A 56,412-nucleotide genomic window follows, 5' to 3' on the forward strand; every position below is an offset into this window, starting at 1 on the left:
CTGCCATGGCCGATGACGCGCTTGACGTCGGCTTCGTCCATCGAAAAGTAAATGGCGCCGCCTGGCGACAGTTCTTCGGCCAGGCGGGTGGGATCCTTGCCTTCGCGTTCGGCCAGTTCGCGCAGGTCCACGCCCTGGATCTCGGGCCGGGTCTGCGACCACGTGACGATGATTTTCTCGCCGGCCGCCACGCGGCGCGGTTCCAGGATGGTGGACGACGCCGCGTAGGGATACACGTCCATGCCCAGCGGCTGGTCGGCGCGCACGCGGTCGAACAGCGCGAGCGTCTGCGCGGTGCGGCCGTGGTTGTGCTTGCCCGTGACCTTGTGGTGCGACAGGATGGCCGGCACGTCGGCCGCGCGCCCAATCAGGAAGGCTTCTTCCATGGCGTCGCAGACGTGATCGGCCTCGTCGCGCAGGTGCGTGGTGTACAGGCCGCGCCAGGCCGACAGCGGCTCGGCCACGCCGATCACTTCTTCCGTGCTGGCGTGCATGGCCGTCGGATAGTAAAGCCCCGTGGACAGGCCCGCCGCGCCCGCCGCCATGGCCTCGTCCAGCGCGCGCCGCATGACGGCGATTTCGGCTTTGTCGGCGGGGCGGTCCAACCTGTCCATGGCCGAGACGCGCAGGCTTGAATGGCCCACCAGCGCCAGGCTGTTGACGGCGGCGGGCGCGGCGTCCAGCGCGTCGGCATAGTCCTGCATGCGCGCGAAGAGTTCGCCCGTGTGCTTGGCCAGCAGGTTCAGCGGCGGCGGCACCACGTCGCCGGGCGTGCGTACCGGCGCCAGGCTGATGCCGCAATTGCCGGTGACGACGGTGGTGATGCCCTGGCTGACTTTCGGCCGCATCAGCGGCGTGCCCAGCAGGGCGCGGTCATCGTGGGTGTGGCAATCGATGAAGCCGGGCGACACCACCTTGCCGGTGGCGTCCACGCGGCGTCGCGCGCGCCAGTGCGTGCCATCGCCGATGGCGGCGATGCGTTCGCCCTGAATGGCGAGGTCCGCGCGCTGGGCCGGGCCGCCCAGGCCGTCGGCGATCTGGCCGCCGGTGATGATGATGTCGTATTCGTGCTGGTCGTTGTGCGCGGGCATGAAGGGCTCAGGTGTCCGGAGTGACGGCCGGCGACTTGGCCCGGCGCGCCTCGAGGTTGGCAAGGGATTCGGTATTCAAGGCCTCTGGAAAGCCATGGGCCACCAGGTGTTCCAGCGCGTTGCCGATCCGGTCCCAGCCTTCCTGCGTGCGCAGCGGCACGCCCAGGAAATGGGATTCGGTCTTGCCGCGCAGCATCAGGTACAACACGCCCGCCAGCATGACGCTGACCATCGCGGGCATGTCCACGTCGGGCGCCAGGCCGTCGACGCGGTCGATGAAGCCCCGCGCCGCGCGTTCGCGCCGTTCGGCCAGCGGGGCCGACACTTCGTTGCGTTCGATGAGTTCCCAGCGGCGCACTTCGCGCAGGGTTTCGTTGCCCGCCAGTGCGTCGATCTGCGCGCGCAGCATCGACAGCACCAGTTCGCCGGGCGTGCGCTGGCTGGACTCGTCGGCCGCCAGCAGATCGGGATTGCGCGTCCAGAAGTCCTGCTCCTGCATCCAGGCCAGCATCAGGCCGGGCATGCCGTCGAAGTAGCGGTAGATCAGCTCTTTGCTGACCCCCGCGCGTTTGGCGATGGCGTTGATGCCCACGCCGCCCATGCCAGTTGCAAGGATCTGGTCTTGCAGCGCTTGAAGGATCTGTCTCTCGGTGTTCTCGCGGCGGGACATGGCCTACTCCTTCATGAGGATAAGGGAGCGGGCGGGGTCCGGCGTACCGGTCACCCGCCCGTCGGCCAGGTCGGCGATGAGTTCGCTGACGGTGTGGCCGATACGCCCGCCATCTTGCCAGACTTCGCTGCCCAGGTAGACGGCGTTGGCGCGTCGCGGGCTGCGCGGCAGCGTGGGGTCGGCCTGTTCAATTGCAAGAATGCGCCTTTGCGCGTCGATATGCACGCGATCATGAGCCGTGTAGGTGATGGGTGTGTTCGGGGACAGCGTCAGCGCGCGAGTGGACGCAGTTTCACCAGTCAAGGCGTACCAGGCCAAGTCCACCATGGCTTGCGCCAGCGGCGCACAGGGGTGGATGGAGTTATGCAGCACCGCCACGCGGCATTGGCCGTTGTCGCGGTGCGCGCAGCCGTGATCGGGGCGGCGCGCGACCCGCGCCGTATTGCCCCAACCCAGCTCGCCGTTGGCCGATAACGCGATCAGGCCCGCATCCACTTCGGGATGCGCGGCGAGCATCTGCGAGACCGCGTCGGCGGGAGGCACGCCGCTGCCCATCAGATGCAGCGCGGCCTGGTTCAGCGCCACGCCGTCGACCCCTGGCCGGTTGGGCAGGCGATGGCCGGTGACCAGGCCCACTCCATCCGCGCCGGGCAGGAATTGCACCAGCGGTTCGGGCCGGTCGGGTCCGCTTTCGATCAAGGCCGCGCGCCGCGCCTGCAACCAGTCATCGGGCAGGTCCAGCGCGGTCACGCCGCCGCGTTGGCATGAGGCGTGGTGCACGCGGCCTGCATCGTTCATGATGGCGAACACCGCGAAGCCGCCGATGGCGCCATGGCCCATCAGCTCGGCCGCCAGCGCTGCCGCGCGCACCGCCGCGCCCGCGTTTTCCCCCGCCGCTGCTACGCCGATCGTCATCGCTAGTCCGTATTGCTCGTCACGGGATCGACGATGTTCAGGTTGGTGATGAAGCGCTGGAACAGCATGGCCAGCGCCAGCGGGGGCAGCGCGGCCAGCATGCTTGCGGCGGCGAACAGCCCGAGGTCGGCGCGAAAACCCGGCATCAGCGGCGATAGCCCCAGCAAGGAGGCCGACAACGTCTGCGCCGACGTGCCGCCCGTCAGCACGATGGCGAACAGCAGGTCGTTCCAGCCCACCAGGAACGCGATGATGAAGGCCGCCGCGATGCCGGGCAAGGCCATTGGCAGCGTGACGTGGCGCAGCATCTGCCAGCGCGTGCAGCCGTCCATGCGCGCGGCGCGCTCGATCTCGACGGGCAGCGAGGCGAAGTAACCCATCAGCACCCACGACAGCAAAGGGATCACTGCGGTCAGGTACACGATCCAAAGCCCGAACAGGCTGCCCGCCAGGCCGATGGCGGCGAAGAACACGTAGTACGGAATCAGCAGCGCAATGGGCGGCAACGTGCGTGATGCCAGCAGCACGTAAAGCAGCGGGCCCTTGAAGGGAAATTCGAATCGACCCAGCACGTAGCCCGCCAGCGTGGCGATGGCGGTGCCCACGGCGGCAGCCGGCAGCGCCACCAGCGCGCTGTTCACAAAGCCGGTCATGATGGCCTTGGTCTGCCCGCCGAAGATCGAATCCGAGGTCGACAGGCCCAGCACGCGCAGGTAGTTGTCGAAGGTGAATCCGCCCGCGTTGTGCGCCACGCCCATGATGATGGCCGACTCATCCATGAACGAGGCTTTCAGCGTCCAGTACAGCGGGAACAGGCACCAGAAGGCGACCAGCGCGACGCCCGCGGCGACCAGCCAGGGGCGCCAGCCTTCACCGGTGACTTTGGCGGCGTCATTGCGCATGGGCGGCTCCTTGGGGGCGCTTCTTGCGGATCAACATGAAGTAGGCCGTGGCCAGCAGCAGCGACATCACGGTCAGCAGGAACGCGGCGGCCGATGCCAGCCCGTACTTCGAGAATTCGAAGTTGTAGCGGAAGATCAGCAGCGGCAGGATCTGCGTGGACGTGCCGGGCCCGCCGCGCGTCAGCGAGAACAGCAGGTCGAACTGGCGCACTGCTTCGACCGTCATCACCACCAGCACGATGAGCGTCGTGTGCTTCAGATGCGGCAAGGTGATGTGCCGAAAGCGCGACAGCGGACCCGCGCCATCGACGCGCGCCGCGCGGTAAAGATCGCGGGGGATGGTCTGCAATGCGGCCAGGTAGAAGAAGCTGCCCAGCGGCGCGATGTGCCACACGAACGCAAGCGCCACCCAGAACAGCGCCCAATCGCTCGACAACCAGACCGTAGACGCGTTGGCCAGGCCCAGCGGCGCGAGCAGCCCGGTCAGCGCGCCGAAACTGGGATTGAGCAAAAACGAAAATACCGTGGCCGTCACGACCTGCGACATCGCCCACGGCAACAGCGCCAGTCCGCGCACGAGGCCGCGCAGCGGCATCTCTTCGTTCAACACCAGCGCGATGCCCAGCGCGGCGACGAACGAGCCCACGACGCACATCGCCACGAAACCCAGGCTGCGCCAGATGGAGTCGATCACGGCGGGGTCGGACAGCACTTCGCCGTAGAGATCCACGCCCACGAATTCCTCGGTGCGCAAAATGGCGTTGGTGTCGTGCAGGCTCAACCAGAAGGAATAGCCTAGCGGCACGCCGATGATCAGCGTGTTCAGCGCATACACCGCGATGATCACGGTCAGCGCGAATCTCAGGTCCGACATCTCGCGCCCGCCCTGGCGCACGGTGGCCGGACGAGCCGACGACAGGCTGGCGGCGCTCATGTGCGAGGCTCCTCGCCGCCGTGCACGCGCAAGCCCTCGGCATCGAACAGGTACAGGCGGGCGGCGGGCAGCGCCAGCGCGATGGGCGCGCCCACTTCGTAGCGGCGCTCGGGCGGCAGCCGCGCGCGCAGGCGCGGAACGTCTTCGCCGCCCACGCTCACGTCGACGAACTGATCCGAGCCCACCGGTTCGACGGCCCACACGCTGCCTTGCAGCAGCAGGCCCTCGCCCGCGAGCGGCGCGGGCGCCATGGCTTCGGGCCGGATGCCGAGCGTGGCGGCGCTGCCTTCGGGCAAGGCGCGCGCGGCCTCGCGCAGCGCGGGCGGCAGCACGTATACGTTGCCAGCCGCGTGCAGGGCGGGCTGGCCGTCCTGCGCGTGCAGCGTGCCGGACAGGAAGTTCATGCCGGGGTTGCCGATGAAGTCGGCCACTTCCCGATTGGCGGGACGGCGGTAGATGGTGTCGGGGTCGGCGAACTGCAACAGATTGCCGCCCGACATGACGGCGATGCGGTCGGCCAGCGTCATGGCTTCGACCTGATCGTGCGTGACGTAGATGAACGTGGCGTTGAGCGTGCGATGCAGGCGCTTGAGCTCCACCCGCATGTCGGTGCGCAGCTTGGCGTCCAGGCTGGAGAGCGGCTCGTCGAACAGGAACAGATCGGGGTTGCGCACCACCGCGCGGCCGATGGCCACGCGCTGGCGCTGTCCGCCCGACAACTGATAGGGCTTGCGGTCCAGCATGGATTGCACGCGCAGCAGGTCGGCCGCCTGGTCCACGCGCGCGCGCACCTGCGCTGCCGGCATCTTCTGCATGCGCAGCGGAAAGCCGATGTTCTCGCGCACGGTCATGTGCGGATACAGCGCGATGCTCTGGAACACCATGGCCACGTTGCGCCGATGCGGCGGCACTTGATCCACGCGCCGGTCGTCGATGCGGATCTCGCCGCCGGTGGGCGTGTCCAGGCCGGCGATCATGTTCAGCGTGGTGGTCTTGCCGCAGCCGGACGGGCCCAGCAGCACGACGAATTCGCCGTCGCGGATGTCCAGGTCCAGCGAGCGGACCGCCTGGAAATGGGTATAGGCTTTCTGGATGCCTTGCAGGGTTACGCTGGCCATGTCAGCTCCGCTTGAGGATCTTGGCGTACTTCTTGTAGAGCGCGTCCCAGCGGGCGCGCAGTTCGGTCGCCACCTGCGCGGGCGTCTTGGAGCCTTTGATCAGCAGGTCCTGAGCGATCATCTCGTGCATGCCGGTGTCCCATTCCTGATACCAGGGCGCTTTGAGGATGTGCGCGGCAACCGCCTTTTCACGGCCCTGGAAGAGCCATTGGTAAACCTGCTCGGCTTGCGGCGGGTACATCCATTTCATGATGGCCGCGCGGCTGTCGGGATCGCGGTACAGCTCGGGGAAGGGCACTTCCAGGTTGGCCTTGGCGATCCAGTTCTTGTGCGTGGTCAGTTGGCCCGCCTTGTCGCGATAGCCGAAGTATTTCACCAGCTCCCATAGCGCGGCCTGCTCGGCGTCCGTGCGCTTGCGTGTCGACATGCACAGCAGCGCGTGGCCGACCAGCACGGTGTCGTGCGTGGCGCCCGGCACGACCGGGTTGTAGCTGGAATACGCAGCGATCTGGCTCTTGGCCGGATCGTTGTAGTTGAAGCTGTAGTAGTCGATGTTCAGGTGGAAGGCGTGCTGGCCCTTCATCCACGAGCTGGACGTTTCGGTGCCCGACCACGTGAGCACGGCGCGTTGCACGAGTTCGTCATCCCACCAGCGCTTCCAGTCCGTCAGCACTTTCACCAGCGGCGTGTCGGGGCCGAACGTCGCGCGCAATTCGTCATCGACAAAGCGTTCGCCTTCGGCGAAGCACTGCGCGATCAGCGCCCAGGGCAGGCCGGTCCAGGCGTTGTACCAGGGCATCAGCATCGGGTGTTCCGCCAGGCCCTTCTTCTTGATTTCGCGCGCCTGCTTTTCGACCGTCGCCCAGTCCTGCGGGTAGCCGGCGGCGTTGGCGGTGCCGCCGAAGCCCGCCTCGGCCAGCATCTTCTCGTTGCGGAACAGCGCGAACGGTCCGCCGTTGTAGTAGGTCAGTCCCAGGTAGCGGCCGTCGGTGGCGCGGGCGTCGTCGACGATGCCGGGAAACATCTGCTTCTGGATGTCGGCCAGTCCGGGCATGTCGTCGATCGCGCGGATCCAGCCCGCCGCGTACCAGCGCGAGGCCTGCCCGCGTTGCGCATAGAACATGTCCAGCGGGGCTTTGGCGGCCAGCTGCGTTTCGAGTACGGCGGCGTAGTCGCCGGGGATGGGCGACAGGTTGACCGGCACGCCGCGTTCCTGTGTGAAGCGCGCGGCGCCCTGCTGCACGATTTCGCTGCCCCAGGGCCAGAAGGCGAAGGTCAGTGGCGATACGGGTTGCGCCAGACCAGGCAGCGGCCAGCCGGTGGCAGCCAATCCGGCCGCGCCTGCCAGGCCGGCGGCGCCACGCAAAAGAAAGTCGCGGCGCGCCGGATCGGGGCTGCCTTCGAAGGGGGAACGCTGGGGCATGCTGGACTTCCTTGCGGTTGAGAAGACGACAAAGAGAGGGTGCAGCGAAGACGTGTGGCGGGGTGTGTGACCATGTGGTCACATTCCGCGTTCAAGATATTGCTTTGGAGCCACCGGCAGCAAGGGGGGAGTTTCCCTAGGGGAGTGTGTGCGCCGGCAGCGAGCGCCGCCGGCGAGTCTTCAGCGTGGCAGTCGGTCTACAGCCCGATCGCCTTCAGGTCGGGATGGCGGCGATGCCAGTCGGTCACGGCCTGGAAGGCCATGCCGATCATGCCCAGCGTGCCTTCCGCGTTCGGCTTGCCCAGCAGCTGGATGCCCAGGGGCAGGCCGCTGGCGGTGAAGCCGGCCGGCAGCGCCAAGCCCGATGCGTTGACGTAGTTGCCCGCGCGGGTGAAGGCGGCCAGCGGCGTGGCGGCCTCGTCCACGTCGGCCAGCAGACGGGCGCCGAAGGGCGCGCAGGGCGTCAGCACGGCGTCGATGTCGCGCATCCAAGCCAGCCATGCCTGCCGCGCCTGCGCATGCGCGTTCAACGCGGCGATGTAGTCCGCGGCGGACACGCCCTTGCCCGACAGCACGCGGGCCCGGACGTATTGGCCGATGGGCTGCGCGGGGTCTTCGATGTAGTCGCGGTGCAGTGCGTAAGCCTCGGCAGCGATGATCTGGCCGTTGCGCAACATCATTTCGTGGAAGTCGAAGGGGAAGGGCGTTTCGGCCACGTCGGCGCCCAGGTCGACGAGGACGCGGCGCGCGTTCTCCAGGGCTGACAGCGCATCGCTTTCCACGCTGATGGGATGTTGCGACGGCGGCATCAGTGCAATGCGGACGCCGCGCAGGGGTTGCGCGCCGGTGCCGGGTTCGCGCAGTTGAAAGGCGGGTTGGTTTTGCGTCAGCGGGTCCTGCGGATCGGCCCCCGCCATGAGCGCGGTCAGCAGCATCGCGTCGCGGGTGTCGCGCGTGAGCGGGCCGATGGAGTCCAGCGTGGTCGACAAGGCCACCGCGCCATGCAGGCTGATCAGGCCGCGCGTGGTCTTCAAACCCGTGACGCCGTTCAACGCGGCGGGAATCCGAACCGAGCCGCCCGTATCCGACCCCAGCGCGGCCGGCGCCAGACCGGCCGCGACGGCTACGCCGGACCCGCTGGACGAGCCGCCAGGAATGCGCGGCGCTTGCAGGTCCCAGGGGTTGCGCGGCGTGCCCATCAGCGGGTTCGTGCCCCACCCGCCGAACGCGAATTCGACCATGTGGGTCTTGCCCAGTATCACCATGCCGGCGTCCAGCAGGCGAGTGACGGCGGTTGCCGTGACGCTGCTGCGGCGCTCGCGCCAGGCTTGGGACCCCGCCGTGGTGGTTTGGCCCTGGATGTCGCACAGGTCTTTGACGGCCACCGGCACGCCGTCCAGCGGACTGAGCAGGCCATAGCCGGCGCGGCGGCGCGCATCGGCGGCCGCGGCCAGGCGCAAGGCCCCGTCGCTGTTCACGCTGACATACGCGCCCAGCGCCGGATTGGCCTGGGCGATGCGGTCCAGGAAGTGCTGCGTCAATTCCACCGAGCTGTAGCGGCCTTCGGTCAGGCCGTCGGCCAGCTCGCCGAGCGTGGCAAATGCAATTTCAGACATGTTTTCCTCAGGTTGATGTGCCGGCCAGGCGGGGCGGGCGAGGCCGGCTGCATGAAGCGCGACTAGCGTTTGGTCCAGTCAGGGGCGGGGTAGACGGGCGTTGCCGTCGCCACGTCCTTGGGCCACACGGGCACCATGCCCTTGCCCGGCAGCAACTGCACCACGGGGAACGGCATCAGCAGTTGCTTGCCCGTCTCGTCGATGGCGTAGGGCCCGGCCATGACCGTGATCTTGCCGGACAGGTCAATTGACGCCTGCTTGAGCGCAGCGGCGTCCGTCGTGCCCGCCTTCTTCACGATCTCTTCCGTGACCGCGCCCGCGCCGTAGGCCAGCGCCGTCTGGAAATCAGGCGGGAACTCGGCCTTGGGGAAGCTCTTGTCGTAGGCGGCCGCGAACTGTTCGCGGCTCATGCCGGCATTGACGTTCCAGTTGATGGCGGGGTGGTAGTTGGTGTGGCTGTAGATGTAGTTGGCATCCGCGCCGATGGCCTGGAACTGCGGGGTCGACGCATACACCATGAAGACGTACGGGAAGTTGATGTCCAGCTGCTTCATCTGGCGCGTCATGCTGATCAGGTCGCCCTCGTAGGACGTCGGCACCAGCGCCTCGGCGCCCGCCGCGCGCGCCTTCTGCAAGAGGGTGCTGAAGTCCTTCTGGCCCTTGGGATACTTCTCGAACAGCACCACCTGCATGCCATTCTTGGTTGCCTGTTCGCGGCCGCCTTCGGCCAGCCCGGCCGGGAACGGTTCGTCGGAATACAGCAGCGCCACCTTCTTCACGCCCAGGTTGGCCGCCAGCTCCATGTTGGCGCGCAGCATGGCGGACACCGGCATCTGCGTGCCCGACACCATGTTCTTGAAACCCTGCTTGTACAGGTCGTCGCTGGCGGCGGACCACACCATCATGTATTTGCCCAGCCGCTCGGTCACGGTGGCGGCGGCGGCCGTCAGCGTGGAGCCGAAAGGCGCAAACACCAGATCGACTTTTTCATCGACAATCAGGCGTTCGTAGACACGCGTCACCATTTGCTTGTCGCTGCGGTCATCCAGCTTGACCAGCTCGACAGGGTATTTCTTGCCCTTGACCTCGATGCCGCCACGGCGATTGACGTCTTCCACCCACAGTTCCACGCCCCGGACGCCGGATTGCGAGGCCAGGGCGAAGCTGCCCGTGGATGAGACCGTCATGCCGACCCGGATCTTGTCCGAGTTTTGGGCGGCGCCGGTGGCGGGTGTCAAGGCGGCGATGGCCATGGCCAGCGCCGGTAAGCGGAACAACCAGGATTTAGCGAACATGGGATGTCTCCAATCGTTATAGATTTGGGGGCCTCGCCCTGCCGCGAAGCAGGGACCCAGAACCCGGTATTGGGCATTAATTGCCCAATACGCGACAAAGCGTATAACAAATAGGCATGGAGCGCACGCCTTGAATAAATTGAATTACCGGCAGACGGAAATGTTGTGGGCCATCGTCATGGCCGGCTCGATCAGCGGCGCGGCCCGACTCCTGAATATTTCGCAGCCGGCCGTCAGCCGGATGCTGGCGCAGACCGAGAAGAGCATGGGTGTGACGCTGTTCGAGCGGGTGCGCGGGCGGCTGCGACCCACCTCGCAAGTGCATAGCCTGTTTGAGGAAATCGAAAAAACCCAGCGCATGATGCAGCGGGTCAATGACCTGGCCGATGCGTTGTCCGAGCACGGCACAGGCGTGCTGCGGCTGGCCTCCATTCCCAGCCTGGCGCAATTCCTGGTGCCGCGCGCGGTGGCCCGTTTCCAGCAGCGGCATCCCGAGCTGCTGCTAAGGCTGAATACTTCGGTCCTGCCCAGCCTGATTTCCGACGTGTTGCAGGGCGAAGCCGAGCTGGGGCTGGTGGTGATGCAGGCGGATCACCCCTTCCTGACCTCGCAGCCCTTGCACGTGGGTCGCATGGTGGCGGCCATCCCCAAGGCGCACCCGTTGGCGGGCCGGGCCTCTGTCAGTCTGGCCGATCTTTCCCCGCATCCGCACATCGTGGTCGGCACCCGCATGCCCTTCGGCATGCTGGTGCTGGGCGCGTTCGAGCAGGCCGGGCTGCCGTGCCGCATGTGCGCTGACGTGCCCTGGAGCCAGCTTGCCTGCGCGCTGGTGAATGCCGGGGTGGGGATCGCCATTGTGGATGAATTCACGGTCATGCAGAACACCATGCCCGACGTGGTGATCGTGCCGCTGCAAGAGTGCATTCCGCTGAATATCTCGGCGGTCTATGCCAGCAACCGAGAGCCGTCGCAAATCGCGTTGCGCTTCATCGATGAGCTGCGAGAGGTGCTGGCGGAGGCATTTCCTGGCCAGAATAAGGGTTAGTCCTTAACTTGCAGTTATGGTTTGAGTTGTTCATAATCGCCTCCAAATAGCGGCCATCCAATCCGAGACGGCCCGGAGGAAGACATCATGAGCAGCAGTCCCGCCCTGACGGCGGGCGCGGCTTCGCATCGCGCGCAGGATTTGCGCGCCGTGCGGTTGCGCACCCGCATCGCAGTGACCCTCTTCGCCGCGCTGGCCGCCGGCCTGGCAGTGATCCCCATGGCGAGCTCGAACATTTCGTTCGCGTTCTACCTGATGTTGTGGATCACGATGGCCAGCGCCATGAACATCTGCGTGGGCTTCACGGGCTATCTGCCGTTCGGCTACGTCGTGTTCTACGGCGTGGGCTCCTACGCCACCGGCATTTGCTACAAGATCATGGGCTGGCCCATCCTGCCGTCGCTGCTGGCTGCTGGCGGCGCGGGCCTGGCGATTGCGATGCTGCTGGCGCCCACGCTGCGCCTGCGCGGCGTGTATTTCGGCATCGTGAGCCTGGCGTTGGCCACCATCGTCAAGCTGGTCATTTCGGACCTGCCGCAATCATTCACAGGCGGCAGCATGGGCATCATCCTGTCGCGCGCCAACAATCCCACGCATAGCTACTACGCCATGCTGATCGTCATGGGCGCCACGCTGGCAACCGTCACCTGGCTGTCGGTGTCGCGGCTGGGCCGCGCGCTCAAAGCCATCCGCGACGATGACGGCGCGGCCGCCTGCGTGGGCATCCACGTGCCCAACACGCGCCTGAAGGCCTGGCTGCTGGCCGCCCTGTTCCCCGCGCTGGCCGGCGGCATCGAGGCCTGGTACACGAACGTCGTCGACCCGGAATACGCCTTCAACGTGCTGATCACGGCCAAGAGCATCATCTACGCCATGGCGGGGGGCTTCGGCACCATCCTTGGCCCGGTGGTCGGCACGCTGGCGCTGGTGGGCATCGACCACATGATCTGGCAGAAATTCCCCGTGGTGAACCTGCTGCTGCTGGGTCTCATCATCGTCCTGCTGATGCTGTTCCTGCCACGCGGCATCGTCGGCAGCCTGATCAAACGCAAGCCGCAACTGCGCCGCTACATCGCCTGAGGACCCGCCATGACCGGACTGCTTATCCAAGGCCTGATCAACGGCCTGATCCTTGGCGCCATCTACGGCCTGATCGGCGTGGGGCTGAACGTCGTCTTCGGCGTGCTGCGGGTGGTGAACTTCGCGCACGGCGAATTCCTGGTGCTGGGCGCGTACTTCGCCTTCTACCTGATGGAATACGCGGGCATCAACCCGCTGATCGCGCTGCCGCTGGCGTTCGCCGCGTTCTTCCTGGCCGGCTACCTGCTGTATTTCGTCCTGATCCCTCGGCTGTCCAAGGCGGACGATCCCGAGATCAGTTCGCTTTTGCTGATGTTCGGCGTATCCATCATGCTGGGCGCGCTGATGCTGCTGGCGTTCGACGCCGATGCGCGCTCGCTGCCTTATGAGATCGAACCCGTCTTCCTGAAGTTCGGCCCGGTCCTGATTCCGACGGTGCGGCTGCTGGCGCTCGTCATCGCGCTGGCGATCATCGCCGCGTTGACGGTGTTCCTGTACCGCACGCAGCTGGGCCGCGCGCTGCGCGCCATCATCATGAACCGCGACGCGGTCCGTATCGTGGGCATCAATGCCGAGCGGCTGTCCGCCGTGGCGTTCGGGCTGGGCGTGGGCCTGGCCGCCGCCAGCGGCGTGCTGGTCGCCATGGTGTTTCCGGCGTTCTCGCCGTTCATGGGCAACGACTACACGCTGATCGGCTTCATCGTCATTGTGCTGGGTGGTTTGGGGCACCCGGTGGGAGCCCTGGTCGGGGCGCTGCTGTTCGGCATCACCGAGCAGGTGTCCGTGGTGTTCTTCAGCCCCTCCATCGCCACCATCTGCGGTTTCGCATTGATGGTCGCCACGATCTTCATCCGGCCCAGCGGCTTGTTCGGCCGCCAGGCGCTGCGTTAACAGCCTTCCGGGAGACGGACGCATGTTGAAAGTCACGAATCTCAAGAAGCGCTTTGGCGGCCTGGTGGCGCTGCAAGGCGTGGATCTGGAGGTGCCGAAGGGATCCATCCTGGGCATCATCGGCATGAACGGATCAGGCAAGACCACGATGCTCAACTGCATCAATGGCATCTACCGGCCGGACGAAGGCCGCATCGAACTGGATGGCCGCGAGATCGGCGGGCGCGAGGTCCATGAAGTGGCCCGGCTGGGCGTCGGGCGCACCTTCCAGGTGCCGCGCATCTTCCGTCAGCTGACCCTCCTGGAAAACCTGGAGGTGGCGCAGCAGCAGTCGGGCCGTAGCGCGGACGAGCGCTATGCGCAATCCGAGTACTGGCTGCACAAGGTCGAGCTGCATCGCCTGCGCCACAACTACGCCGAAGAACTGTCTGGCGGCCAGCAAAAGCTGGTGGAGCTGGCGCGCATCATGGTCGCGCGGCCCAAGGTCGTGCTGCTGGACGAACCCTTCGCGGGCGTGAACCCCGCCCTTGCGCAACTGCTGATTTCAGTGATCCGCGAATTGCCCACCGAGCATGATTGTTCGGTGGTGCTGGTGTCGCACGACCTGACATCCATCTATCAGCTGTCCCATCACATCATCGTCATGAACGAAGGCGCCATCCTGAGCCAGGGCAACGCCGATCACGTGCGCGCCGACCCGCAGGTGGTCGAAGCCTATCTTGGAGCCTGACATGAGCACCGCCATCCTTGCGCTCGAAGACGTGACCGTGGCCTATCACGGCGACATCACGATTTTGAACCGCATCAACGTCCAGGCGCGCGCAGGCAAAGTCACCGGCGTGATCGGCCCTAACGGCGCCGGAAAATCCACGGTGCTCAAGACGCTGTTCGGCTTTCTGCCGCCCCGCACCGGGCGTATCACGCTGCGCGGCAAGGACATCAGCGCGCAGCCTTCGCACGAGCGCGCCAGCCATGGCGTGGCGTTCGTGCCGCAGCATCGCAGCCTGTTCGGCGACCTGTCCGTGCAGGACAACCTGCTGCTGGGCTGCTGGCCGTTCCGGGGAGACAAGGCGCGCGTGCGCCAGCGCATCGACTCGGTCTATGACCGCTTTCCCATCCTGGCGCAAAAGCGCAACGATCCGGTCTCCAGCATGAGTGGGGGGCAGCAGCGCTTCGTGGAATTCGGCCGCGCCCTGCTGATCGAGCCGTCGGTGATTCTGCTGGACGAGCCCACGGCGATGCTGGCACCCAAGATCTCCAAGGAGATCTACGCGCTGATCCGTGGGTTTGCCGACGAGGGGATGACCGTGGTGCTGGTGGACCAGAACGTGCGGCGCTGTGCCGAAGTGTCCGACTATATGTACATCCTGGAGCTGGGACGCAACAAGGCGGAAGGCTCGCGCGAGGCGTTCGAGCAAGAGGGCGGCCTGCGCGAGATGGTCGCCTCGTGGATGGACTACAAGATCGACTGAATTTTCGACTGAAGCGTCGACAGGAACCCGCCGGGGCGCACCCCGGCGGGGCTGGCGTCAAATAACGCCGCGTATCCCGGCAATGCCATGCGCGCCATGGCGCAACGCTTGCGATACGGTCTGGGTGGATTGCCCGCCCAGCGCGAAAACCGGAATGCCGGCGTCGCGATTGCCCGCGACGAAGCCTTCCCAACCCAGCGTCGCCGCGCCCGGGTGGCTGGGCGTGTCCAGCACGGGGCCCAGCACCGCGAAGTCCGCGCCGATCTCGCGCGCGTGCACCACCTGGGCGTTGTCGTGCGCCGACACGCCAAGCAGCGCGCCTTCGGGCAGTTCAGGGCGCGCATGCAAGCGCGCCGCGTCCGCCGTGCGCAGGTGCACGCCGTCGGCTTCCCTCCACCAGGCGGCAGGGTGAGCGCTGTTGACCAGCACGCGTGCGCCGGCTGCGTGGCAGCGCTTGATCACCTGTTGCAGCACTTCATGCAGCGAGCTTGCACCCGCGCCATCCGGCCACTGCGGTTCGCGGAACTGCACCAGCTTCACGCCACGCGCCAGCGCGGCTTCCAGGCGGCCCAAAAACGCCGCAACGCCTGCACGCGAACCGATCGAGCTGATGCCGTAGGTAGTGGGCAGTTGCAGCCAGCGCAGTGGCGGCAAGGTGGCCGGCAGCAAGTCGCCGACGGACGCGGCATTGGCCGGGTCCACCCATTGCAGCCGCTGGTTTTCCAGCCCTTGCGGCTCGCCTTCCCACGCGGTGACGTGGCAGAACGCCAGGCGCACCGTGGTGTGCGGATAGACGTGTACATAGGTCACCCACGGATGCGACTGCGTGACGCGGATGCCCAGCTCTTCCTGCAATTCGCGGGCCAGCGCCTGCAACACGGTTTCACCCGGCTCAAGCTTGCCGCCCGGCAGTTCCCACCAGCCCGACCAGGGCTTGCCCTCGGGCCGCTGACCCAGCAGCAACATGCCATCGGGCCGCAGGATCAGGCCCGCTGCAACGTCGACGATTTTCTCAGACATGGCGTGCCGCCCAATCGCGCGCGAATTGGTAAGCCACGCGGCCCGAACGCGATCCGCGCTCGATCGTCCATTGCAGCGCCTCGGTGCGCGACGGTTCGATGTGCGCCTCGGGGCAACCGAGTTCGCGCAGCCAGTGGTAGACGATGTCCAGGTAGTCGTCCTGCTTGAACGGGTAGAACGACAGCCACAGGCCGAAGCGTTCGGACAGCGAGATTTTTTCCTCGACCGTCTCGCCGGGATGGATTTCGCCATCGGGCTGATGCTTGGCCTGGAGGTTCTCGCTCATGTATTCCGGCATCAGGTGACGGCGGTTGGACGTGGCGTAGATCAGCACGTTGTCGCCCGAGGCCGATACCGAGCCGTCCAGCACGGACTTGAGCGCCTTGTAGCCGGGCTCGCCTTCTTCGAACGACAGGTCATCGCAGAACACGATGAAGCGTTCGGGACGGGGCGCGACCAACTCGACGATGTCGGCCAGGTCGCCCAGGTCGGACTTGTCGACTTCGATCAGGCGCAGGCCCTGGTCGCCATAGGCGGCCAGCATGGCCTTGACCAGCGAGCTCTTGCCGGTGCCGCGCGCGCCGGTCATCAGCACGTTGTTGGCCGGCTTGTTGGCCAGGAACTGCTGCGTGTTGCGGTCGATGGTGGCCTTCTGGCGCTCGATATGCTGAAGGTCTTGCATGTCGATGCGCGCCACGTGGCGCACGGCGTCCAGCCAGCCGCGCGAGCCGCGCTTGCGCCAACGGAACGCATGCGCGCTCCAGTCGATCTCGGGCGTGGCCGGAGGCAGGAAGGCTTCCAGCTGCGCCAGCACGCGCTCGGCGCGCTGGATAAGGGTGGTGAACTCGCTAGCGCTCATGGCCGATCACGAACGGTAGTCGGCGTTGATGGACACGTATTCGTGCGAGAAGTCGCAGGTGTAGACGGTGTCGGACACCTGGCCGCGACCCAGCGCGATGCGCACCAGGATTTCGGCCTGCTTCATCACGCGCTGGCCGTCGGCTTCCTGGTAGTCGGGGTTGCGGCCGCCGTTCTTGGCGACCAGTACGTCGTCCAGCCACAGGCGGATGTTGGACACGTCCAGGTCGTCGATGCCGGCATAGCCCACCGCCGCCAGGATGCGGCCCAGGTTGGGGTCGGACGCGAAGAACGCGGTCTTGACCAGCGGCGAATGCGCCACGGCGTAGGCGACCTTGAGCGCTTCTTCGGTGCTGCCCGCTTCTTCGACGCGGATGGTCATGAACTTGGTGGCGCCTTCGGCGTCGCGCACGATCTTGGTGGCCAGCTCCAGCGCGGCGGCGGTCAGCGCTTCGCGGACGGCGGCGTAGGCGGCGTCCGATTCGCTATTGACGTTCACGCCCGACTTGCCGGTGGCGGCGATGATGAAGGAATCGTTGGTGGACGTGTCGCCATCGACCGTGATGCGGTTGAACGAGGCGTCGGCGATTTCGCCGGCCAGCTTGCGCAGCAGCGGCTGGGCGATGCCGGCGTCGGTGGCCAGGAAACTGAGCATGGTGGCCATGTTGGGACGGATCATGCCCGCGCCCTTGCTGATGCCGGTGAAGGTCACGGTCTTGCCGTCGATCTGCATCTTGGCCGACGAAATCTTGGGCAGCGTGTCGGTGGTCATGATGCCGTGCGCGGCGCTGGACCAGTGATCGGCCCCCAGGTTGGCGATGGCGCCCGGCAGGCCGGCGACCAGACGGTCCAGCGGCAGCGGCTCAAGAATGACGCCGGTGGAGAACGGCAGGATTTCGGAGGCGGGCACGCCCAGCAGCTTGCCCAGCGCGGCGCAGGTGTCCTGGGCTTTCTTCAAGCCTTCTTCGCCCGTGCCGGCGTTGGCATTGCCGGTATTGATGACCAGCGCGCTGATGGGACCGCCGGCGGCCAGATGGGCCTGGCAGACCTGGACGGGGGCGGCGCAGAAGCGGTTGCGCGTGAACACGCCCGCCACGCTCGTGCCTTCGGCCAGACGGAACACAGTCAGGTCGCGCCGGTTGGCTTTGCGGATGCCGGCCTCGGTGACGCCGATTTCAACGCCGGCTACAGGAAAAATTTCGGACTCGGAGGGGATCTGCAAATTAACGGCCATGACTTCGTCTCTTGAGTAGGCAGGACAAAATCGCCGCCAGGCTAGGCGGCGCGCGGGGGAAAGCTTCGTATTATCCCACCGGTTTACGGCAGGGGCGGGTCAGCGCGCTGTCAGGGGGCCATCCGCATGGCGGCCACGTCCAGCACGCCCGCTTCGCGATTGCTCAGGACGCTGCGCACCGTGCCGTCCGGGGCTTGCAGCACCGAGCTGCCGGCCCCGACATCCTCGCCGCCATTGCGGCGCGCGGAGCGCCCGCGCGACGGCGAAAACAAAAGGTCGCCCGGCTGGGCGCCGGGCAGGCGCGGATTGGCGGCCAGCACGCGGGTGCCGGGCGGGTAGGTCATGGCGCCCAGCGTGGTTTCGCGGGCCAAGAGGCCTTCGAAATCCAGCAGTCTGCGCTGGCTGTCCAGCCGCATGTCCACCTTCAGCAGCGGCATCTGCCGCAGGGCCAGCGCTTCGCTGCCTTCGGTGCGCAGCAGCCAGCGTGGCGCGTTACCGCCCGCAGCCGGCGCCGTACCGCGCGCGGCCTCGTCCACCTTGAGCCACGCGCCGGGCGGCACCGGCTGCTGGTCCAGCGTATTGCCCACCGCCAGGTGGCAGCTGGCGAACCGTGGCTGGCCGCCCTGCATCACGAATTCAAGCCGATGCCCGTGCGCGCACAACCAGCCTTCCTGCGCCTGGTCACGGGCGATTTCCACGGACAGCGTTTCGGCCTGCTTGGGGGTGGCGGCGTAGCGGAACAGCCGGGTGGCGGACACTCCCTGGATGGCGGCGGGCTGGGCATCGGGAAAGACGGCGCGGTCGAACGAGGCCAGGTCGCCGGGCTGGGTCAGGCTGAGGACGGTGCCCGCGGGCATGTCCACGCCAGCCAGCCGGGTGGCGTGGGCCAGCGTCGTCTTGCGGCCGGCGTCTGCCTCGGCGGCGCGCTGGGCGGAAAACCATGCGCCGAATTGCTGGTACGGGAAAATGGCGCCGACCAGCGCCAACAGGGTCATCAGAGTGGTGCCGATGCGGCGGTGGTCGCCCAGCCAGAGCCGCGCGCTGGGCGTGGTCGCCAACACGGCCAGCCAGGTCAGCAAGGTAGCCAGGCAGGCCAGCGAGGCCACCATCAGCACGTAGAAATTACCGCCAGGAAGGGAAACCGGAATCATGGCGGCAATTATGCGCCAAACCCGGCGCGGTTTTCAGCAGGCGGCAGGGGCGGTGGACGGGCTCAGGACTTGGCCGATTCCGAGCGGGTGGCCACGACCTGCAACTTGAGTTCGCCCAGCGCCTGGAACAGCGCATTGCGGGTGGACTCGGGCAGGTCGCCAAACATGGACTTGACCCAGGTTTCGTGGGCGCGCGCCATGCGGGCGAAACTTTTCTTGCCCTGCGGGGTGAGCTTGATGAGCGAGCTGCGGCGGTCGGACTCCACCTTGGTGCGCACCACCAGCCCTTCTTTTTCAAGCTGGTCGGTAATGCCGGTGATATTGCCGTTGGTGACCATCATGTGGCGCGACAGCTCGCCCATCTTCATGCCCTTGGGGGCGCGCTGCAATTGCGCCATCAGGTCGAAGCGGGGCAGGGTGGTGTCGAATTCGTTGCGCAGGCGGCTGCGGATTTCGCCTTCGATGAGATTGGCGCAGGTGAGCATGCGCAACCACAGGCGCAACGCGTGGTGGTCGTCGGGCGCGGCGCGGGATTCGAGATCAGGAGCGTCAGTCATCGGCGTTTTCTTGAGATTCGGCGAGATGTCGGGTACTGTCGCGCGTGCGTCGTACCGGGCGTGTCGTCGATGCGGTCATCGTTGATGGGCGGGTGATCAAGACGGGCAAGCTTAAGGTGTTGCTTATCAGGTGCTGCTTGGGCGGACACGCCGGGCTGGTAAAAACCCTAGTCTTGTTTTGAAGAATACTTTAAACCTAAACTATGAACCGCGCCAGCTTTCCCTAAGCTGCTTGACGGGGATAGTGGTGTGGCAGGCCACCCTCAATAAGAACACCCTCTGCGCGGGCTCGCGCACGGAGCACACCACCATGCGTTTGATCACTTCCCTCATCGCCGCCGCCGCGCTGGTTCCGGCCGTGGCCATGGCCGACGCCGTCAAGGTCGGCATCGCCAACGATATCTCCGGCCCGTTCTCGGCGCTGGGCGCCGAAGCCCGCGACGGCTTCAACCTGGCCATCAAGCAACTGGGCAGCAAGCTGGGCGGGCAGCCCGCCGAATTCGTGCAGACCGACATGGGCGGCAACCCGGATCAGGCCCGCCAACTGGTCACGCGCTACATCCAGCGCGAAAAAATCGACTTCTTCACGGGCCCCATCGGCTCGAACGTGGCGCTGGCCGTCGGCCCCGCCCTGTTCGCTGCCAAGGTCCCGTACCTGTCGAACAACCCGGGCCCCAGCCAGTTCGCCGGCGCCCAGTGCAACAACTACTGGTTCGGCACGTCCTACCAGAACGACGCCTTCCACGAAGCCGCCGGCAAGGTCGCGGCCGACCGTGGCTTCAAGAAGATGTTCATCATGGCCCCGGACTACCCGGCCGGCAAGGATGCGCTGACCGGCTTCAAGCGCGGCTACAAGACGGCGCCGGGCGACGAGCTCTACACCAAGCTGGGCCAGATCGACTACGCCGCTGAAATCGCGCAGATCCGCGCCGCCAAGCCGGACGCCGTCTACATCTTCCTGCCGGGCGGCATGGGCATCAACTTCGTCAAGCAGTTCGTGTCGGCGGGCCTGTCGCAAAGCGTCAAGCTGATCGGCCCGGGCTTTTCCGCCGACGAAGACGTGATCCAGGCCGTGGGCGAACCCATGCTGGGCATGTACAACACCGCGCAGTGGGCGCATGACCTGGACGTGCCGCAGAACAAGGTGTTCGTGGACGCCTTCCGCAAGGAATACAACGGCCGTTATCCGTCGGTCTACGCCGCCCAGGCCTACGACGTCATCATGGCCATGGACGCCGCCGTCAAGCAGGCCGGCGGCAAGGCCTCTGACCGCGAGGCCGTGATCCGCGCCCTGGAAAAGGCCGATTACCCGTCGGTACGCGGCAGCTTCACCTACGGCAAGAACCACTATCCGATCCAGGCCTACTACCTGCGCGTCATCGACAAGGATGGCAGCGGCCGCATCACCAACAAGCTGGTGGGCAAGGTGTTCGACAAGTACCAGGACGTCTACGTCGGCGATTGCAAGCTCTGAGGTAAGACGCCCGCGCTCGCGTCAGCCGCGATTTCCGGCCATGCCGGACGCGGCGGGCGCGTGCCGCCGTCCAATGTAGGTTCGAATCGCACGCGCACCGCTCGCAAGGTCCGCGGCAGGGGGAAGTGTTCATGACGTTTACGCTGATCGTCGAGCAATTGCTGAACGGTCTGCAGTTTGGGTTGATGTTGTTTTTGATCGCGGCCGGGCTGACCCTGGTTTTCGGCATCATGGACATCATGAATCTGGCTCACGGCTCGCTCTACATGGCCGGCGCCTATGTCGCCGCCGAAACCATGCAGCGCACAGGTTCATTCACCGCCGCCGTCCTGGTGGCGGCCGTCGCCACCGGTCTGGTCGGCGTCGTGCTGGAACTGACGCTTATCCGCAAGCTTGCGCTGCGCGACCATCTGGCCCAGGTGCTGGGCACCTACGCCGTCATCCTTATCGCCAATGACCTGGTCAAGATGATCTGGGGTCCGGCGCCCGTCATGCTCAACATGCCGGCCGTGCTGTCCGGCCCGGTGCGCCTGATGCCCGACCTGCTGTATCCCGCTTACCGCCTGATGATCATCGTGTTCGGCGTGGCCGCGGCCGCGGGCCTGTACTGGTTCGTCACGCGCACCCGCGCCGGCGTGCTGGTGCGAGCCGGCGCCTCCAACCGCCAGATGGCGACGTTGATGGGCGTGCGCGTGCCGCTGCTGTTCCTGGGCGTGTTCGTGCTGGGCGCGATGCTGGCCGCCGTGGCCGGCGCGCTGCTGGGGCCGATCACGTCAGTGCAGGTGGGCATGGGCGAGGAAATCCTGATCCTGGTGCTGGTGTGCATCGTCATCGGTGGCATCGGGTCGATTCGCGGCGCGTTTGTCGGCGCCTTGCTGGTGGGCATGGTGGACACGGCGGGGCGCGCCTTCCTGCCCATGCTGCTGCGCCAGGTCTTTTCTCCCGCCGTGGCTTCCAGTGTCGGTCCGACGCTGGCCGCCATCGCCATCTACGTACTGATGGCTGCCGTGCTGGTGTTCCGGCCTTCCGGCCTCTTTCCGGCGCGGGGTTGATGATGAAAAGCACAATCTGGACCGTGGTCCTGCTGGCGGCGCTTGCGGCCTTTCCGCTGGTGGCTCCCGCATTGGGCCTGGACTTCTACATTTCCTTCGTGCGCCGGGTACTTATCTACGCCTTGGCAGCGACCAGCCTGAATTTGATTCTTGGCTATGGCGGCATGGTGGCGCTGGGGCACGCGGCCTTCTTCGGCGCGGGCGCATACGTCGTGGGCATCCTGGCCATGTCGGGCATCACCTCGGCGCTGATCGTGTGGCCGGTGGCGATGCTGCTGGCGGCGGTGCTGGCGGCGATCACGGGGGCGATCTCGCTGCGCACGCGCGGCGTGTACTTCATCATGATCACGCTGGCGTTCGCGCAGATGCTGTTCTACATCTTCATTTCGCTGCGCCAGTATGGCGGGGAAGACGGGCTGAACCTGCCCGGCTATTCCACCTTGCCCGGCATCGATCTGGCCAATGACGTGAGCTTCTATTACCTGGTGCTGGCGCTGTTCGCGCTGCTGATGTGGGTGTTCAGCCGCGTGGTGTCCTCGCGCTTTGGCACCGCCTTGCAGGGCATCCGCGAAAACGAATCGCGCATGGAGTCCATGGGCTATCCGGTTTACCGCATCAAGCTCGTGGCCTTCACTCTGAGCGGCGCGGCGGCGGGCCTGGCGGGCGCGCTGCTGGCCAATCACAATCTGTTCATCTCGCCCAGCCTGATGCATTGGACCCAGTCGGCCAACCTGCTCATCATGGTGCTGGTGGGCGGCATCGGACTGCGCTGGGGCGGTGTGGCCGGCGCGGTGGTGATGCTGACGCTGGAAGAGATGCTGCGCCTGTGGACGGAATATTGGCATCTGCCGCTGGGCGTGCTGCTGCTGTGCGTGGTGTTCGGTGCGCCCCGCGGTCTGGTGGGCCTGTTCGGCCCGATGTTCGGCGGACGCGCCGCGGCCCAATCCGGCAAGGCGGGATCATGAGCCAGTCACCCAACTCCCATGCCAAGGCCGGTGCGCCTGCCTTGCAAGCCTCGGGCCTGGTGCGCCGCTTCGGCGCCCTGGTGGCGACCGACAACGTGTCGCTGTCCCTGAACCCGGGCGAAATCCATGCGCTGATCGGCCCCAACGGCGCCGGCAAATCAACGCTGATCCATCTGTTGTCGGGCACGCTGGCCGCCGATTCCGGAACGCTGACCGTGGGCGGGCGCGATGTGACCGGCCTGAACGCGCACCAGCGGGTCGCGGCCGGGCTGTCGCGTTCCTACCAGATCACCAATATCTTCAAGCAGTCCAGCGTGCTGGATAACCTGGTGCTGGCGGTGCAGGCGCACGCGGGCAGCAGCTTCCGCTTCTGGAAGCCGCGCGCCGCCGAGGCCGCGCTGTATGAACAGGCCCGCGAACTGGCGCGTGAATGCGCCATCGACGCCAGCCTGCTGGAGCGTCCGGCCGGCACCTTGCCGCACGGCGAGCAGCGCAAGGTGGAATTCGCGCTGGCCCTGGCCGCGCGTCCCAGCGTGCTGTTGCTGGACGAGCCCATGGCCGGCATGGGGCCGGACGAAACCGTGCGCCTGACCGAGCTGATCGAAAGCCTGCGCGGCCGCGCCGCGATGCTGCTGGTCGAGCACGACATGCAGGCGGTGTTCCGCCTGGCCGACCGCCTCTCGGTGCTGGTATATGGCCGCGTCATCGCCACCGGCACCCCTGACGAAATCCGCGCCAATCCCGAAGTGCGCCAAGCCTACCTGGGCGACGAGGAGACCGCATGATGCTGACCATTGAATCGGCCAAGAGCGGCTACGGCGCCAGCCAGGTGCTGTTCGGGGTGGACTTGCAGATCGGTGCGGGTCAGGTCGTTACGCTGCTGGGCCGCAACGGCATGGGCAAGACCACGCTCTTGCGGACCCTGTTCGGCCAACTGCCGCTGCGTGGCGGCAAGATCCACTTCGCGGGCCAGGACATCAGCGGCTGGAGCACCGATCGCATCGCGCGGGCCGGCGTGGCCATCGTGCCCGAAGGCCGCCAGTGCTTTCCGAACCTGACGGTGCGCGAACACCTGACCGCCTTCGTGGCCGGCCGCAATCCGGACATTGGCGAGCCCTGGACGCCGGACCGGGTCTTCGACCTGTTCCCGCGCCTGCGCGAGCGCGCGCGCAACATGGGCAACCAGCTTTCGGGCGGCGAGCAGCAGATGCTGGCCATCGGCCGCGCGCTGGTCACCAACCCGCGCCTCTTGATCCTGGACGAAGCGACCGAGGGCCTGGCGCCCAAGATCCGCGAAGAGATCTGGCACTGCCTGGCGCGCCTGCGCGAGGCGGGGCAGACGATCCTGGTCATCGACAAATATGTAGAAAGATTACTGAGCCTGGCGGACCAGCACGTCATCCTGGAACGCGGCAAAGTCGTCTGGACGGGCGACTCCGCCGCCCTGGATGCCGACCGTGGCCTCTGGGAACGGTACCTGGGCGTGTAGTAATAAAGCTGCACCGTGGCGGGTGAGCGTGACAAAAATTAGATATAAAACGCAATAAACCGCTATTTTTATTGCTGGGCTGAAACACAAGGTGTCTGGGTCGAATCCAGACGTATGCACCTGTTTCAATTGGTCCCGCTGTTCTCTACACTTGTCGCGCCAAGCCCATCTAGCGTGCCTACGGAGTGGGTACGCACGTTACGAACGTCACGTCTTATCAAGCTGTCAGGAAGACTTCGCATGGCGAAATGGGGTTTGCGCAAAAAATCATTGATGGCGCTGTTGCTGGCGTGCGTGGTCGCATTAGCGCCCGCCGCCGTCATCGGTTGGCTGGTGCTGGATGGGGTCAGGGACCATTTCGGGCGCGCCTTCGCCGACAACTTCACGCAGTTGAACCGCCAGCGCATCCTGGCGCCCGTGTCGCGCGAACTGGCCTTGTCCTTGCGGCTGGCCGACAGCGAGGTTACGCGCCGCTGGTTGCGTAACGAAGACGATCCGGCCGCACGCGAGCTGTTCTTTCGAGAGGCGGATGGCTATCGGCGCGACTTGCTGGGACGCGCCTATTTCATCGCCAGCGCCGCGTCCGGCCACTATTACTTCAACGACGATCAGCCGCTCTCCGAGACGCCGCGCTACACGCTCAGTCCGAGCGCGGCGGACGACGGCTGGTTCTACGCCACGCTGAAGTCGCCGGCCAAGTACAACATCAACGTCAACCCGGACCTGAAGCTCAAGACCACCAAGGTCTGGATCAACGTGCAGGTGCGCGACGGCGACAAGGTTGTCGGCCTGACGGGCGCCGGCCTGGACGTGGGCGGCTTCCTGCGCGAATTCGTCAATAGCGGCCAGCCTGGCGTCACCCCGATCATCGTCGACGAAGACGGCGCCATCCAGGCGCACATGAACCCCAAGCTGATCGCCTACAACTCGGGCGCGGGCGGCGGCTCTGCCGACAGCGGCCGGGTGTTCAGCCTGCTTCAAGAAGGTCCGGGCCGCGAAGAATTGCGCGCGGCCATGCACGCCGCGCAGGCCGATCCGCAATCGGTGCAGACCGCCTGGGTCGTCATGGACGGCACGCGCCAGCTGGTGTCGGTGGCCTATATGCCCGAACTGCACTGGCACGTGCTGACGGTGGTGGACCTGGGCGCGGCGCGCGTGCTGGACACCGGCTGGTTGTGGCCGGCCGCGATCGGCCTGGTGCTGCTGTTCGCCGCCATGCTGCTGTGCTTTGGCTTCGCCATCGAGCGGCTGATGCTGCGGCCCTTGCGCCGCCTCCAGCAATCCGCCCGCGCCATTGCCGATGGCAGCTACGACGTGCGCCTGCCCCCGGGTGGCCAGGACGAAATCGGCGACCTCAGCCGCGCGTTCGGCGTCATGGCCGACAAGGTCCGCCAGCACACCGCCGAATTGGAAAGCAAGGTGCGCGAACGCACGTCCGAACTGGAAGACGCCAACCGCGCCATGGCGGCCGCGCACAAGAAGATCGGCGACTCCATCGATTACGCCAGCCTGATCCAGCGCGCCATCCTGCCCGACCGCCAACTGACGCAATCGCTGGGCGCGCACCACTTCGTGCTGTGGAAGCCGCGCGACGTGGTGGGCGGCGACTTCTATGTATTCCGCTCCGATGGCGCCAACTGCCTCTTGGGCATCATGGATTGCGCGGGCCACGGCGTACCGGGCGCGTTGATGACGATGCTGGCGCGCGCGGCGATCGATCTGGCCATCACCGAGGTCGGTCCCAGCGATCCCGCGGGCGTGCTCACGCGCACCGACGGCGCCATCCGCGCGATGCTTGCGGATGCGCAATTGCCTCGCGCGCTGGCAACCAATACCGATGCGGGGCTGGTATATATTGACCGCCAGGCAGGACGCCTGCGCTACGCGGGCGCGAAGATCAGCCTGTACGCCAGCGATGGCGAGACGCTGCGCGAAATCCCGGGCGCCAAGCGCGCGCTGGGTGACAAGCGAGTGGGCGTGTATGAAAACATCGACATCCAACTGCAATCGGGTTGGACGTATTACCTGGCTACCGACGGGTTCCTGGACCAGGCCGGTGGCGAGCATGGATTTGGTTTCGGCAACACGCGTTTCGCGGAAATGCTCAAGAGACACGCGCAGCAGCCGTTAACCGAACAGGCGGCCGCGTTTTCGCAGGCGCTGGCGCAATACCAGGGTGGCCGTCCCCAGCGTGACGACATCACCCTGCTGTCTTTCCGTTTCGAATAAACGTTATCAGGGTGGTAACCCCTATGAATGCCTCCGATCTCTACGCGCTGGGTGAACGGTTCAACCAGAACCGGACCCTGCTCTGCTTTAACGGGCCGATCTCCCGCAGCCTGATCGAAGAAATCGGCAACGCGCTCAAGAACTACCTGAATGCGGAGCATGCGCGTCCGGCCGAAGCCATGGACGTCTTTTCGGTCTATATCGAAATGATCCAGAACATCCGCCAATACGCCGCCGCCAATGGCGACGCCGAAGCGTGCGCCACGGTGGTCATCGGCCGCCGCGACGAAAGCCGCTACGTGGTGTCGGCGGGCAATCGCGTCAAGTCCGAGGACGGCCATGCGCTGGTCGCCCGCATCTGTGAACTGGCCGCGCTGGACAAGGCGGCGCTCAAAGCCGAATACAAGGCGCAGCTGCACAAGCCGCGCGCCCAGGGCGTCGCCTCGGGCGCGGGCCTGGGCCTGATCGATATTGCGCGCCGCGCCGGCGCTCCGCTGGAAGCCAGCCTGACGCCCGCCGCGGGCGAGGGCTATGCGTTTTTCAGCCTGAGCGTGGTGATCTGAAGGCGCGGCGCGTCTCCAAGAATAATTTTCGGAGTATCTGATGAAAGACCTGAACATTCCCGGGACACAGTCCACGCCCGCCATCACCGCCGACGCCGCCGCCGGCGTGCTGGCGATGCGCGGCGACTCCTATCCCGAGAATTCCTTCGAGTTGTTCGGCCCCGTCATTGAATGGGTCGAAGCCTACCTGCTGGGCACGACCGCGCCGTTGAGCCTGGAACTGGAATTGCTGTATCTGAACACCAGCAGCATCAAATCCGTCATGGACATCTTCGATCTGATCGAAGCCGCCCATTGCAAGGGCCACCCGGTCAGCGTGACCTGGTTCTACGACAAGCGCAACGAGCGCGTCGGCGAGCTGGCCGAGGAATTCAAGGAAGACTGCACCTTTCCGTTTTCGGTGGTTGGCCGCGAATGAAGCCGGGCGCCGCCGAACTGGATCGCCGCATCACCGAATTGCTGGCGGACCCGTCTTATGCCGGGCACCCGCTGCGCGAGGCGCTTGAGGCCCTTTGGCGGCACACGGCCGAACAGATGGCGCGGATCGAGCGCGTGACCCAGTTGTCGGACGCCTTCCAGTCGATGGCCCACGAACGCGAGCTGGGCTTGTGCGACCAGTTCGACCGCCAACTGCGCCGCCTGACGCGCATTGCGCGCATATCCGATCACTACCAGAACATGATGCGCGACCTGAACGCGGCGCTTGAGGAAACCTCCAGCCGCGACCCGCTGACGGGCCTGTTGAACCGGCGCGCGCTGATGGACATGATCAAGCAGGAAGTCGAACGCGCCTCGCGCAGCGGCGAAAGCTTCATCGTCGCCATGCTGGACGTGGACCACTTCAAGGCGGTCAACGACCGCTATGGCCACGAAACCGGCGACCGCGCCCTGGTCGAGTTGGCCGGCGTATTGCGCCAGAGCCTGCGGGGCGGCGATCTGTGCGGCCGTTGGGGCGGCGAGGAATTCCTGGTGATGCTGCCCAATACGCAACCGGACGCCGCGCAAGGCGTGATGGATCGCCTGGTCGGCGCGGTGCGCGGGCTGGCGATCGCGGTGGGTGAAAACGATGTATTGAGGCTGACGGTCAGCATCGGCATGGCGCAGCACCAGCTGGGCGAAACTTTTTCGGAAACGTTAAGCCGTGCGGACCAGGCGCTGTATCTGGCCAAGCAGGACGGACGCGACCGCGTCGCTCTTGGTTTTTCGAAGCGCTGAATGAAACCGGAACTGCTGTTTTCCGGTATGGAGCCCCTTATGCTTGACACTCAAGCAAGCGTTTCAAGCGCGGGCCCCCAGGGCGCCGCGTGGCATGCCGACAATTACCTGGCGTCGATGGATCGGGCGCTGCTGCTGTTCGATTTTGACGCCGAGGGCGCGCTGCTCAAGGTCAACGCCAATTTCCTGGCAGCGGTTGGCTATACCCGCGAAGAAGCCTTGTCGCTGCGCCACGACATGCTGTGCGACAGCATGGACGAAGGCAAGGGCATCGCCAGCGGCGAACGCATCTGGACGCGGCTGCGTCGGGGCGAGCACTTTTCCGGTACGTGCCGCTATCGGATGAAGGATGGCAGCAGCCTGTGGATCGAAGCCACCTATCTGCCTTTGGGTGACAAAGACGGCAAGATCAGCCGCGTGTCGGTCGTGTCGCGCAAGTCGATCGCCGACGCCGAACGCCAGGAGGAAGTCCGCCTGCTGCTGCTGGGCATCAACGAAACCGGCAACGCCGTGGCGGTGTCGGGTTGCGATGGCCGCATCGTCTACGTCAACGATGGCTTTCAGCGCATGCTGGGCTTTGCGCGTGGCGATGCGTTGAACCAGGAACTGGGCGAACTGCTGGCGGGCGGCCGCCCGGACGGCGGCACCCGCGAAGAACTGGACCGCCGCATCGCGTGCCGGGAAGGGTTTCACAAGGATGTGCTGGTCTACGACCGCTACGGCAAGCCGCTGTGGGTGTCGGTCATGGCCAATTCCGTATTCGATGAGCGCGGCACGCTCGTCAATATCGTCGATGTGCTGACCGACATTACGCCGACCAAGGTGCACGAGGTGTTGCAACGCCGCGTGTTGCAGGCCATGGTCAACGAGGCGTCGGTGGTCGAGGTCATGAACATGGTGTGCCGCGAGGTCGAGCGGCTGGCGCCGGAAGTGGCCGCCTCTGTCCTGCGCGTGGACGACTCGGGCACGTTGCGGCCGCTGGCCGCGCCCAGCATGCCGGACGCGTATTCGGAAGCGCTGGAGGGCATGAAGATCGGCCCGAACGTGGGGGCCTGCGGCACGGCTGCATTCCTGGGCCGTCCGGTCATCGTGCCGGACATCGCCACCGATCCGCTGTGGGACGACTACCGCCATCTGCCGCTGCCCGAAGACATCAAGGCGTGCTGGTCATCGCCCATCAAGTCGAGCGATGGCCGCGTGATCGGCACCTTTGGCTTCTATTTCCGCGAGCGGCGCCTGCCGGATGATTTCCATCATCGCCTGGTCGATGTGTGCGTCTACCTGTGCGCGCTGGCGCTGGAGCGCGAGGAAGCGCGCGCCCGCATCCGGCAATTGGCGTTCTATGACGAACTGACGGGCTTGCCGAACCGCAACCTGTTGCTGGCGCAGGCCGAGCAGTCCATTGCGCGCGCCGAGCCGGAACGCAAGCGGGTGGCGGTGCTGTTCCTGGACCTGGACCGCTTCAAGCAGGTCAACGACACGCTGGGTCATCCGATCGGCGACGCGTTGCTGCGGGATGTGGCGCAGCGCCTGCGCCGCCTGGCGCGCGCCACGGATATCGTGGGCCGCCTGTCTGGCGATGAGTTCGTGATGTTGATGCCGGACTTCGAGCACGGCCGCCTGACCGCCGCCGCCGAGCATATCCTGGTGGCGCTGGCGCAGCCGTTCTCGGTGGGCGGCGTGACGCTGAACCCGTCGGTGAGCATCGGCATCAGTGTGTTCCCGGAAAACGGGCGCGACATGGATACGTTGCTGCGACACGCGGACATGGCGATGTATCAGGCCAAGACGGCGGGGCGCAACCGCATTTCGTTCTTCAGCGCCGAGATGAATCGTCAGGCGCAGGAACGGCTGGCGCTTGAGGCCGCTTTGCGCGATGCGCTGGAAGCGAAGGCGCTGCGTCTGCACTATCAACCGCAGGTGGGGTTGAAGAATGGCAGCCTGTACGGAGTGGAGGCGCTGGCGCGTTGGCGGCATCCGACGCTGGGGGATATTTCCCCGGTGCGCTTCGTGCCGCTGGCCGAGGAGTGCGGGCTGATCGGTGATCTTGGCGACTGGGCGTTGCGCGAGGCGTGTTCGCAACTGGCGATCTGGCGCAGCAATGGCTTGCGGGTGCCGTCGGTGTCGGTGAATTTGTCGGCCACCAATTTCCACAATCTGAATCTGCCTCGGATGATCGCGGCGACGTTGGCTGAGTTTGGCCTGGCGCCGGCGGATCTGATGTTGGAGATTACCGAAGGGGTGGTGCTGGATGCGACGGCGGGTACGTTGCGCACGATTGCGGAGTTGCATCGCTTGGGGGTGCGCTTGTCGATGGATGACTTCGGGACGGGGTATTCGAGCCTGGGGCATTTGCGGCGGCTGATCGTGGATGAATTGAAGCTGGACCGCAGCTTTGTGCAGGGGCTTGAGAGTGATGATGCGGCGCGTGCGTTGACCAGTGCTGTGATTCGGATCGGGGAGAGTTTGAGTCTGCCTGTGGTGGCGGAGGGCGTTGAGAATGAAGAGCAGCGGCGGTTTTTGATCGAGCAGGGGTGTGCGGCGGGGCAGGGGTTTTTGTTTTCGCCGCCGTTGCCGGCTGGGGAGTTGGAGGAGTGGTTACGGGGGAGGTAGCTGCTTTTTTGGTTTTTAGCTTTTGCTTTTGCTTGTGGCGTGTTCGGTTCTGTTGACGCCCGGCGCGGCGGCGTCGCGGGGCGGGCGGGTCAACGATTGCGGTCCGGAGCCTTCGCTCCGGACTGCCCCTTCGTCATCCTCGTTGCCGCCTGCGGCGGCTGCCTTCGGATTCCCTCGGGCGCATCGACTCCCCGCCCACCCCGCGCCACCACCACGCCGGGCTGCGTCGTCGAAGAGGGACGGGGGCGGGGGTGGGTGGGGTTCTTCTGGGTTTTTGAGGGGCGGCGGGGGGTGAGGGAAGGTCTTGCGGGGCCCGCCCCAGGTCGGCCGCGCGGGCGGCCTTTTGGGGCTTACGCGGTGGGGGTGCGTCGGGGCGTTGCTGGGTGGTGGGGGGGGCGTTCTGTGTGGGGGCCGGTGGGTCTGCGGGGCGTTTGTTCATGCTGGGGTGCGGCCGGCTTGGTTTTTGATTGATTTACTTCGATGGTTGCCTGGTCATCGGGGTTTGTGTGGACCGCCGTTCCTGGCGGATTTGGGGCGTGTTCTCGCCCCTTGCGATTGCCTCGTGGTCTGGCGTCGCGTTTCGGGCTTCTGATTCTTCGTTCTCATGCCGTCGCCGCGCCGCGCGCGCGGCCGGATTTTCGTGGGCGTCGCCTGGCCTTCTCTCTTGCGGCTGGCTGCGCGGCGGTGTCCCTTTTTTCTTTTTGCCTAATAGCTTTCCCGCATTTGCGTACCCTGTGCTTCGGGTATATATTTCAAGCCTAAACTATCCAGACCTAAATATCCGCGGCGCCCCGCTCCCGATAAATGAGCGACTGTCGCGTACCTCGGAGCGTATACGGCAATGAAAATAGTCTGCATCGGCGGTGGTCCCGCCGGCCTGTATTTTGGTCTGCTCATGAAGTTGCAGAACCCGGCCAATGAAGTGACGGTCATTGAGCGTAATCGTCCGTATGACACGTTTGGATGGGGTGTGGTGTTTTCGGACGCCACCATGCAGAACTTGCGCGAAGCAGACCCCGTTTCCGCTCAGACCATAGGCGATGCGTTCAACCATTGGGATGACATCGACATCCATTTCAAGGGCCGCAGCATCCGCAGCAGCGGCCACGGCTTTATCGGCATTGGCCGCAAGAAGCTGTTGAACATCCTGCAAGCGCGCTGCGAGGATGTGGGCGTGAAGCTGGTGTTCGAGAATTTCGTGCAGGACGATCAGACGATCGCCCGCGAGTACGACGCCGATCTGGTCATTGCTTCGGACGGCATCAACAGCCAGATCCGCACCCGTTACGCCGACACCTTCCATCCCGATATCGATCAGCGCCGCTGCCGCTTTGTGTGGCTGGGCACGAAGAAGGTGTTCGACGCTTTCACCTTTGCGTTCGTGCAGACCGAGCACGGCTGGTTCCAGGCGCATGCGTATCGCTATGAAGACGGCATGTCGACGTTTATTGTCGAGACGCCCGAAGAGACCTGGCAGGCGGCCGGTATCGAAAAGATGAGCCAGGAAGAGGGCATCGCGTACTGCGAAAAGCTGTTTGCGCCGTGGCTGGATGGCAATGCGCTGATCAGCAACGCCACGCACTTGCGCGGCTCGGCCATCTGGATTCGTTTCCCGCGTGTGATCTGCAATACCTGGGTGCACTGGAATACGCTGGAGACCGCGCGCGGTCAGCGGCGCGTGCCGGTCGTGCTGATAGGCGATGCCGCGCACACCGCGCACTTTTCGATCGGTTCCGGCACCAAATTGGCGCTTGAGGATTCCATCGAACTGGCGCGCTGCCTGAGCGGCGCCGAAGGCAGCGTCGAGGCGGGTCTGAAGCACTACGAAGAAGTGCGCAGCGTGGAAGTGCTGAAGATCCAGAACGCCGCGCGCAACTCCACTGAATGGTTCGAGAACGTCGAGCGTTACGCCGAGCTGGAACCCGAGCAATTTGCCTATTCGCTGTTGACCCGTTCGCAGCGTATCTCTCACGAAAACCTGCGCTTGCGCGATCCGCTCTGGCTGGAAGGCTTCGAACGCTGGATCGCCGAACGCGCCGGCGCGCCGGCAGCGCCGGGTCAACGGCCTGCCATTCCGATGCTGACGCCCTATCAGGTGCGCGGGGTGCGCTTGAAGAACCGCATCCTGGTCTCGCCGATGGCGATGTATTCGTGCACGGACGGCGTGCCGGGCGATTTCCACCTGGTGCACCTGGGCGCGCGCGCCATGGGCGGCGCGGGGCTGGTCATGGTCGAGATGACCTGCGTGTCGCCGGACGGCCGCATCACCCCGGGCTGCCCGGGCTTGTGGAACGACGAGCAGACGCAGGCGTTCGCCCGCATCGTGAATTTCGTGCATGGCAATAGCGATGCGCGCATCGGCGTGCAGCTGGGCCATGCGGGCCGCAAGGGTTCCACGCAGCTGGGCTGGCAGAAGATCGACCATCCTCTGGCCGAAGGCAATTGGCCCTTGCTGTCGGCGTCGGCGCTGCCCTATATCGAAGGGGTGTCGCAGACGCCGCGCGCGATGACGCGCGCCGACATGGACGATGCGCGCGACAACTTCGTCGCCGCCGCCCGCCGCGCCGAGGCGGCCGGCTTTGACTGGCTGGAATTGCACTGCGCCCACGGCTACCTGTTGTCCAGCTTCATCTCGCCGCTGACGAACCACCGCGAGGACGAGTACGGCGGCAGCCTGGAAAACCGCCTGCGCTTCCCGTTGGAAGTGTTCAAGGCCGTGCGCGCCGTGTGGCCCGAAGACAAGCCCATGTCGGTGCGGATCTCCGCCAGCGACTGGGTCGAAGGCGGCATCACCGCCGATGACGCGGTGGAAATCGCGCGCTACTTCAAGGCGGCGGGCGCGGACATGATCGATTGCTCGTCCGGCCAGGTCAGCAAGGAAGAAAAGCCCGTCTATGGCCGCATGTTCCAGACCCCGTTCGCCGACCGCGTGCGCAACGAGGCAGGCATCCCGACCATCGCAGTGGGCGCGATTTTCGAAGCCGACCATGCCAACGGCATCATCGCCTCGGGCCGTGCCGACCTCTGCGCGCTGGCCCGTCCCCATCTGGCGGACGCCTCGTGGACGTTGCGCGAAGCCGCGCGCGTGGGCTATCGCGACGTGGCCTGGCCCAGCCAGTACTTCGCGGGCAAGCGCCAGCTGGAAACCAACTTTGAACGCGCCGCCGCCATGGCGCAACTGGATATCAAATGACGAGTCTTGCGCAACCGTTGGCCGGACGCCATGCGCTGGTGACGGGCGGGGCGCGCGGCATCGGGCTGGCCAGCGCGCGCGCGCTGCTGGCGCGCGGCGCGCGCGTGACACTGCTGGGCCGTGACGGCGCGGCGCTGGACGCCGCCGTGGCGGATCTGGCGGGCCTGGGGCAGGTGCAGGCGGTCAGCGCCGACATCGCCGACGAGGCGTCCACGCGCGCCGCGTTCGCGCAGGCCGAAAGCGGCTTCGGCCCGGTGCTGGTGCTGGTGAACAACGCGGGGCAGGCCGTCAGCCAACGCTTTGACCGCACGGACGCCGCGTTGTGGCACCAGATGATCGCCGTCAATCTCACCGGTACGTTTCACTGCATCCAGGCCGCGCTGCCCGGCATGCTGCAAGAAAAATGGGGCCGCGTCATCAACGTGGCCAGCACGGCCGGCCTGATCGGCTACGGGTATGTCAGTGCTTACTGCGCCGCCAAGCACGGCGTGATAGGGCTGACGCGCTCGCTGGCGCTTGAGACCGCGCAAAAGGGCATTACCGTCAACGCCGTCTGCCCGGGCTATACCGAGACCGACATCGTGCGCGGCGCGGTCGCCAACATCGTGGACAAGACCGGCATGACGCCGGACGCCGCGCGCGCCAAGCTGGCCGAGCGCAACCCGCAGGGCCGTCTGGTACAGCCCGAGGAAGTGGCCGAGACCGTCGCCTGGCTGGCCTTGCCGGCATCGGCTTCGGTCAACGGACAGGCGATCGCCGTGGACGGCGGCGAAGTGATGACCGGCTGAGGCCGGCGCCCCATCAACCCCTGGATAAAGAACGGAGACACCATGAGCACGCAGTCCGAAGAACACACCATGAAGCACCACAAGCGTCCGATGGCCGGCTATCAGGCCAAGACGTTTTTGTGGGAGGTGTCCGCCGACGGCAAGATTGGCACCGTCACGCTGAACCGGCCCGAACGCAAGAACCCGCTGACGTTCGATTCCTACGCCGAACTGCGCGACCTGTTCCGCTCGCTGGTGTATGCCACCGACGTGAAGGTGGTGGTGGTGACCGGTGCGGGCGGCAACTTCTGCTCGGGCGGCGACGTGCATGAAATCATTGGCCCGCTGACCAAGATGAGCATGCCCGAACTGCTGGACTTCACCCGCATGACGGGCGATCTGGTCAAGGCGATGCGCGCCTGCCCCCAGCCCATCGTGGCGGCGGTGGACGGCGTGTGCGCAGGCGCGGGCGCCATGGTGGCGCTGGCAGCCGACATGCGCCTGGGCACGCCCGCCGCGCGCACCGCTTTCCTGTTCACCCGCGTGGGGTTGGCGGGCGCCGACATGGGCGCTTGCACCTTGCTGCCGCGCATGATCGGCCAGGGGCGCGCCTCTGAATTGCTGTACACGGGCCGCGCAATGACCGCCGACGAGGGCGCAAGCTGGGGCTTCTTCAACGCGCTGCACGAGTCGGCCTCGCTGGCCGAGGCGGCGCGCACGCTGGCCGCACAACTGGCCGCCGGCCCGACGTTCGCGCACGGCGTCACCAAGAAACTGCTGCATCAGGAATGGAACATGGGCGTGGACGAGGCCATCGAAGCCGAAGCCGAGGCTCAGGCCATCTGCATGCAGACGCGCGACTTCCATCGCGCCTACGAGGCCTTCGTGGCCAAGCAAAAGCCGGTCTTCGAGGGGAACTGATGATGCGTGATGCAAGCTGGCTGGACTGGCCTTTTTTTGACGACGCCCATCGCAAGCTGGCGCACGAGGTCGATGCCTGGTGCGAAACCGAGTTGGGGCACGTGGACCATCACGACGCCGACGCGGCCTGCAAGAAGCTGGTCAAGGCCATGGGCCAGGCTGGCTGGCTGCGCTATGCGGTAGCGGGCGGCCCGGGCGGCGCCTGGGGCGGAGCCCTGCCCGAAGTCGATTCCCGCGCCGTGTGCATCCTGCGCGAAACCTTTGCCCGCCACGAAGGGCTGGCGGACTTCGCGTTCGCCATGCAGGGCCTGGGCAGCGGCGCAATCTCGCTGATGGGCTCGGACGAGCTGCGCCAGCGTTACCTGCCGCGCGTGGCGCAAGGGCAGGCCATCGCCGCCTTCGCGCTGTCGGAACCCGATGCGGGCTCGGACGTGGCCGCGCTGGCTTGCGAGGCCAAGCTCGATGGCGATCACTACGTGCTCAACGGCGCCAAGACCTGGATTTCCAACGGCGGCATCGCGGACTTCTACGTGGTCTTCGCCCGTACCGGCGAGGCCCCGGGCGCGCGCGGCATCAGCGCCTTCGTGGTCGATGCCGACACGCCGGGCTTCGAGGTCAGCGAACGCATCGAACTGATCGCGCCGCACCCGCTGGCGACCATCACGTTCGATAACTGCCGCGTGCCGGTGTCGCATCGGTTGGGCGAGGCGGGCCAGGGTTTCAAGCTGGCCATGATGACGCTCGACATCTTCCGCGCCTCGGTGGCGGCGGCCGCGCTGGGTTTCGCCCGCCGCGCGCTGGATGAAGGGTTGGCGCGCGCCAAGTCGCGCCGCATGTTCGGCCAGACGCTGGCCGACCTGCAACTGACGCAAGCCGCGCTGGGCGATATGGCCACGGCCATCGACGCCTCGGCGCTGCTGACGTATCGCGCCGCGTGGATGCGCGACGTGCAAAAGCTGCGCACCACGCGTGAAGCAGCGATGGCCAAGATGACGGCCACGGAATCGGCGCAGACCGTGATCGACCGCGCACTGCAGATGTTTGGCGGCGCGGGGGTGGTGTCGGGGATGCCGGTGGAGAAGCTTTACAGGGAAATCAGAGCGCTGCGTATTTACGAAGGCGCCACCGAAGTGCAGAAGTTGATCATTGCCCGTGAATTGCTGAAGTCCTAAGGGGCCATCGAGCCCTCGACCCTCAGCGTAGAAAACCACACCGCACCGCACATCCAAGGGGAATTTCATGGAAGTATCCGCCCACATCGACACCTTCGCCCGGGACAATCTGCCCCCGGGCGAGCAATGGCCTGAATTCCTGCTCGATGGTCCCGACGTGGCCTATCCGAAGCGGTTCAATTGCGCCGTTGAATTGGTGGATGCCATGGCCGAACGCGGCTTTGCGGATCGCGTCGCGCTGCGCTGGCGCGATGGCGACAAGCAGGCCACGATGACCTACCGGGAACTGGCCGCGCTGACCAACCGCATTGCGCGCGTGCTGACCGAAGACATGAAGCTCGTGCCCGGCAACCGCCTCCTGCTGCGCGGGCCGAACAATCCGATGATGGCCGCCGCGTGGCTGGCGGCGATCAAGGCCGGCCTGGTGACGGTGCCCACGATGCCGCTGCTGCGCGCCAAGGAGCTCAAGCAGATCATCGAGAAGGCGCAGATCCAGGCAGTGCTGTGCGATGCGCGCCTGAAGGAAGAAGCGCGCTTCTGCGCCGAGCCCGGCCACGAACATTTTTGTTCCGGGCTGACGCAGGTGATGTACTTCAACGACACCGCGCCCGATGCGCTGGACGCACTGGCCGCGGCCAAGCCCGACGATTTCGACGCCTGCGACACGGCGGCCGACGACGTCTGCCTGATCGCCTTCACCAGCGGCACGACGGGTGCGCCCAAGGGCTGCATGCACTTTCACCGCGACGTGCTGGCGATGTGCGACCTGTTCCCCAAACACGTGATCAAGCCCGGCCCCGACGACATCTTCTGCGGCACGCCGCCGCTGGCTTTCACGTTCGGCCTGGGCGGGCTGCTGTGCTTTCCGTTGCGCGTGGGCGCCAGCACGGTGCTGGCTGAAAAGCTGTCGCCGGAAAGCCTGCTTGAACTCATCCAGGACTTCCGCGCCACCATCGTCTTCACTGCGCCCACGTTCTATCGCCAGATGGCCGCGCTGGTTGGAAAATTCGATCTGACTTCGCTCAATAAGAGCGTGTCGGCTGGCGAGGCGCTGCCCGATGCGACGCGCCAGTTGTGGAAGCAGGCCAGCGGCATCGAAATGATCGATGGCATCGGCGGCACCGAAATGATCCACGTGTTCGTGTCCAGCCCGCCCGAAGCCGTCAAGCGTGGTGCGATCGGCAAGGTCGTGCCCGGCTATGTGGCGCAGGTGGTGGACGACGACATGAACCCGGTGCCCAATGGTACGGTCGGCCGTCTGGCCATCAAGGGCCCCACGGGCTGCCGTTATCTGGCCGACGAGCGCCAGCGCCGCTTCGTGCAGAAGGGCTGGAACCTGCCCGGCGATACCTTCATGCAGGACGACGACGGCTATCTGTATTACCAGGCGCGCAATGACGACATGATCGTCTCGGCGGGCTATAACATCGCCGGCCCAGAAGTGGAAGACGCGCTGCTGCGCCACGAAGCCGTGGCCGAATGCGGCGTGGTCGGTGCGCAGGACGAAGAACGCGGCCAGTTGGTCAAAGCTTTCGTCGTGCTCAAGCCGGGCTTCAGCGCCAGCGACGCGCTGGTTGCCGACATGCAGGCGTTCGTGAAGGCCAGCATCGCACCCTACAAATATCCCCGTGCCATCGAATTCGTGGCCGCGTTGCCCCGCACCGAAACGGGCAAGCTGCAACGCTTCGCGCTGCGCAAGATGGCTTGAATCGGCAAACAGGAAATCATCATGGCCGCAGCATTCACCAGCCAGGTAGAAGTCCGCTTCCGTCATTGCGACCCGGCGGGCATCGTCTTCTACCCGCGCTACTTCGAAATGATCAATGACTTTGTCGAGGAATGGTTCGACAAGGGCATGGGTCTGCCGTTTCACGCGCTGCACGTCGAGCGCCACATCGGCACGCCGATGGCGTCGGTGACCTGCGATTTCAGCGCGCCCAGCCGCTGGCATGAACGCCTGCGCCAGACGCTGGAAGTGCAGCGCATCGGCGGCGCGTCCTTCAAGGCGCTGGTGCGCTTTGAAGGCCCTGATGGACAGTTGCGCCTGTCGGCCACGCTGACGATCGTGACGGTGGATTTACGGACGATGAAGTCCATGCCCATGCCTGCGGACCTGCGGGAACGCATGCAGGCTTATCTGGTTCCCGCGGCCTGAGGCCACGAGACCACCCTGTCGTTTGTTTTTTATAAATAGGATGAGACGTTATGAAGATTCTGCAACCGCCGGATTGGATGGCGCCCCGGGGCTATTCGAATGGTGTGCTCACCGAAATGACGGTGGGCAGCAAGCTCGTGTTCGTGGGCGGGCAGGTGGGGTGGAATGGGCAGCAGCAATTCGAATCGGATGACCTGGCGGACCAGGTCCGCCAGACGCTGTCGAACATTGTCGCCATCCTGGCCGAAGGCGGCGCCAAGCCCGAGCACATTGTGCGCATGACCTGGTACGTCACGGACAAGGAAGCCTATGTGGCCGCCTATCCGGCCATCGGCAAGCACTACCGCGAATTCATCGGACGGCATTTCCCGGCCATGACGGCCGTGGAAGTGGCCGATCTGGTCGAGGACCGCGCCAAGGTGGAAATTGAAGTGACGGCCGTGGTGCCGGCAGCCTGATCGGGGTTTATCCCCTTAGCCTTGCGCACGCCGCGTCTCGCGCGGCAGTTCTCCAAACCGTTCCCGGTAGTACTCCGAGAACCTTCCCAGATGTCCAAACCCCACGCCCAGCGCGACTTCGGTCACGCTGGCGTGGGCGTTCGTCTTGAGCTTCTGCCTTGCCGTGTCCAGCCGCAGCGCGCGCAGCGCGTTCATCGGCGTGGTGTCGCGGTGTTCCTGGAACAGGCGGGTCAGGGCGGTGGCGCTGGCGCCCGCATGGCGGGCGATGTCAGTCAGCGTCAGGGGCGCGGCCAGATGCTCGCGCATGTACGACTCGGCCAGCGTCAGGCGGCGCGGCACGCTGGGCGTTTGCCCCGCCTGCGCCTGCCAGCTGTTGGGCTGGTTGTAGAGCAGGTGCAGCACCAGGGTGTCTTCAAGATGTTCCAGCCACGCGGCGGGCGGACGCAGCGCGCCGTCATCCAGCGTGGGCAACAGATGAATCATGCTGGTGACCATGCTGCGCCACGCGGCGCCGACCGGGTTGTCCAGGCGCAGGGCGGGACTGAAATCCAGCGGCAGCGTGGCGGCGTCGCCAAAGGCGCGGCGGCCGATGGCTTCGAGCTTGCCACGCGGAATCTTCAACAGCAGTTGTTCGCAACCGGCTTCCCAGTGCAGGCGCAGCGGACGGTTGGGCGCGATGACGGCGGCGCAGTCGGGGTGGGCATCGACCTGGTCGCCGCCGCATTCGATACGCGCGCGGCCCCGCAGCGGCACTTGCACCAGCATGAAATCCTGGAGGCGGTCGGGTTCGATGTGGACTTCGGCGCCGTAGCGCAACGTACAGACGGTCAGCGAGCCGAAGCGGCCCCGGTTCAACTCGGCGTCCACGCGGCCGCCTTTCCAGGTCAGCCGGTGTTCCTTCAGCGCTTCGGACACGCGCGTGCGTGTCTCGTCCTGTTGGGTGGAGCTGAACACGCGCCGCTTGAATAGCGGCGCCAGTTCGAGTCGGGACCAGCCGTGCATGGATGCCTCCGGGACGGGAACGCTCCCGTATCTGGGGCCAGAATAAATTAATCGTCCAGCGTTTGGAATTAAGTGAATCCCGGATAAGCCTGGGCGGAATCGGATAGAGCCTTGCGGCCGGGCGGCATACGCTAGCCGCTAGGCCCTCCCGGCTATTGGAGGGCGTCGTCACGGCGCGTAAGCTTGGCGACTTTGATCGGCGGCATGCGTGTACCGACGGCAGACGGGATCTGTCAGCTTTGCGCCAGCGTGGCTGGCGGCGACATCGAAGGTGGCCCATGAATCGAAATCTCTGGAGCCGGCGCGCGCTGGCGGCGCTGGTCTGCATGTCCGCCATGGCGGGCGCCCAGGCGGAGGACAAGGTCAAGGTAGGTTTGCTGACGACGTTGTCCGGCCCGGGCTCGGCGCTGGGCAATGAGATCCGCGACGGCTTCAATCTGGCGCTGCAACATACGGGCGGCAAGCTGGGTGGGCTGCCGGCCGAAGTCATCGTGGCCGACGATCAGCAAAAGGCGGACACGGGACGCCAGGCGGTTGAACGGTTGCTCAAGCGCGACCGCGTGGATGTCATGACCGGCATCGTGTTCTCGAACGTGCTGCTGCCCGTAATGCCCGCCATCCTGCAATCGAACACGGTGTACCTGAGCACCAATACCGGCCCCGAAAACTACGCGGGCGCGGGCTGTAATCCCAACTTCTTCGCGGTGGCCTGGCAGAACGAGGACATCCCCGCCGCCATGGGCAAGTACGCCACGGACCAGGGCTACAAGCGCGTGGCGCTGATCGCGCCCGACTACCCGGGCGGACGCGAATCGCTCAACGGCTTCAAGCGGCTGTACAAGGGCGGCTTGTCCGAAGAGATCTACACGCAGCTCGGGCAGTTGGACTACGGCGTCGAGCTGACGCGGCTGCGCGCCAGCAAGCCGGACGCGGTGTTTTTCTTCCTGCCGGGCGGCATGGGCGTGAACTTCATCAAGCAATTCAATGGCGCGGGCCTGTCGCAAGACATCGCGCTGTTGGCTCCCGGTTTTTCGGGCGATGAAGACACCATCGCGGCGGTGGGCGCGCCCATTGCCGGCATGCGCAACACCTCGCAATGGGCGGCCGATCTGGATAACCCGGCCAATCGCAAATTCGTCGAAGACTTCAAGAAGACCTACAAGCGCACGCCGACGCTGTATGCCTCGCAAGGCTATGACGCCGCCATGCTGCTGGACAGCGCGGTGCGGCAAACGGGCGGCAAGCTCGATGCCGACGCGCTGCGCCCGGCGCTGCGGCGCGCGGACTTCAAATCGGTGCGGGGCGACTTCAAGTTCAACCGCAACCAATACCCCATCCAGAACTACTACCTGCGCGTGGTCGAGGCCGGCGCGGACGGCAAGCTGGCCAACAAGCTGTCGGGCACGGTGCTGACGCAGTACCAGGACCCCTTCGCCGCCGCCTGCCAGATGAAATAGGCAGCTTGCAACACAGGAGAATCACATGACTGAACAGATCACGACGCGCGAGGTGACCGTTCCCTCGCACGATGGCAAGACCTTCAGCGCCTACCTGGCCGTGCCCGCCTCGGGCCATGGCCCCGGGCTGGTGCTGTGCCAGGAAATCTTCGGCGTGAACGACTTCATGCGCCGCGCCGCGCAATTGCTGGCCGAGGAAGGCTACGTGGTGCTGGTGCCTGACCTGTTCTGGCGTCAGCAGCCCGGCATCCAGCTGACCGACGGCCCGGCCGATATGCCGCGCGCTTTCGAGCTGTACAAGGGTTTTGACGTCGAACAGGGCTTGAAAGACATCGCCTCCACCATCGCCTTGCTGCGCGAGCTGCCCGAACAAGAGGGCGGCGTCGGCGTGCTGGGCTATTGCCTGGGCGGCAAGCTGGCCTATCTGGCCGCCTGCCGCACCGATGTGGACGTGGCCGTGGGTTATTACGGCGTCGGCATCGAAGACAGCCTGGACGAAGCCGCCAACCTGCGTGGCCGGCTGGTGCTGCACATCGCCGAGCAGGACGGCTTCTGTCCGCCCGCCGCGCGCCAGCGCATCCTGGACGCGCTGGGCGGCAAGCCCGGCGTCGAGCTGTACGTGTACCCCGGCATGGATCACGCCTTTGCGCGCACGGGCGGCGATCACTACGACAAGCCGTCCGCGCTGATGGCGCACCAGCGCAGCATGGCCGCGCTGCAACGCGCCATCGGCCCCGAGTTCGATTATTCCGCCCTGTGGGACAAGCACTGCGAATACGAATTCGGCACGCGTGACGTGGCCGCCACGATGGCGACCATGGTGGCTGAGCCCTACGTGAACCACATCCCCACCATGACGGGCGGCGTGGGCCACAAGGAACTGTCGCGCTTCTACCAGCACCACTTCGTCAACGGCAACCCGCCCGACACGCGCCTGATCCCTTTGTCGCGCACCGTGGGCGCAACGCAGATCGTGGACGAACTGCTGTTCTGCTTCACACACACGACCGAGATCGACTGGATGCTGCCCGGCGTGCCGCCCACGGGCCGCACGGTCGAAATTCCCTTGCTGGCCGTGGTGAAGTTCCGGGGCGACAAGCTCTATCACGAGCACATCTATTGGGACCAGGCCAGCGTGCTGGTGCAGGTGGGGCTGCTGGACCCCACCGGCCTGCCGGTGGCCGGCCGCGAGACCGCCGCCAAGCTGCTGGATGAAACCCTGCCTTCCAACACGCTGATGGCGCGATGGAAGGAAAGCGAGAACAAGTAGGAGCGCAACATGTCTTACACCGAAGAACAACTGTCCGCGATGGTGCGCGGCGACAGCGTGCACCGCGGCGTCTACACCGATCCGGCCATCTTCGACCTGGAGATGCAACGCATCTACGGTCGCGCCTGGATCTATGTGGGCCACGAAAGCCAGGTGCCCAAGACGGGCGACTATCACACCACCCGCGTGGGCGATCAGGACGTGCTGATGGTGCGCGCCTCGGATGGCCGCGTGCACGTGCTGTACAACCGCTGCCCGCACAAGGGCGCCAAGGTGGTGGCAGATGGCGAAGGTTGCGTGGGCAAGTTCTTTCGCTGCCCTTACCACGCCTGGACCTTCAAGCTGGACGGCAGCCATCTGGGCGTGCCGCTCAAGCAGGGGCTGGAGGGCACGTCCTATGACCCCACCGACCCCACGTTTTCGATGCGCCGTCTGGCGCGCGTGGAAAGCTATCGCGGTTTCGTGTTCGCCAGCCAGGCCAAGGAAGGCCCGGCGCTGACCGACTTCCTGGGCGGCGTGCGCTCGTCCATCGACAACCTGTGCGACCGCTCGCCGGTGGGCGAGGTCGAAGTGGCGGGCGGCATTTTCCGGGTGATGCAACGGTCGAACTGGAAGGTGTTCTACGAGAACCTGCACGACACGATGCACGCTCGCGTGACGCACGAATCGTCATACGCCGCCGCCCGCGACGAGGCCAAGGAAATGGGCGAGATGCCGCTTGAGCTGCACATCATGGACGGCAACGGCGAGCCCTACGAGTTCTGGGAAAAGCTGGAGCTGCGCGCCTACGAAAACGGCCACGGCTATATGGAAGGCATCTTCAACCCCGGCGCGGCCGAACGCGACCCGGTGTCGCGCGCGCATTTCGAAACCTTGACGGCAGCCTACGGCGAAGAGCGCGCGCGCGAAATCCTGGGCATGAACCGGCACAACACGGTCATCTACGGCAGCGGCTCGCCGCATACGGTGTTCCAGCAATTCCGCGTGATCCGCCCGATCGCCGTGGACCGCACGCTGATCGAGATCCAGACGTTCCGCTGCAAGGGCGCGCCGGACGGCGTGTTCAAGCGCGCCATGCTGTACGCCAACGTCATCAACTCGCCCTCGTCCAACGTCATGCCGGATGACATCGAGCTGTACAACCGCTGCCAGGAAGGCAACGCCACGCGCGGCGGCGACTGGGTCAGCATGCACCGCTACCACGGCAGCGACCGCAGCGACGCGGATGGCATGGTGTCGGTCAACGGCACCAGCGAACTGCCCATGCGCAACCAATTCCGCGCGTGGAAGACCTACATGGAAGCCGGCGCGGCGTCGAACACGCCCGCCACGGGAGAAGGCGCATGCTGCTAGACCTGGATTTCGATGTCGGCACCGCCGATCTGGCGCCTGCCGACGTGCCTGCCGACGCGTATCACCGCATCGCGCAATTCCTGTACCGCGAGGCGCGCCTGCTGGATGAACGGAGCTACGAACAATGGCAGGCGTTGTGGACCGAGGACGGCATGTACTGGATGCCGCGCGTGCCCGGCCAGCAAAGCCCCTACGACCATATTTCGCTGTTCTGGGAAGACCGCATGTTGCGCGACGTGCGCATCCGGCGGCTGGAGCATCCGCGCAACTGGTCGCAGCAGCCGCCCACGCGTAGCGTGCGGCTGGTGGGCGGCGTGCAGGTCGAAGGCGTGGACGCGGGCGGCAACCTGGTGGTGCATTCCGCGTTCCAGATGACCGAGTGGCGCAAGCGCCAGCCGCGTCAGCTGGCTGGCCGCTACACGCACAAGCTGGCCGCCGAGGGCGACAGCTGGCGCATCCGCATGAAGCGCGTGGACCTCGTCAACTGCGACGACGTGCACGACGTGTTCGAGGTCTTCGTCTGATGTTGGCGGACACTGCGGTGCTGGCGCTGCACTATCAGAACGACGTGCTGCATCCCGACGGCAAGATCCGGGTTGGGCTGGACGCGGACAACGGCGCGCGCCAGCGCCTGCTCGACAACGCGGCCGCCTTGCTGCAAGGCGCGCGCACGCGGGCGCTGCCCATCGTGCACGTGCGCATTGCGTTTCGTCCCGACTACGCGGACCTGCTCGCCAATTGCGACATCTTCCGCAACGTGGCGAGTATCGGTGCGGTGCCCGAGGGGCAGTGGGGCAGCCAGTTCTACGACGGCTTGCAGCCGCTGGCCGCGAGTTCGACCGAGTTCGTCGTTAAGCACACCCGCATCAGCGCGTTCTACGGCACGCCGCTGGAAGAGACGCTGCGAGTCATCGGCGCGCGCCGCTTGGTAGTGGCGGGCGTGGCTACGCATTCGGTGGTGGAAGGCACGGTGCGCCATGCCGCCGACATCGGCTTCGAGGTGATGGTGGCGCAGGACGCCTGTGCGTCGGCCGACCTGGCGGTGCACGAGGCCTCGCTGGCCAGCATGCGGCTGATTGCGCAAACCGGCTCGGTGGCGGATGCTCTGCGCTGGGCCGCTGTGCCGCACTGAACAAGGATTTTCCATGGATTTTTCAGGCTTCCCCGGCTTGGCCGGCAAGACCGCCATCATCACCGGCAGCACGCAGGGACTGGGCGCGGATATCGCGCGCGGGCTGGCGGCGGCAGGCGCCAACGTGGTGCTGGTGGGTCGCAACGCGCAGGCCGGCCTGGCGCTGGAGCAAGAACTGGACGGACGCTCGCTCTATTGCGAAACCGATATCGGCAACGACGCGCACATCCAACGCTGCATCGACGCCACGCTGGCGCGCTTTGGCCGCCTGGATATCCTGGTGAACAACGCCTGCCAGTACGCCGACCGTGGCCTGGCGTCATCGCGCGAGGAATGGCACGCCACGCTGGACACGAACCTGGTGTCCGCCGCCATCTTCACGCAGTTGGCCGCGCCGCATCTGCCGCGCGGGGGCGTGGTGGTGAACATGGGCAGCACGGGCGGCAAGTTCGGCGCGGCCGGGCGCGCGCTGTATCCGGCGTCCAAGGCAGCGATGTTGCAGATCACCAAGAACTTCGCGGTAGAGCTGGCGCCGGCCGGCGTGCGGGTGCTGGCGGTGTCGCCGGCCTGGACGTGGTCGCCGTCCGTCGAGCAGCTATCGGGCGGATCGCGCCAGGCGGCGGACGCCGTGGGGGCCCACTTTCATCCGTTGGGCCGGGTGGGGTCGGGCGAGGAGATCGCCGCCGCCGTGTGCTTTGCCTGTTCGGACGCGGCGTCGTGGATGACGGGCGTGGACCTGCCGGTCGATGGCGGCTTTTCCATCCTGGGCCCTGACCGTGGCATCTCGCCGCGCGTGTGGTTCAAGGAGCTGGGGCCGTCTTGATGGGCGTGGCGGTGGCGTAAAAAAGCCGCGTCGGCCATCAGTATGGCAACGACGCGGCGGTATTGCTGTCAGCGGATGACGATCTCGCCTTCTTCCAAACCGGCCTTGCCGCCGATCTGGTCTTCCAAAAATTCCTGCACCTTGTTGCCCAGCTGAATCTTCGCGCCGCTGCAAAAGCGGCGCGTGGCTACGACGGTGGCGGTGTGCAGCGGTTGCAGGTCGCGCACCAGCTGCGCTTCTTCCTGATCCAGCTCCAGCAGGTCGCCGCTGAGTTTGACGTGCGTGTTGCGGGCCCGGTCCACCACGTCGCCCGGCGCGCGTTGCGGATTGGCCTGCAGGAACATCAGCAACTGCTCAAGCTTGGCCTTTTCCTCGTTCATCTTCAGGCGCTTGCGGGTCAGGGCCGAGCGCTTGATGTCGGCGTGCGGATCCAGACCGGCCTGGACCAGCGTGGGCATGCCGGAGGGCGATCCGATCGTGCCGGCGCGCACGGCGTTCAGCGCGCGGATCTGGCCGCCAGTGATTGCGCTTTGCTGCGTGTTGGGCGGACCCACCTGAACGCTGCCGCCTGCTGCGATGCTGCTCTGGCGGATCTCGCGCTCGACCTCGACGTCTTTGCCGGCGCTGATGATGGCGTTTTCGATGAACTTCGCGCGCAGGATGCCGCCACAGACGATGTGAGCGGTGCGGGCGGTGGCGGTGGGGTCCTGCAAGGCTTCCGCCATGCCGATGATGCCGCCCTTGACCGTGACGCTGCCGCCGGCCTCGACCAGGGCGGCTTCGATGGTGCCATTGACGACGACGTCACCGGTGACGCGCACTTCCATCGTGGCGGCGATGTCGCCGCGCACCTGTAGCGAGCCTTCGAACGTGATGTTGCCGGTGGACAGGTCGACGGCGTCCACCTCGACCATCGGGTTCACCTGCACGCCGTGGCTGATCAGCGTGGGCGTGCCGGCGATGGTGGCGCGCAGCAGCAAGGGGTCTTCAGGATCGACGGCGACGCCGGAGAGTTCTTTGGAGAACGGCGTGTCGGGCAATTCTTCGGGCAGCACCGGCTCGCCCAGCACGTTGATGCCGTCCACGCCGGGCAGCGGCGGGATGCGGCGCATCAGCGGCGTACCGGGCGACACCAGCAGCAGGCTGCCCAGATCGCGGTAGTCCACCTGCGCCAGCTCATCGATTTCCTGCGCGCGCGGCTTCAGACGGTCCAGCAGGCTTTCGAAGCGGGTGGGGGTGCCGCGCGTGGGCGGCGTGCCTTGCGCGATCAATACGGTGTTGCTCGCGCCTTTTTCCACGGCCTCCACCAGCGCCTGGTCCAGCACGCCGTGCACGATGCCGCGGTCGACTACCGCCTGGCGCAGCATGTCCAGCGTGACCGGTTGGCCGCCTTTGGGCGGGTGCAGCGTCAGCAGCGCCGTCATGCGGGTGGGGTCCAGTTCCAGCTCGAACGCGCCGTCCACCACCATGCCCACGGGAAAATGAACCGGTTCGGCTGCGGTGCGGCAGCGGTCGATGAAGGCCAGCACGGCGTGGTTGTCCAGCGCCTCGGCGCTCCAGCCCTGGGCGACGGCAGCGGCGGTCAGCGATTCCCAGCTGGGCAGGTTCGTATTGATCGTGGGGGCAGGATCGGCTTCGACGGCCAGGTCGGCGTCGGCTTGTTGCGCGTCCTCGCCATTGGCTTCGCCGTCGCCGGCGGCCGGCGGGGCGTGGTCACTAGGAGAAGGGTCGGGGCGTGGGGGAGGCGTGTAAATAGCCGTCAGGACGTTGGTGCTGGTCTCCAGCACCAGCTGGAGCGTGTTTTCTGCGTCCATCTTTGCCTCTCCATGCCCGGCACGTGCGGCCAGGTTCATTCATTTGGAAAATAATCGAAATATTACGACATATTAGCCTGCGCGTCCGCCGTATGCCCTAGGTATGTCCCCCAGGTTCCCAGAGCGCGGTCGCGGGGTCGCAGGACTAGGACGTAGGGCCTAGCGACAAACCGGAGCGACCGCCGCAGCATAGGGGCTCGCCAACGCGTCTGCGGACGCCGCCGGAGCCCCAACCATGGACCCTCGACACCGAACCATCCCGCTGGCCTTCAACGCCTTTGTGGCGCGCGCCGGTGGCATGGCGGTGCTGATGGCCCTGGCGTTGGGCGCTCTGGCGCTGGCGCCCGCGCGACCCGCGCAGGCCGCCGAGATCTACCGCTACAAAGACCCCTACGGCGTGTGGCGCGCGATGAAGGTGCCTACCGGCTACGCCAAGCATTACAAGCGGGCGCAGACCCGCGCGGCGTGGCGCGGCAATGGCCTCAAGGTCTGTCTGGAATGCGCGCCGCAGGCAGGCGACGGCGCGCGGCTGGCGGCGCTGGGTCCGACCTCGCGCGCGCTGCGCTGGGGCGAGGCCAAGACGCCCACCGCGCACGATGGCCTGATCGAACGCGCCGCCAAGGATTCCGGCGTGGATCGGGCATTGCTCACGGCGGTCATCGCTATCGAATCCGGGTTTCGCAGCGACGCGCGTTCGCCCAAGGGCGCGCTGGGTCTGATGCAGCTGATGCCGTCGACGGCAGCGGCTGTGCTGGCGGTGGACGATATCGAACGCGCGCTGGTCGACCCGGCCACGAATGTGCAGGCAGGCTCGCGCCACCTGCGCCGGCTGATCGACCAATATCCTGGCCGCCTGGATCTGGCGCTGGCCGCGTACAACGCAGGCGAAGGGGCGGTGCGCAAATACGATGCCGTGCCGCCGTATGCCGAAACGCAGGCGTATGTCAGGGACGTGACCGCCCTGTACGAACACTACAAGACGCCCTGAGCAAGACAGGCGCCCGGCTTGCGGCCCGGCGCCCTGGCTCATCTTCAGAGAGAGGCGAAGACTTTTTCGGCGATATCCAGCGTGGACTGGATGACCGCGTCGTCGTGCGTGGCGGACACGAAGCCGGCTTCGAAGGCCGACGGCGCGAAGTGCACGCCGTGGTCCAGCATGGCATGGAAGAATCGGTTGAACGCAGCCGTGTCGCATTTGGAGACTTCGGCGAACGACGTGGGCACCGTGTCGCTGAAGTAGATGCCGAACATGCCACCCACCGAGTCCGCCGAAAACGGCAGGCCGGCGGCGCGGGCGCGCGCTTGCAGGCCTTCGGCCAGCTTGGCGGTCTGGGCCGACAGTTTTTCGTAGAAGCCGGGCGCGGCGATCAGGCGCAGCGTGGCCAGGCCGGCAGCCACGGCCACCGGGTTGCCCGACAGCGTGCCGGCCTGATAGACGCTGCCCAGCGGGGCGATGTGTTTCATCACTTCGGCGCTGCCGCCGAAAGCGCCCACCGGCATGCCGCCGCCGATCACCTTGGCCAGCGTGGTGATGTCCGGCTTCACGCCAGTCAGACCTTGCACGCCTTGCGGGCCCACGCGGAACCCCGTCATCACTTCGTCGAAAATCAGCAGCGCGCCGTGCTGGGTGCAGACCTCGCGCAGCCCTTCGAGAAAGCCCGGCGCGGGCTTGATCAGGTTCATGTTGCCGGCGACCGGCTCCACGATGATGCAGGCGATGTCGGCACCATGCTGGGCGAAGGCTTCGCGCACGGCATCCAGGTTGTTGTATTCCAGGGTCAGCGTGTGCGAGACGAATTCGGGCGGCACGCCGGCCGAGCTGGGGTTGCCGAAGGTCAGCAGGCCGGACCCGGCCTTGACCAGCAGGCTGTCCGAGTGGCCGTGATAGCAGCCTTCGAACTTCACGATCTTGGCGCGGCCGGTTGCGCCGCGCGCCAGCCGGATCGCGGTCATGGTGGCTTCGGTGCCGGAGCTGACCAGGCGCACCTGTTCCAGCGAGGGCAGGCGCGAAATCAGCACTTCGGCCAATTCGATTTCAGCTTCGGTGGGCGCGCCGAACGACAGGCCGTTGACGGCGGCATCCTGCACCGCGCGCACGACTTCGGGATGCGAATGGCCCAGGATGGCGGGGCCCCACGAGCCCACGTAATCGATGTACTGCTTGTCGTCCGCGTCCCATACGTAAGGGCCTTGCGCGCGCTTGATGAATCGCGGCGTGCCGCCCACGGAGCGGAAAGCGCGCACGGGCGAATTGACGCCGCCGGGGATGCTGCGGCAGGCGCGGTCGAAAAGCTGTTCGTTACGGGACATGGCGGTCAGGGCTTGCGTAAAGGGTTGACGGAATAGGGCGCCGAGCAGGCGGCAGCGGCCGCGCGGATGCTGGGCGCTTCGAAAAGCGCGGTGATGACGGCGATGGCGTCGGCGCCGGCCTGGGCGACCAGCGGCGCGTTGTCGGGCGTGATGCCGCCGATGGCGACGACGGCGGGCCGGGGCGCGTCGCGCTCATCGACCAGACGGCGGGCCTCGGTCAGCACGGACAGCGGCGCGCGCACGGTGTCGGGCTTGACGGTGGACGCGTACATGGCGCCGAAGGCGATGTAGTCCGCGCCGGCGTCCAGCAGTTCACGCGCCCGGTTGAGGTCGTCGTAGCTGGAGCCGCCCAGGATCAGGTCCGGGCCGGCTTCGGCGCGGATGCGCGCCAGGCTTTCGTCGTCGCGGCCGACGTGTGCGCCGTCTGCGCCGACGTCCAGCGCCAGGCGCCAGTCGTCATTGATGAGGAACACCACGCCCAGCTCGCGGCACAGCGGCGCCAGCGCGCGCGCCTGTTCGGCGCGCACGGCGTCGGGCACATTCTTGCGCCGCAGTTGCAGCGAACGCATGCCGCCTTCGGCAGCCTTGCGCACGGCTTGCAGCAGGCGGTCGGTGTCGTCCCATTCGGGGGTGACACCATACAGGCCGGAAGGAAAGCGCAGCGGTTTCATTGCGGTTGGATCCGATTGGGAATGCGCCGGCCCATGCCGGGCAGGAAGCTGGCGGCGACCGAGGCGTCGGCGTGGGCCAGGCCCTCGCGCACCGCTTCGGGCATTTCCAGTCCGCGCGCCAGCATGGCGGTGATGGCCGTAGCGGCCAGGCCGCCGGCATCGCCGTTGCGGTCGGGCGGGGCCTGCCATGGCCAGGTGTGCGTCTGGCCGCTGGGGCCCAGCAGCACGTTGGCGAAGTGGCCGGGGCGCTGCGGGCTGCCCAACACCAGCACCCACTGGGCGCCGGCCGCCACCAGGGCGTGCATGGGCGAAGGTGCGTCCCCGATATCGATGTCGCCGTCGGCGTGCCACTGCGCCAGCCGCAGGTGCTCGATGACCAGCAGATTGGTCTGCGGCAGCACCAGTTCCAGGGTGGCGGCCAGCAGGTCGTCGGCTTCGTCTTCGTCGGCGGCGTCGGCCGGCAACGGAGCGCGCTGGCCCAGATGCAGCACCAGCGGCACCTGGCTGTAATCAGCGGCCACCTGCGCGGCCACGCTGGCAGTTTCGGCGGTGTATAGTCCGCCCACCTTGATCGCCTGCACGGACATATCTTCCAGCAGGCAGCGTGCCTGGTCGTCCAGCAGGTCGGGCGAAACGGGATGGATTTCTTCGATGCCGGCAGTGTCCTGCACGGTCAGTGCGGTCACGGCCGCGAGGCCATGACAGCCCAGGCGGGCGCAGGTGACGGAGTCTGCGGGCAGGCCGTCGGATCCCGAGGGATCGAACGGGCCGAAGACCAAAACGAGAGGGGGGGTAACGGGGGCCACGTGGACAGCGCTTGAGCTTTAGCGGAGTACCCGGACTCATTTTGAGGTGAATCAGGGGAACCCCTATTGGGTTTCGGTAAGATTGTCCCCATTCTAATGGAAGCCCCCCACCTTTGCCCCGACGCGGGGAACCGGGTCGGGATTTGATGTAAGAGAGAACTATGCGTACTTGGATGTGTCTGATTTGCGGCTGGGTCTATGACGAAGAGGCCGGCCTGCCCGACGAAGGTATCGCGCCCGGCACCCGCTGGGAAGACGTGCCGCCGAACTGGGTCTGTCCCGAATGCGGCGCCCGCAAAGAGGACTTCGAATTGATGGAAATCTGAAGCCTACCCGCTGACCCATTCCGCCAGGGCTCGTAAGATGGGGCATCGCCCCATCCCACGCAACCGAAGACGGTTTGCCGACAGGCAAGATGGCCACGCTGGCGTGCGCCACGTCATCGGTTCTTTCAGACTACCCAAAGGGGTTGCCATGACGGAAAAACATCACGAATCCGCCGCGTCGCAGGCGGCCAACTTTGCCAACCAGTTCCTGATCGCCATGCCCGGCATGGTCGAGGGCAGCCTGGCGGGCTCGGTTATCTACGTGTGCGAACACACCGAGCGCGGCGCGCTGGGCCTGGTCATCAACCGGCCCACCGACCTGACGCTGGGCACCTTGTTCGAACGCATCGAATTGACGCTTGAGATCGGCCCCGTCAAAGACACGCTGGTCTACTTTGGCGGCCCCGTCCAGACCGACCGGGGTTTCGTGCTGCACGCGCCTGCGGGCGACTACAGTTCCAGCATCAAGATGGGCGCAATGGCGCTGACCACTTCGCGCGATGTGCTGCAAGCCGTGGCCGATGGCAACGGCCCGGCGCGCATGCTGGTCACGCTGGGTTACGCCGGCTGGGGCGCCGGACAGCTGGAAAGCGAAATGGGCCAGAACGCGTGGCTCAACGTCGGCGCCGACGACCACATCATCTTCGACGTACCCGCCGAAGATCGCTACCCCGCGGCGCTCAAGCTGCTGGGCATCGATCCGGTCATGCTGGCGGGCGATGCGGGCCATGCCTGAAGAAACACTGCTAGGGTTCGACTTCGGCGAAAAAAAGATCGGCATCGCCATCGGCAACACCCTGACGCGTCAGGCGCGCCCGCTGGAAATCATCTTCAGTGAAATCCGCGACGCGCGCTTCGGCCGCATCGCGGCGCTGTTGCAGGAATGGCAACCGCACCGCGTGGTGGTGGGCCTGGCGCTGGATGCCGACGGTGGCGAACAAGCCGCCACGGCGCGCTGCCGGCGCTTCGCCAACCAGCTGCACGGCCGTTTCGGCATCGCCGTCGAACTCGTCGACGAGCGCGGTTCCAGTATGGAAGCGCAGCGCCTGCTGGGCACGCACGCGGCCGACGACGCCATGGCCGCGGCGGTCATCCTGCAACGATATCTCGATACCTTGCCGGCGCCGTAATGCGCGCGGGCGGGCTGATTCCATGCTCAATCCGCAACTTGATCGCCGTGGCGAACTGATTCATCTGCTGACCACGGAAGGGCTGCCCAAGCGCCACGTCGAGCGCCTGCTCGATGCGGCCCGCGCCTGCGCCACCGCCGATACGCTGGCGGACACGTCGGCCCTGTCCGATCCGCTTCCTCCTGCCGATCCCTGCCCCGTCTTTCTGGCGCTGGGCGATGACCTTGCCGACCGCGACGCCTACGCGGCCTGCGCCACGCGCCTGTCGCTGCTGCCGGTGGTGCTGGACGCGCAAGCCGTCGATCCGCTGGCCGGCGATCCCCTGGCCCAGACCGTGGCCGCCCTTCAACCCGGCGTACTGGTGCTGCGGCACGCGGCCAGCGGCGCGGCGCATTGCGCGGCCGCGCATGCCGCGCCGGGATTGCGCGTCATCAACGCGGGCGATGGTTGGCATGCCGACCCGTTACCCGCGCTGGCGCTGGTGCTGGCAATGCTGAACGCCAGGCAGGACCTGACCAACCTGGCCGTGACGCTGGTGGGCGACGTCCGCCATTCCCGCGTGGCGCGCTCGGTCATCCACGCCATGACCACGCTGGGCGTGCCCGAAGTGCGCGTGGTCGCCCCGCGCACCTTGCTGCCCGAGGGCCTGCCGCAGCTGGGCGTGCGCGAATGCGAAAGCCTTGGCGCAGGCCTGCAAGACGCCGATGTCATCATCGTCCTGCCCCTGCGGGTCGAGCAGATCAGCGGCGCGCTGCTGCCCTCCGCGCGTGAATATGCGCACGCCCATGGGCTGTCGGCCGCGACCCTCGCCGCCGCCAAACCGGACGCGTTGCTGCTGCCCGCCGGCGCATTGACGCCGGGCGTGGAAGTCGACGCCGATCTGGCCGCCAGCCTGCCGCCCATACAGGCGCAACTGGCCGATCTTGAACAACACCTGCGCCTGGCCGCGCTACGCGTGCTGGCGGGAGCCGCGCCATGAGGCTGCATATCGCCAACGGCCGTTTGATCGACCCCGCGAATGCGGTGGACGGCCTGCATGATCTTTACCTTGCCGATGGCCAAGTCGTGGCGACGGGCGTAGCGCCCGACGGCTTTCACGCCGACCGCGTGCTGGATGCGCGAGGCCTGGCGGTGCTGCCCGGCCTGGTCGACTTGTCGGCCCGCGTTGCGCAGCCCGGCCACGCCACCGGTCTGGCGTTCGCGCCCGCCGAATTGCGCGCGGCCTTGGCTGGCGGCGTGACGCGGCTGGTGCTGCCGCCCGATGCCGAGGCCGTGCCTGACGAACCGGGCAAGGTCGATACGCTGATGCGCCAGCGCGAAGCCGGCCAGCCCCGCATCCATCCGCTGGGCGCGATGACGGTGGGACTGGCGGGCCAGACGCTGACCGAAATGGGCCTGCTCGCGCAGGCGGGTTGCCTGGCGTTTGCCCAAGGCGAACACGGCATCGCGGACACGCGCGTGCTGTGGGGCGCCATGCGCTACGCCAGCGGCCTGGGCCACACGCTCTGGTTGCGCCCGCACGACCCCTGGCTCGCACCGCGCGCGGTCGCCGCCAGCGGCGCGTATGCCGAACGGCTCGGGCTGGAAGGGCTGCCGCCGCAAGCCGAAACGGTGGCGCTGAATACGATTTTCGAACTGCAACGCGCCACCGGCGCGCGCGTGCACCTGACGCGGTTGTCCACGGCGGCGGGGCTGGCGCTGTTGCGCGCAGCCAGGCGCGAGGGCCTGGCGGTCACGGCGGACGTGTCGGTTCACCATCTGCACCTGACCGATGTAGATATCGGTTTCTTCGACACCCACTACCACCTGCAACCGCCGCTGCGCGGCCAGCGCGACCGCGACGCCATCCAGGCGGCGCTGGCGGACGGGCTGATCCAGGCGCTGTGCTCGGACCATACGCCGGTCGATGACCTGGGCAAGGCCGCGCCATTTCCGGCATCTACCCCCGGTGCGACCGCGCTGGAACTGCTGCTGTCGCTGAGCTTGAAATGGGCGCGGGACCAGCGCGTGCCGCTGGCCGATGCGCTGGCGCGCGTCACGTCCGGCCCCGGCGCCTTGTTGAGCAGCCTGTCCGGCAACGCGGCGCAGGCCGGCCAGCTGGGCGTGGGCGCGCCCGCCGATGCCTGCCTGGTAGATCTGGACGCCGAATGGCTGGTCGCGCCCACGGCGCTGCAAAGCCGCAGCCCTCACACCCCGTTCGCAGGTATGATGCTGCCCGGTCGGGTACGCGCCACCGTGGTCGGTGGCGAACTGGCCTGGGAGACTTCAGTTTGAAGCTGCTGCGCTTTGTCCTAAGGCTGGCCCTGGTGCTGCCCTTGATCGTCTTTGGCCTGTTTTGCGTAGGCGTCGTCTATCCCTTCATCCGCCCCGCCGCGCGGGCCTGGCTGAATCGGACATGGTCGCGGGCGCTGATGGCGGCCTGTGGCCTGAAGGTCGTCTTCAAGGGCGATCCGCGCATGACAGGGCCGGTGCTGCTGGTGGCCAACCATGTGTCCTGGATCGATATCTTCGTCCTGAATTCCGCGCGTCCCACCTCGTTCGTCGCCAAGAGCGAAATCCGCAAATGGCCGGTGATCGGCTGGCTGGTGGCGGGCGCGGGCACGCTGTTCATCGAACGTGGCCAACGGCACGCGGTGCACGCGATGGGCGAAGCCATGCAAGCCCGCTTCAAGCTGGGCGATGCGGTGGGCCTGTTCCCCGAGGGCACCACGACCGAAGGCTTTGAGCTGCTGCCCTTTCACGCCAGCCTGTTCGAACCCGCGCGTTCGGCCGCCGTCGAA

Annotated in this window: 54 protein-coding genes (2 of these 54 running past the window's edge); 35 read left to right on the plus strand and 19 right to left on the minus strand. The window is 66.3% G+C overall.

All coding sequences use genetic code 11. The features are described from left to right. From API01S_RS18795 to API01S_RS18835, 9 genes are all read right to left on the minus strand, one after another. Positions 1-1,091 carry the 5' portion of an N-acyl-D-amino-acid deacylase family protein gene (locus tag API01S_RS18795; RefSeq protein WP_061305782.1) on the minus strand. 409 nt of this gene lie to the left of the window's left edge, so the window shows 1,091 of its 1,500 coding nt (coding positions 1-1,091); it begins with the start codon at positions 1,089-1,091; the stop codon falls past the left edge of the window. Between the two features lie 7 nt (positions 1,092-1,098). After that, positions 1,099-1,761, minus strand: coding sequence for a TetR/AcrR family transcriptional regulator (locus API01S_RS18800; RefSeq protein ID WP_006217189.1), 663 nt, complete (start codon positions 1,759-1,761; stop codon positions 1,099-1,101). 3 nt (positions 1,762-1,764) lie between these two features. Then, complete coding sequence (locus API01S_RS18805; RefSeq protein ID WP_061305784.1) at positions 1,765-2,676, minus strand: DUF6963 family protein; 912 nt, start codon at positions 2,674-2,676, stop codon at positions 1,765-1,767. 2 nt (positions 2,677-2,678) lie between these two features. Further along, positions 2,679-3,578 (minus strand): carbohydrate ABC transporter permease, encoded by a 900-nt coding sequence (locus API01S_RS18810; protein ID WP_006217191.1) that lies wholly within the window; start codon positions 3,576-3,578, stop codon positions 2,679-2,681. Then, positions 3,568-4,512, minus strand: a complete 945-nt coding sequence (locus API01S_RS18815; RefSeq protein ID WP_061305786.1) for a carbohydrate ABC transporter permease — start codon at positions 4,510-4,512, stop codon at positions 3,568-3,570. Before API01S_RS18815 ends, API01S_RS18810 begins: the two co-directional genes overlap by 11 nt. Further along, complete coding sequence (locus API01S_RS18820; protein ID WP_061305788.1) at positions 4,509-5,630, minus strand: ABC transporter ATP-binding protein; 1,122 nt, start codon at positions 5,628-5,630, stop codon at positions 4,509-4,511. The genes API01S_RS18815 and API01S_RS18820 overlap by 4 nt, the downstream gene beginning before the upstream one ends. Position 5,631: 1 nt before the next feature. Beyond that, positions 5,632-7,053, minus strand: a complete 1,422-nt coding sequence (locus API01S_RS18825) for an ABC transporter substrate-binding protein (RefSeq protein WP_061305790.1) — start codon at positions 7,051-7,053, stop codon at positions 5,632-5,634. A 197-nt stretch (positions 7,054-7,250) separates the two neighbouring features. After that, positions 7,251-8,669, minus strand: a complete 1,419-nt coding sequence (locus API01S_RS18830; RefSeq protein ID WP_061305792.1) for an amidase — start codon at positions 8,667-8,669, stop codon at positions 7,251-7,253. 62 nt (positions 8,670-8,731) lie between these two features. Then, a complete protein-coding gene (locus API01S_RS18835; RefSeq protein WP_061305794.1) occupies positions 8,732-9,964 on the minus strand; it encodes an amino acid ABC transporter substrate-binding protein in 1,233 nt (410 codons plus the stop codon). A gap of 160 nt (positions 9,965-10,124) precedes the next feature. Here API01S_RS18835 and API01S_RS18840 point away from each other — a divergent pair, with 160 nt between their 5' ends. From API01S_RS18840 to API01S_RS18860, 5 genes are all read left to right on the plus strand, one after another. After that, on the plus strand, positions 10,125-11,009 hold the full coding sequence (locus API01S_RS18840) for a LysR family transcriptional regulator (RefSeq protein ID WP_050730616.1): 885 nt from the start codon (positions 10,125-10,127) through the stop codon (positions 11,007-11,009). Positions 11,010-11,096: 87 nt separating this feature from the next. Continuing rightward, positions 11,097-12,089: a branched-chain amino acid ABC transporter permease gene (locus tag API01S_RS18845; protein WP_006217199.1), complete on the plus strand. Its 993-nt coding sequence runs from the start codon at positions 11,097-11,099 to the stop codon at positions 12,087-12,089. Positions 12,090-12,098: 9 nt separating this feature from the next. Further along, positions 12,099-12,980: a branched-chain amino acid ABC transporter permease gene (locus API01S_RS18850; RefSeq protein WP_006217200.1), complete on the plus strand. Its 882-nt coding sequence runs from the start codon at positions 12,099-12,101 to the stop codon at positions 12,978-12,980. Positions 12,981-13,002: 22 nt separating this feature from the next. Next, the gene (locus API01S_RS18855; RefSeq protein ID WP_006217201.1) at positions 13,003-13,710 is read left to right on the plus strand and encodes an ABC transporter ATP-binding protein; all 708 of its coding nucleotides are present in this window, start codon (positions 13,003-13,005) and stop codon (positions 13,708-13,710) included. Position 13,711: 1 nt separating this feature from the next. Further along, on the plus strand, positions 13,712-14,452 hold the full coding sequence (locus tag API01S_RS18860; RefSeq protein WP_050730593.1) for a branched-chain amino acid ABC transporter ATP-binding protein: 741 nt from the start codon (positions 13,712-13,714) through the stop codon (positions 14,450-14,452). 57 nt (positions 14,453-14,509) lie between these two features. Here the strand turns inward: API01S_RS18860 and API01S_RS18865 are convergent, their stop codons facing one another. The 5 genes from API01S_RS18865 to API01S_RS18885 all read right to left on the minus strand — a co-directional run bounded on the left by API01S_RS18865 (position 14,510) and on the right by API01S_RS18885 (position 19,272). Further along, entirely contained in the window at positions 14,510-15,472 is a 963-nt protein-coding gene (locus API01S_RS18865; protein ID WP_061305796.1) for a Nudix family hydrolase, read from the minus strand. Next, the gene (locus API01S_RS18870; RefSeq protein WP_006217204.1) at positions 15,465-16,331 is read right to left on the minus strand and encodes an ATP-binding protein; all 867 of its coding nucleotides are present in this window, start codon (positions 16,329-16,331) and stop codon (positions 15,465-15,467) included. The genes API01S_RS18865 and API01S_RS18870 overlap by 8 nt, the downstream gene beginning before the upstream one ends. A gap of 6 nt (positions 16,332-16,337) precedes the next feature. Continuing rightward, positions 16,338-17,564 carry a bifunctional glutamate N-acetyltransferase/amino-acid acetyltransferase ArgJ gene (argJ, locus tag API01S_RS18875; RefSeq protein WP_061305798.1) on the minus strand — a complete coding sequence of 409 codons (1,227 nt, stop codon included), beginning with the start codon at positions 17,562-17,564 and terminating at the stop codon, positions 16,338-16,340. 110 nt (positions 17,565-17,674) lie between these two features. Continuing rightward, a complete protein-coding gene (locus API01S_RS18880; RefSeq protein ID WP_006217206.1) occupies positions 17,675-18,715 on the minus strand; it encodes a hypothetical protein in 1,041 nt (346 codons plus the stop codon). Between the two features lie 62 nt (positions 18,716-18,777). Further along, the gene (locus API01S_RS18885) at positions 18,778-19,272 is read right to left on the minus strand and encodes a MarR family winged helix-turn-helix transcriptional regulator (protein ID WP_006217208.1); all 495 of its coding nucleotides are present in this window, start codon (positions 19,270-19,272) and stop codon (positions 18,778-18,780) included. A 310-nt stretch (positions 19,273-19,582) separates the two neighbouring features. Between API01S_RS18885 and API01S_RS18890 the strand changes: the two genes are divergently transcribed. From API01S_RS18890 to API01S_RS18970, 17 genes are all read left to right on the plus strand, one after another. Continuing rightward, entirely contained in the window at positions 19,583-20,746 is a 1,164-nt protein-coding gene (locus tag API01S_RS18890) for an ABC transporter substrate-binding protein (protein WP_039882700.1), read from the plus strand. A 131-nt stretch (positions 20,747-20,877) separates the two neighbouring features. Beyond that, positions 20,878-21,798, plus strand: coding sequence for a branched-chain amino acid ABC transporter permease (locus API01S_RS18895; protein WP_006217211.1), 921 nt, complete (start codon positions 20,878-20,880; stop codon positions 21,796-21,798). Continuing rightward, the gene (locus tag API01S_RS18900) at positions 21,798-22,763 is read left to right on the plus strand and encodes a branched-chain amino acid ABC transporter permease (RefSeq protein WP_061305800.1); all 966 of its coding nucleotides are present in this window, start codon (positions 21,798-21,800) and stop codon (positions 22,761-22,763) included. The genes API01S_RS18895 and API01S_RS18900 overlap by 1 nt, the downstream gene beginning before the upstream one ends. Further along, entirely contained in the window at positions 22,760-23,548 is a 789-nt protein-coding gene (locus API01S_RS18905; protein ID WP_006217213.1) for an ABC transporter ATP-binding protein, read from the plus strand. Before API01S_RS18900 ends, API01S_RS18905 begins: the two co-directional genes overlap by 4 nt. Further along, on the plus strand, positions 23,548-24,252 hold the full coding sequence (locus API01S_RS18910; protein WP_050730617.1) for an ABC transporter ATP-binding protein: 705 nt from the start codon (positions 23,548-23,550) through the stop codon (positions 24,250-24,252). Before API01S_RS18905 ends, API01S_RS18910 begins: the two co-directional genes overlap by 1 nt. A 240-nt stretch (positions 24,253-24,492) precedes the next feature. Then, complete coding sequence (gene siaA, locus API01S_RS18915; protein WP_217481085.1) at positions 24,493-26,481, plus strand: biofilm regulation protein phosphatase SiaA; 1,989 nt, start codon at positions 24,493-24,495, stop codon at positions 26,479-26,481. A gap of 23 nt (positions 26,482-26,504) precedes the next feature. After that, positions 26,505-27,044, plus strand: coding sequence for a biofilm regulation protein kinase SiaB (gene siaB / locus API01S_RS18920; RefSeq protein WP_061305802.1), 540 nt, complete (start codon positions 26,505-26,507; stop codon positions 27,042-27,044). A gap of 40 nt (positions 27,045-27,084) precedes the next feature. Further along, positions 27,085-27,462 carry a biofilm regulation phosphoprotein SiaC gene (gene siaC, locus API01S_RS18925; protein ID WP_050730599.1) on the plus strand — a complete coding sequence of 126 codons (378 nt, stop codon included), beginning with the start codon at positions 27,085-27,087 and terminating at the stop codon, positions 27,460-27,462. Then, complete coding sequence (gene siaD, locus API01S_RS18930; RefSeq protein WP_006217221.1) at positions 27,459-28,259, plus strand: biofilm regulation diguanylate cyclase SiaD; 801 nt, start codon at positions 27,459-27,461, stop codon at positions 28,257-28,259. The genes siaC and siaD overlap by 4 nt, the downstream gene beginning before the upstream one ends. 39 nt (positions 28,260-28,298) lie before the next feature. Beyond that, a complete protein-coding gene (locus API01S_RS18935; RefSeq protein WP_254598410.1) occupies positions 28,299-30,872 on the plus strand; it encodes a sensor domain-containing protein in 2,574 nt (857 codons plus the stop codon). A gap of 841 nt (positions 30,873-31,713) precedes the next feature. Continuing rightward, on the plus strand, positions 31,714-34,065 hold the full coding sequence (locus tag API01S_RS18940) for a bifunctional salicylyl-CoA 5-hydroxylase/oxidoreductase (protein WP_061305805.1): 2,352 nt from the start codon (positions 31,714-31,716) through the stop codon (positions 34,063-34,065). Further along, on the plus strand, positions 34,062-34,853 hold the full coding sequence (locus API01S_RS18945; protein ID WP_050730921.1) for an SDR family NAD(P)-dependent oxidoreductase: 792 nt from the start codon (positions 34,062-34,064) through the stop codon (positions 34,851-34,853). Before API01S_RS18940 ends, API01S_RS18945 begins: the two co-directional genes overlap by 4 nt. A 42-nt stretch (positions 34,854-34,895) precedes the next feature. Further along, complete coding sequence (locus API01S_RS18950) at positions 34,896-35,753, plus strand: enoyl-CoA hydratase family protein (RefSeq protein WP_050730922.1); 858 nt, start codon at positions 34,896-34,898, stop codon at positions 35,751-35,753. Between the two features lie 2 nt (positions 35,754-35,755). Next, on the plus strand, positions 35,756-36,925 hold the full coding sequence (locus API01S_RS18955) for an acyl-CoA dehydrogenase family protein (RefSeq protein WP_050731003.1): 1,170 nt from the start codon (positions 35,756-35,758) through the stop codon (positions 36,923-36,925). Positions 36,926-36,992: 67 nt separating this feature from the next. Continuing rightward, positions 36,993-38,633 carry an AMP-binding protein gene (locus API01S_RS18960; RefSeq protein WP_050730923.1) on the plus strand — a complete coding sequence of 547 codons (1,641 nt, stop codon included), beginning with the start codon at positions 36,993-36,995 and terminating at the stop codon, positions 38,631-38,633. Between the two features lie 21 nt (positions 38,634-38,654). Then, a complete protein-coding gene (locus API01S_RS18965; RefSeq protein ID WP_006217229.1) occupies positions 38,655-39,080 on the plus strand; it encodes an acyl-CoA thioesterase in 426 nt (141 codons plus the stop codon). A 50-nt stretch (positions 39,081-39,130) separates the two neighbouring features. Next, positions 39,131-39,538, plus strand: coding sequence for a RidA family protein (locus tag API01S_RS18970; RefSeq protein ID WP_006217230.1), 408 nt, complete (start codon positions 39,131-39,133; stop codon positions 39,536-39,538). Positions 39,539-39,553: 15 nt separating this feature from the next. On the opposite strand, the gene API01S_RS18975 is transcribed toward API01S_RS18970, so the two are convergent. Next, entirely contained in the window at positions 39,554-40,540 is a 987-nt protein-coding gene (locus tag API01S_RS18975; RefSeq protein WP_006217231.1) for an AraC family transcriptional regulator, read from the minus strand. A 278-nt stretch (positions 40,541-40,818) separates the two neighbouring features. On the opposite strand from API01S_RS18975, the gene API01S_RS18980 reads away from it, so the two are divergent. From API01S_RS18980 to API01S_RS19005, 6 genes are read left to right on the plus strand one after another with little or no spacing between them, the layout of a single operon-like run. Further along, the gene (locus API01S_RS18980) at positions 40,819-41,997 is read left to right on the plus strand and encodes an ABC transporter substrate-binding protein (protein WP_050730924.1); all 1,179 of its coding nucleotides are present in this window, start codon (positions 40,819-40,821) and stop codon (positions 41,995-41,997) included. A 25-nt stretch (positions 41,998-42,022) separates the two neighbouring features. Beyond that, positions 42,023-43,267 carry a dienelactone hydrolase family protein gene (locus API01S_RS18985; RefSeq protein ID WP_050730925.1) on the plus strand — a complete coding sequence of 415 codons (1,245 nt, stop codon included), beginning with the start codon at positions 42,023-42,025 and terminating at the stop codon, positions 43,265-43,267. Between the two features lie 9 nt (positions 43,268-43,276). Continuing rightward, positions 43,277-44,620 (plus strand): aromatic ring-hydroxylating dioxygenase subunit alpha, encoded by a 1,344-nt coding sequence (locus tag API01S_RS18990; RefSeq protein ID WP_006217234.1) that lies wholly within the window; start codon positions 43,277-43,279, stop codon positions 44,618-44,620. Next, positions 44,611-45,144, plus strand: coding sequence for an aromatic-ring-hydroxylating dioxygenase subunit beta (locus API01S_RS18995; protein WP_006217235.1), 534 nt, complete (start codon positions 44,611-44,613; stop codon positions 45,142-45,144). The genes API01S_RS18990 and API01S_RS18995 overlap by 10 nt, the downstream gene beginning before the upstream one ends. Next, a complete protein-coding gene (locus tag API01S_RS19000; protein ID WP_006217236.1) occupies positions 45,144-45,752 on the plus strand; it encodes a cysteine hydrolase family protein in 609 nt (202 codons plus the stop codon). Before API01S_RS18995 ends, API01S_RS19000 begins: the two co-directional genes overlap by 1 nt. 13 nt (positions 45,753-45,765) lie before the next feature. Further along, positions 45,766-46,575, plus strand: coding sequence for an SDR family oxidoreductase (locus API01S_RS19005; protein WP_006217237.1), 810 nt, complete (start codon positions 45,766-45,768; stop codon positions 46,573-46,575). Positions 46,576-46,643: 68 nt separating this feature from the next. On the opposite strand, the gene API01S_RS19010 is transcribed toward API01S_RS19005, so the two are convergent. Then, the gene (locus API01S_RS19010) at positions 46,644-48,389 is read right to left on the minus strand and encodes a DUF342 domain-containing protein (RefSeq protein WP_084802460.1); all 1,746 of its coding nucleotides are present in this window, start codon (positions 48,387-48,389) and stop codon (positions 46,644-46,646) included. Between the two features lie 235 nt (positions 48,390-48,624). Between API01S_RS19010 and API01S_RS19015 the strand changes: the two genes are divergently transcribed. After that, positions 48,625-49,377, plus strand: coding sequence for a lytic transglycosylase domain-containing protein (locus API01S_RS19015; RefSeq protein WP_050730926.1), 753 nt, complete (start codon positions 48,625-48,627; stop codon positions 49,375-49,377). Positions 49,378-49,421: 44 nt separating this feature from the next. Here API01S_RS19015 and hemL read toward each other — a convergent pair whose 3' ends face one another. Genes hemL through API01S_RS19030 form a run of 3 tightly spaced genes read right to left on the minus strand, consistent with a single transcriptional unit; the run spans position 49,422 to position 52,176 of the window. Continuing rightward, the gene (gene hemL, locus API01S_RS19020) at positions 49,422-50,699 is read right to left on the minus strand and encodes a glutamate-1-semialdehyde 2,1-aminomutase (RefSeq protein WP_061305806.1); all 1,278 of its coding nucleotides are present in this window, start codon (positions 50,697-50,699) and stop codon (positions 49,422-49,424) included. 5 nt (positions 50,700-50,704) lie between these two features. Further along, positions 50,705-51,370, minus strand: a complete 666-nt coding sequence (gene thiE, locus API01S_RS19025) for a thiamine phosphate synthase (RefSeq protein WP_050730928.1) — start codon at positions 51,368-51,370, stop codon at positions 50,705-50,707. Further along, on the minus strand, positions 51,367-52,176 hold the full coding sequence (locus API01S_RS19030; protein WP_156329994.1) for a hydroxymethylpyrimidine/phosphomethylpyrimidine kinase: 810 nt from the start codon (positions 52,174-52,176) through the stop codon (positions 51,367-51,369). The genes thiE and API01S_RS19030 overlap by 4 nt, the downstream gene beginning before the upstream one ends. A gap of 161 nt (positions 52,177-52,337) precedes the next feature. On the opposite strand from API01S_RS19030, the gene API01S_RS19035 reads away from it, so the two are divergent. The 6 genes from API01S_RS19035 to API01S_RS19060 all read left to right on the plus strand — a co-directional run. Then, entirely contained in the window at positions 52,338-52,502 is a 165-nt protein-coding gene (locus tag API01S_RS19035; RefSeq protein ID WP_003814980.1) for a rubredoxin, read from the plus strand. Between the two features lie 148 nt (positions 52,503-52,650). Further along, positions 52,651-53,238: a YqgE/AlgH family protein gene (locus API01S_RS19040; protein WP_006217244.1), complete on the plus strand. Its 588-nt coding sequence runs from the start codon at positions 52,651-52,653 to the stop codon at positions 53,236-53,238. Continuing rightward, the gene (gene ruvX, locus API01S_RS19045; RefSeq protein WP_039883821.1) at positions 53,231-53,632 is read left to right on the plus strand and encodes a Holliday junction resolvase RuvX; all 402 of its coding nucleotides are present in this window, start codon (positions 53,231-53,233) and stop codon (positions 53,630-53,632) included. Before API01S_RS19040 ends, ruvX begins: the two co-directional genes overlap by 8 nt. 22 nt (positions 53,633-53,654) lie before the next feature. Beyond that, positions 53,655-54,611 (plus strand): aspartate carbamoyltransferase, encoded by a 957-nt coding sequence (locus tag API01S_RS19050; RefSeq protein ID WP_050730929.1) that lies wholly within the window; start codon positions 53,655-53,657, stop codon positions 54,609-54,611. Continuing rightward, positions 54,608-55,906: a dihydroorotase gene (locus tag API01S_RS19055; protein ID WP_050730930.1), complete on the plus strand. Its 1,299-nt coding sequence runs from the start codon at positions 54,608-54,610 to the stop codon at positions 55,904-55,906. The genes API01S_RS19050 and API01S_RS19055 overlap by 4 nt, the downstream gene beginning before the upstream one ends. Further along, on the plus strand, positions 55,903-56,412 hold the 5' portion of the coding sequence (locus API01S_RS19060; protein WP_039882711.1) for a lysophospholipid acyltransferase family protein. The gene runs 231 nt beyond the window's last position; 510 of the gene's 741 nt are visible here — the first part of the coding sequence; it begins with the start codon at positions 55,903-55,905; its stop codon lies off the right edge, out of view. Before API01S_RS19055 ends, API01S_RS19060 begins: the two co-directional genes overlap by 4 nt.

The sequence above is a fragment of the Achromobacter piechaudii NBRC 102461 genome, from assembly GCF_001571245.1.
In the GTDB taxonomy this organism is placed as follows: domain Bacteria; phylum Pseudomonadota; class Gammaproteobacteria; order Burkholderiales; family Burkholderiaceae_B; genus Achromobacter; species Achromobacter piechaudii.

Bases quoted from the DNA above. Each gene is read 5' to 3' on its own strand.
- API01S_RS18800 (WP_006217189.1), bottom strand. From the start codon at position 1,761: ATGTCCCGCCGCGAGAACACCGAGAGACAGATCCTTCAAGCGCTGCAA.
- API01S_RS18805 (WP_061305784.1), bottom strand. From the start codon at position 2,676: ATGACGATCGGCGTAGCAGCGGCGGGGGAAAACGCGGGCGCGGCGGTG.
- API01S_RS18810 (WP_006217191.1), bottom strand. From the start codon at position 3,578: ATGCGCAATGACGCCGCCAAAGTCACCGGTGAAGGCTGGCGCCCCTGG.
- API01S_RS18815 (WP_061305786.1), bottom strand. From the start codon at position 4,512: ATGAGCGCCGCCAGCCTGTCGTCGGCTCGTCCGGCCACCGTGCGCCAG.
- API01S_RS18820 (WP_061305788.1), bottom strand. From the start codon at position 5,630: ATGGCCAGCGTAACCCTGCAAGGCATCCAGAAAGCCTATACCCATTTC.
- API01S_RS18825 (WP_061305790.1), bottom strand. From the start codon at position 7,053: ATGCCCCAGCGTTCCCCCTTCGAAGGCAGCCCCGATCCGGCGCGCCGC.
- API01S_RS18830 (WP_061305792.1), bottom strand. From the start codon at position 8,669: ATGTCTGAAATTGCATTTGCCACGCTCGGCGAGCTGGCCGACGGCCTG.
- API01S_RS18835 (WP_061305794.1), bottom strand. From the start codon at position 9,964: ATGTTCGCTAAATCCTGGTTGTTCCGCTTACCGGCGCTGGCCATGGCC.
- API01S_RS18840 (WP_050730616.1), top strand. From the start codon at position 10,125: ATGTTGTGGGCCATCGTCATGGCCGGCTCGATCAGCGGCGCGGCCCGA.
- API01S_RS18845 (WP_006217199.1), top strand. From the start codon at position 11,097: ATGAGCAGCAGTCCCGCCCTGACGGCGGGCGCGGCTTCGCATCGCGCG.
- API01S_RS18850 (WP_006217200.1), top strand. From the start codon at position 12,099: ATGACCGGACTGCTTATCCAAGGCCTGATCAACGGCCTGATCCTTGGC.
- API01S_RS18855 (WP_006217201.1), top strand. From the start codon at position 13,003: ATGTTGAAAGTCACGAATCTCAAGAAGCGCTTTGGCGGCCTGGTGGCG.
- API01S_RS18860 (WP_050730593.1), top strand. From the start codon at position 13,712: ATGAGCACCGCCATCCTTGCGCTCGAAGACGTGACCGTGGCCTATCAC.
- API01S_RS18865 (WP_061305796.1), bottom strand. From the start codon at position 15,472: ATGTCTGAGAAAATCGTCGACGTTGCAGCGGGCCTGATCCTGCGGCCC.
- API01S_RS18870 (WP_006217204.1), bottom strand. From the start codon at position 16,331: ATGAGCGCTAGCGAGTTCACCACCCTTATCCAGCGCGCCGAGCGCGTG.
- argJ (WP_061305798.1), bottom strand. From the start codon at position 17,564: ATGGCCGTTAATTTGCAGATCCCCTCCGAGTCCGAAATTTTTCCTGTA.
- API01S_RS18880 (WP_006217206.1), bottom strand. From the start codon at position 18,715: ATGATTCCGGTTTCCCTTCCTGGCGGTAATTTCTACGTGCTGATGGTG.
- API01S_RS18885 (WP_006217208.1), bottom strand. From the start codon at position 19,272: ATGACTGACGCTCCTGATCTCGAATCCCGCGCCGCGCCCGACGACCAC.
- API01S_RS18890 (WP_039882700.1), top strand. From the start codon at position 19,583: ATGCGTTTGATCACTTCCCTCATCGCCGCCGCCGCGCTGGTTCCGGCC.
- API01S_RS18895 (WP_006217211.1), top strand. From the start codon at position 20,878: ATGACGTTTACGCTGATCGTCGAGCAATTGCTGAACGGTCTGCAGTTT.
- API01S_RS18900 (WP_061305800.1), top strand. From the start codon at position 21,798: ATGATGAAAAGCACAATCTGGACCGTGGTCCTGCTGGCGGCGCTTGCG.
- API01S_RS18905 (WP_006217213.1), top strand. From the start codon at position 22,760: ATGAGCCAGTCACCCAACTCCCATGCCAAGGCCGGTGCGCCTGCCTTG.
- API01S_RS18910 (WP_050730617.1), top strand. From the start codon at position 23,548: ATGCTGACCATTGAATCGGCCAAGAGCGGCTACGGCGCCAGCCAGGTG.
- siaA (WP_217481085.1), top strand. From the start codon at position 24,493: ATGGCGAAATGGGGTTTGCGCAAAAAATCATTGATGGCGCTGTTGCTG.
- siaB (WP_061305802.1), top strand. From the start codon at position 26,505: ATGAATGCCTCCGATCTCTACGCGCTGGGTGAACGGTTCAACCAGAAC.
- siaC (WP_050730599.1), top strand. From the start codon at position 27,085: ATGAAAGACCTGAACATTCCCGGGACACAGTCCACGCCCGCCATCACC.
- siaD (WP_006217221.1), top strand. From the start codon at position 27,459: ATGAAGCCGGGCGCCGCCGAACTGGATCGCCGCATCACCGAATTGCTG.
- API01S_RS18935 (WP_254598410.1), top strand. From the start codon at position 28,299: ATGCTTGACACTCAAGCAAGCGTTTCAAGCGCGGGCCCCCAGGGCGCC.
- API01S_RS18940 (WP_061305805.1), top strand. From the start codon at position 31,714: ATGAAAATAGTCTGCATCGGCGGTGGTCCCGCCGGCCTGTATTTTGGT.
- API01S_RS18945 (WP_050730921.1), top strand. From the start codon at position 34,062: ATGACGAGTCTTGCGCAACCGTTGGCCGGACGCCATGCGCTGGTGACG.
- API01S_RS18950 (WP_050730922.1), top strand. From the start codon at position 34,896: ATGAGCACGCAGTCCGAAGAACACACCATGAAGCACCACAAGCGTCCG.
- API01S_RS18955 (WP_050731003.1), top strand. From the start codon at position 35,756: ATGCGTGATGCAAGCTGGCTGGACTGGCCTTTTTTTGACGACGCCCAT.
- API01S_RS18960 (WP_050730923.1), top strand. From the start codon at position 36,993: ATGGAAGTATCCGCCCACATCGACACCTTCGCCCGGGACAATCTGCCC.
- API01S_RS18965 (WP_006217229.1), top strand. From the start codon at position 38,655: ATGGCCGCAGCATTCACCAGCCAGGTAGAAGTCCGCTTCCGTCATTGC.
- API01S_RS18970 (WP_006217230.1), top strand. From the start codon at position 39,131: ATGAAGATTCTGCAACCGCCGGATTGGATGGCGCCCCGGGGCTATTCG.
- API01S_RS18975 (WP_006217231.1), bottom strand. From the start codon at position 40,540: ATGCACGGCTGGTCCCGACTCGAACTGGCGCCGCTATTCAAGCGGCGC.
- API01S_RS18980 (WP_050730924.1), top strand. From the start codon at position 40,819: ATGAATCGAAATCTCTGGAGCCGGCGCGCGCTGGCGGCGCTGGTCTGC.
- API01S_RS18985 (WP_050730925.1), top strand. From the start codon at position 42,023: ATGACTGAACAGATCACGACGCGCGAGGTGACCGTTCCCTCGCACGAT.
- API01S_RS18990 (WP_006217234.1), top strand. From the start codon at position 43,277: ATGTCTTACACCGAAGAACAACTGTCCGCGATGGTGCGCGGCGACAGC.
- API01S_RS18995 (WP_006217235.1), top strand. From the start codon at position 44,611: ATGCTGCTAGACCTGGATTTCGATGTCGGCACCGCCGATCTGGCGCCT.
- API01S_RS19000 (WP_006217236.1), top strand. From the start codon at position 45,144: ATGTTGGCGGACACTGCGGTGCTGGCGCTGCACTATCAGAACGACGTG.
- API01S_RS19005 (WP_006217237.1), top strand. From the start codon at position 45,766: ATGGATTTTTCAGGCTTCCCCGGCTTGGCCGGCAAGACCGCCATCATC.
- API01S_RS19010 (WP_084802460.1), bottom strand. From the start codon at position 48,389: ATGGACGCAGAAAACACGCTCCAGCTGGTGCTGGAGACCAGCACCAAC.
- API01S_RS19015 (WP_050730926.1), top strand. From the start codon at position 48,625: ATGGACCCTCGACACCGAACCATCCCGCTGGCCTTCAACGCCTTTGTG.
- hemL (WP_061305806.1), bottom strand. From the start codon at position 50,699: ATGTCCCGTAACGAACAGCTTTTCGACCGCGCCTGCCGCAGCATCCCC.
- thiE (WP_050730928.1), bottom strand. From the start codon at position 51,370: ATGAAACCGCTGCGCTTTCCTTCCGGCCTGTATGGTGTCACCCCCGAA.
- API01S_RS19035 (WP_003814980.1), top strand. From the start codon at position 52,338: ATGCGTACTTGGATGTGTCTGATTTGCGGCTGGGTCTATGACGAAGAG.
- API01S_RS19040 (WP_006217244.1), top strand. From the start codon at position 52,651: ATGACGGAAAAACATCACGAATCCGCCGCGTCGCAGGCGGCCAACTTT.
- ruvX (WP_039883821.1), top strand. From the start codon at position 53,231: ATGCCTGAAGAAACACTGCTAGGGTTCGACTTCGGCGAAAAAAAGATC.
- API01S_RS19050 (WP_050730929.1), top strand. From the start codon at position 53,655: ATGCTCAATCCGCAACTTGATCGCCGTGGCGAACTGATTCATCTGCTG.
- API01S_RS19055 (WP_050730930.1), top strand. From the start codon at position 54,608: ATGAGGCTGCATATCGCCAACGGCCGTTTGATCGACCCCGCGAATGCG.